General features: G+C 71.3%; 52 protein-coding genes and 1 pseudogene (1 of these 53 cut by a window edge). 12 read left to right on the forward strand and 41 right to left on the reverse strand.

What is annotated here, in order from left to right; genetic code table 11:
- The 6 genes from CG723_RS42890 to CG723_RS42915 form a co-directional block, all read right to left on the reverse strand.
- A partial coding sequence (locus tag CG723_RS42890) for an LLM class flavin-dependent oxidoreductase (RefSeq protein WP_100598983.1) occupies positions 1-758 on the reverse strand: 758 nt, incomplete at its 3' end.
- A gap of 47 nt (positions 759-805) precedes the next feature.
- A complete protein-coding gene (locus CG723_RS42895; RefSeq protein WP_100598984.1) occupies positions 806-1777 on the reverse strand; it encodes an ABC transporter substrate-binding protein in 972 nt (323 codons plus the stop codon).
- 60 nt (positions 1778-1837) lie between these two features.
- Positions 1838-2617, reverse strand: coding sequence for an amino acid ABC transporter ATP-binding protein (locus tag CG723_RS42900; RefSeq protein ID WP_324907496.1), 780 nt, complete (start codon positions 2615-2617; stop codon positions 1838-1840).
- Positions 2614-3510: an amino acid ABC transporter permease gene (locus CG723_RS42905; protein ID WP_100598985.1), complete on the reverse strand. Its 897-nt coding sequence runs from the start codon at positions 3508-3510 to the stop codon at positions 2614-2616. Before CG723_RS42905 ends, CG723_RS42900 begins: the two co-directional genes overlap by 4 nt.
- Positions 3511-3550: 40 nt before the next feature.
- Positions 3551-5308 (reverse strand): FAD/NAD(P)-binding protein, encoded by a 1758-nt coding sequence (locus CG723_RS42910; RefSeq protein ID WP_100598986.1) that lies wholly within the window; start codon positions 5306-5308, stop codon positions 3551-3553.
- Entirely contained in the window at positions 5305-6171 is an 867-nt protein-coding gene (locus tag CG723_RS42915; RefSeq protein ID WP_100598987.1) for an amino acid ABC transporter permease, read from the reverse strand. The genes CG723_RS42910 and CG723_RS42915 overlap by 4 nt, the downstream gene beginning before the upstream one ends.
- Positions 6172-6670: 499 nt before the next feature.
- Here CG723_RS42915 and CG723_RS42920 point away from each other — a divergent pair, with 499 nt between their 5' ends.
- Positions 6671-7618 carry an ABC transporter substrate-binding protein gene (locus CG723_RS42920; protein WP_100598988.1) on the forward strand — a complete coding sequence of 316 codons (948 nt, stop codon included), beginning with the start codon at positions 6671-6673 and terminating at the stop codon, positions 7616-7618.
- Positions 7619-7649: 31 nt separating this feature from the next.
- Here the strand turns inward: CG723_RS42920 and CG723_RS42925 are convergent, their stop codons facing one another.
- A complete protein-coding gene (locus tag CG723_RS42925; protein ID WP_100598989.1) occupies positions 7650-8987 on the reverse strand; it encodes a DUF5685 family protein in 1338 nt (445 codons plus the stop codon).
- 290 nt (positions 8988-9277) lie between these two features.
- Here CG723_RS42925 and CG723_RS42930 point away from each other — a divergent pair, with 290 nt between their 5' ends.
- Positions 9278-9730 (forward strand): cell division protein SepF, encoded by a 453-nt coding sequence (locus CG723_RS42930; RefSeq protein ID WP_100598990.1) that lies wholly within the window; start codon positions 9278-9280, stop codon positions 9728-9730.
- A 56-nt stretch (positions 9731-9786) separates the two neighbouring features.
- On the opposite strand, the gene CG723_RS42935 is transcribed toward CG723_RS42930, so the two are convergent.
- Complete coding sequence (locus CG723_RS42935) at positions 9787-11418, reverse strand: MFS transporter (RefSeq protein WP_100598991.1); 1632 nt, start codon at positions 11416-11418, stop codon at positions 9787-9789.
- A gap of 259 nt (positions 11419-11677) precedes the next feature.
- On the opposite strand from CG723_RS42935, the gene CG723_RS42940 reads away from it, so the two are divergent.
- Positions 11678-12835, forward strand: coding sequence for a hypothetical protein (locus CG723_RS42940; RefSeq protein WP_100598992.1), 1158 nt, complete (start codon positions 11678-11680; stop codon positions 12833-12835).
- Positions 12836-13097: 262 nt separating this feature from the next.
- Positions 13098-14126, forward strand: a complete 1029-nt coding sequence (locus tag CG723_RS42945; RefSeq protein WP_100598993.1) for a phosphatase PAP2 family protein — start codon at positions 13098-13100, stop codon at positions 14124-14126.
- Between the two features lie 114 nt (positions 14127-14240).
- Here the strand turns inward: CG723_RS42945 and CG723_RS42950 are convergent, their stop codons facing one another.
- Entirely contained in the window at positions 14241-14456 is a 216-nt protein-coding gene (locus tag CG723_RS42950; RefSeq protein ID WP_100598994.1) for an I78 family peptidase inhibitor, read from the reverse strand.
- Positions 14457-14868: 412 nt separating this feature from the next.
- Between CG723_RS42950 and ctaD the strand changes: the two are divergent.
- Positions 14869-16542 (forward strand): annotated as a pseudogene (ctaD, locus tag CG723_RS42955) (aa3-type cytochrome oxidase subunit I); the annotation flags it as partial.
- On the opposite strand, the gene CG723_RS42960 reads toward ctaD, so the two are convergent.
- The 4 genes from CG723_RS42960 to CG723_RS42975 all read right to left on the reverse strand — a co-directional run bounded on the left by CG723_RS42960 (position 16451) and on the right by CG723_RS42975 (position 20558).
- Complete coding sequence (locus tag CG723_RS42960) at positions 16451-17494, reverse strand: helix-turn-helix transcriptional regulator (protein WP_324907507.1); 1044 nt, start codon at positions 17492-17494, stop codon at positions 16451-16453. The pseudogene ctaD and the gene CG723_RS42960 sit on opposite strands and share 92 nt — an antisense overlap.
- Before the next feature lie 59 nt (positions 17495-17553).
- Positions 17554-18420, reverse strand: a complete 867-nt coding sequence (locus CG723_RS42965; protein WP_234374837.1) for a FixH family protein — start codon at positions 18418-18420, stop codon at positions 17554-17556.
- A complete protein-coding gene (locus tag CG723_RS42970; RefSeq protein WP_100598996.1) occupies positions 18417-19685 on the reverse strand; it encodes a glycosyltransferase family 4 protein in 1269 nt (422 codons plus the stop codon). Before CG723_RS42970 ends, CG723_RS42965 begins: the two co-directional genes overlap by 4 nt.
- 282 nt (positions 19686-19967) lie before the next feature.
- Complete coding sequence (locus CG723_RS42975) at positions 19968-20558, reverse strand: LysM peptidoglycan-binding domain-containing protein (protein WP_100598997.1); 591 nt, start codon at positions 20556-20558, stop codon at positions 19968-19970.
- A 394-nt stretch (positions 20559-20952) separates the two neighbouring features.
- On the opposite strand from CG723_RS42975, the gene CG723_RS42980 reads away from it, so the two are divergent.
- Positions 20953-21780, forward strand: a complete 828-nt coding sequence (locus CG723_RS42980; protein ID WP_100598998.1) for a hypothetical protein — start codon at positions 20953-20955, stop codon at positions 21778-21780.
- A gap of 228 nt (positions 21781-22008) precedes the next feature.
- Positions 22009-22326: a hypothetical protein gene (locus CG723_RS42985; RefSeq protein WP_442802644.1), complete on the forward strand. Its 318-nt coding sequence runs from the start codon at positions 22009-22011 to the stop codon at positions 22324-22326.
- 8 nt (positions 22327-22334) lie between these two features.
- Here CG723_RS42985 and der read toward each other — a convergent pair whose 3' ends face one another.
- The 6 genes from der to CG723_RS43015 all read right to left on the reverse strand — a co-directional run bounded on the left by der (position 22335) and on the right by CG723_RS43015 (position 27343).
- Positions 22335-23807 (reverse strand): ribosome biogenesis GTPase Der, encoded by a 1473-nt coding sequence (der, locus tag CG723_RS42990; RefSeq protein ID WP_100598999.1) that lies wholly within the window; start codon positions 23805-23807, stop codon positions 22335-22337.
- Positions 23808-23887: 80 nt separating this feature from the next.
- Positions 23888-24577: a lysophospholipid acyltransferase family protein gene (locus tag CG723_RS42995; RefSeq protein WP_442802645.1), complete on the reverse strand. Its 690-nt coding sequence runs from the start codon at positions 24575-24577 to the stop codon at positions 23888-23890.
- Positions 24535-25239 (reverse strand): (d)CMP kinase, encoded by a 705-nt coding sequence (cmk, locus tag CG723_RS43000; RefSeq protein WP_100599001.1) that lies wholly within the window; start codon positions 25237-25239, stop codon positions 24535-24537. The genes CG723_RS42995 and cmk overlap by 43 nt, the downstream gene beginning before the upstream one ends.
- Positions 25240-25351: 112 nt before the next feature.
- Positions 25352-26437 carry a prephenate dehydrogenase gene (locus CG723_RS43005; protein WP_100599002.1) on the reverse strand — a complete coding sequence of 362 codons (1086 nt, stop codon included), beginning with the start codon at positions 26435-26437 and terminating at the stop codon, positions 25352-25354.
- A complete protein-coding gene (gene aroH, locus CG723_RS43010; protein WP_100599003.1) occupies positions 26434-26796 on the reverse strand; it encodes a chorismate mutase in 363 nt (120 codons plus the stop codon). The genes CG723_RS43005 and aroH overlap by 4 nt, the downstream gene beginning before the upstream one ends.
- A gap of 130 nt (positions 26797-26926) precedes the next feature.
- Positions 26927-27343 carry a YidB family protein gene (locus CG723_RS43015; RefSeq protein WP_100599032.1) on the reverse strand — a complete coding sequence of 139 codons (417 nt, stop codon included), beginning with the start codon at positions 27341-27343 and terminating at the stop codon, positions 26927-26929.
- 190 nt (positions 27344-27533) lie between these two features.
- Here CG723_RS43015 and CG723_RS43020 point away from each other — a divergent pair, with 190 nt between their 5' ends.
- Positions 27534-28280 carry a nucleotidyltransferase domain-containing protein gene (locus CG723_RS43020; protein ID WP_100599004.1) on the forward strand — a complete coding sequence of 249 codons (747 nt, stop codon included), beginning with the start codon at positions 27534-27536 and terminating at the stop codon, positions 28278-28280.
- Here CG723_RS43020 and CG723_RS43025 read toward each other — a convergent pair.
- The 12 genes from CG723_RS43025 to CG723_RS43080 form a co-directional block, all read right to left on the reverse strand.
- A complete protein-coding gene (locus CG723_RS43025; protein WP_234374838.1) occupies positions 28206-29021 on the reverse strand; it encodes a nucleotidyltransferase domain-containing protein in 816 nt (271 codons plus the stop codon). The genes CG723_RS43020 and CG723_RS43025 overlap by 75 nt on opposite strands.
- A 3-nt stretch (positions 29022-29024) precedes the next feature.
- The gene (locus tag CG723_RS43030; RefSeq protein ID WP_100599005.1) at positions 29025-30029 is read right to left on the reverse strand and encodes an ADP-ribosylglycohydrolase family protein; all 1005 of its coding nucleotides are present in this window, start codon (positions 30027-30029) and stop codon (positions 29025-29027) included.
- Positions 30026-30757: an NUDIX hydrolase gene (locus CG723_RS43035; protein ID WP_100599034.1), complete on the reverse strand. Its 732-nt coding sequence runs from the start codon at positions 30755-30757 to the stop codon at positions 30026-30028. The genes CG723_RS43030 and CG723_RS43035 overlap by 4 nt, the downstream gene beginning before the upstream one ends.
- Before the next feature lie 105 nt (positions 30758-30862).
- On the reverse strand, positions 30863-32083 hold the full coding sequence (locus CG723_RS43040) for a pseudouridine synthase (RefSeq protein WP_100599006.1): 1221 nt from the start codon (positions 32081-32083) through the stop codon (positions 30863-30865).
- 12 nt (positions 32084-32095) lie between these two features.
- Complete coding sequence (gene scpB, locus CG723_RS43045) at positions 32096-32749, reverse strand: SMC-Scp complex subunit ScpB (protein WP_398377150.1); 654 nt, start codon at positions 32747-32749, stop codon at positions 32096-32098.
- Complete coding sequence (locus CG723_RS43050; protein ID WP_100599007.1) at positions 32746-33936, reverse strand: segregation and condensation protein A; 1191 nt, start codon at positions 33934-33936, stop codon at positions 32746-32748. The genes scpB and CG723_RS43050 overlap by 4 nt, the downstream gene beginning before the upstream one ends.
- Before the next feature lie 16 nt (positions 33937-33952).
- The gene (locus tag CG723_RS43055; RefSeq protein ID WP_199842111.1) at positions 33953-34504 is read right to left on the reverse strand and encodes a hypothetical protein; all 552 of its coding nucleotides are present in this window, start codon (positions 34502-34504) and stop codon (positions 33953-33955) included.
- On the reverse strand, positions 34489-35658 hold the full coding sequence (locus tag CG723_RS43060) for a ParA family protein (RefSeq protein WP_100599009.1): 1170 nt from the start codon (positions 35656-35658) through the stop codon (positions 34489-34491). Before CG723_RS43060 ends, CG723_RS43055 begins: the two co-directional genes overlap by 16 nt.
- Before the next feature lie 346 nt (positions 35659-36004).
- Positions 36005-37120, reverse strand: coding sequence for an alanine dehydrogenase (gene ald / locus CG723_RS43065; protein ID WP_100599010.1), 1116 nt, complete (start codon positions 37118-37120; stop codon positions 36005-36007).
- Positions 37121-37264: 144 nt separating this feature from the next.
- Positions 37265-39304 (reverse strand): tetratricopeptide repeat protein, encoded by a 2040-nt coding sequence (locus CG723_RS43070; protein WP_100599011.1) that lies wholly within the window; start codon positions 39302-39304, stop codon positions 37265-37267.
- A 182-nt stretch (positions 39305-39486) separates the two neighbouring features.
- Positions 39487-40116: an NUDIX domain-containing protein gene (locus CG723_RS43075; RefSeq protein WP_100599012.1), complete on the reverse strand. Its 630-nt coding sequence runs from the start codon at positions 40114-40116 to the stop codon at positions 39487-39489.
- A 95-nt stretch (positions 40117-40211) separates the two neighbouring features.
- Positions 40212-41885: a CTP synthase gene (locus tag CG723_RS43080; RefSeq protein ID WP_100599013.1), complete on the reverse strand. Its 1674-nt coding sequence runs from the start codon at positions 41883-41885 to the stop codon at positions 40212-40214.
- A gap of 456 nt (positions 41886-42341) precedes the next feature.
- Here CG723_RS43080 and CG723_RS43085 point away from each other — a divergent pair, with 456 nt between their 5' ends.
- Together CG723_RS43085 and CG723_RS43090 are read left to right on the forward strand one after the other, a co-directional pair.
- Positions 42342-44150: a glycoside hydrolase family 15 protein gene (locus CG723_RS43085; protein WP_100599014.1), complete on the forward strand. Its 1809-nt coding sequence runs from the start codon at positions 42342-42344 to the stop codon at positions 44148-44150.
- Between the two features lie 125 nt (positions 44151-44275).
- Entirely contained in the window at positions 44276-45946 is a 1671-nt protein-coding gene (locus CG723_RS43090) for a PucR family transcriptional regulator (protein WP_100599015.1), read from the forward strand.
- 30 nt (positions 45947-45976) lie between these two features.
- On the opposite strand, the gene CG723_RS43095 is transcribed toward CG723_RS43090, so the two are convergent.
- The 3 genes from CG723_RS43095 to recN all read right to left on the reverse strand — a co-directional run bounded on the left by CG723_RS43095 (position 45977) and on the right by recN (position 49818).
- Positions 45977-47140, reverse strand: a complete 1164-nt coding sequence (locus CG723_RS43095; RefSeq protein WP_100599016.1) for a glycosyltransferase family 4 protein — start codon at positions 47138-47140, stop codon at positions 45977-45979.
- A gap of 164 nt (positions 47141-47304) precedes the next feature.
- Positions 47305-48084 (reverse strand): hypothetical protein, encoded by a 780-nt coding sequence (locus tag CG723_RS43100; RefSeq protein ID WP_100599017.1) that lies wholly within the window; start codon positions 48082-48084, stop codon positions 47305-47307.
- Between the two features lie 6 nt (positions 48085-48090).
- On the reverse strand, positions 48091-49818 hold the full coding sequence (recN, locus tag CG723_RS43105) for a DNA repair protein RecN (RefSeq protein WP_100599018.1): 1728 nt from the start codon (positions 49816-49818) through the stop codon (positions 48091-48093).
- 218 nt (positions 49819-50036) lie between these two features.
- Here recN and CG723_RS43110 point away from each other — a divergent pair, with 218 nt between their 5' ends.
- Positions 50037-51383, forward strand: a complete 1347-nt coding sequence (locus CG723_RS43110) for an FtsX-like permease family protein (protein WP_100599019.1) — start codon at positions 50037-50039, stop codon at positions 51381-51383.
- A gap of 12 nt (positions 51384-51395) precedes the next feature.
- On the opposite strand, the gene CG723_RS43115 is transcribed toward CG723_RS43110, so the two are convergent.
- From CG723_RS43115 to CG723_RS43125, 3 genes are read right to left on the reverse strand one after another with little or no spacing between them, the layout of a single operon-like run.
- The gene (locus CG723_RS43115; RefSeq protein ID WP_100599020.1) at positions 51396-52301 is read right to left on the reverse strand and encodes an NAD kinase; all 906 of its coding nucleotides are present in this window, start codon (positions 52299-52301) and stop codon (positions 51396-51398) included.
- A complete protein-coding gene (locus tag CG723_RS43120) occupies positions 52298-53113 on the reverse strand; it encodes a TlyA family RNA methyltransferase (RefSeq protein ID WP_100599021.1) in 816 nt (271 codons plus the stop codon). The genes CG723_RS43115 and CG723_RS43120 overlap by 4 nt, the downstream gene beginning before the upstream one ends.
- Positions 53114-53120: 7 nt before the next feature.
- The gene (locus CG723_RS43125; protein WP_100599022.1) at positions 53121-53414 is read right to left on the reverse strand and encodes a hypothetical protein; all 294 of its coding nucleotides are present in this window, start codon (positions 53412-53414) and stop codon (positions 53121-53123) included.
- Between the two features lie 42 nt (positions 53415-53456).
- Here CG723_RS43125 and CG723_RS43130 point away from each other — a divergent pair, with 42 nt between their 5' ends.
- Positions 53457-53804 (forward strand): SCP2 sterol-binding domain-containing protein, encoded by a 348-nt coding sequence (locus tag CG723_RS43130; protein ID WP_100599023.1) that lies wholly within the window; start codon positions 53457-53459, stop codon positions 53802-53804.
- Here CG723_RS43130 and CG723_RS43135 read toward each other — a convergent pair.
- From CG723_RS43135 to CG723_RS43150, 4 genes are all read right to left on the reverse strand, one after another.
- Entirely contained in the window at positions 53788-54681 is an 894-nt protein-coding gene (locus tag CG723_RS43135) for an ABC transporter ATP-binding protein (protein ID WP_100599024.1), read from the reverse strand. The genes CG723_RS43130 and CG723_RS43135 overlap by 17 nt on opposite strands.
- The gene (locus CG723_RS43140; RefSeq protein ID WP_100599025.1) at positions 54678-55706 is read right to left on the reverse strand and encodes a FecCD family ABC transporter permease; all 1029 of its coding nucleotides are present in this window, start codon (positions 55704-55706) and stop codon (positions 54678-54680) included. The genes CG723_RS43135 and CG723_RS43140 overlap by 4 nt, the downstream gene beginning before the upstream one ends.
- Complete coding sequence (locus CG723_RS43145) at positions 55703-56746, reverse strand: FecCD family ABC transporter permease (RefSeq protein ID WP_100599026.1); 1044 nt, start codon at positions 56744-56746, stop codon at positions 55703-55705. Before CG723_RS43145 ends, CG723_RS43140 begins: the two co-directional genes overlap by 4 nt.
- A 142-nt stretch (positions 56747-56888) precedes the next feature.
- Positions 56889-57127, reverse strand: the 3' portion of a protein-coding gene (locus CG723_RS43150) for an HAD hydrolase-like protein (protein ID WP_100599027.1). Its footprint extends 790 nt past the window's final position; only the last 239 of its 1029 coding nucleotides appear in the window; its start codon lies beyond the right edge, outside the window; the stop codon is at positions 56889-56891.

A 57127-nucleotide genomic window follows, 5' to 3' on the forward strand; every position in this document is an offset into this window, starting at 1 on the left:
CACAGCGCGGCCAGGACGCGCAGCCCGTCAGGATCGCGTCCGTACTCGGCGGCGCGGCGGCGCAGCCCGGCGCGGACGGCGGCGGCCCGCGCCGGGCCCGTCGCGTTCACCAGGGCGACGTCGGCGTGGCGCGCGGCGACGTCGTACGCGTGCCGCTCCGCGGTGTCGACGACCGTGACGGGGTGGCCCTGCGGCGGACGCGGCACGATGGACGGGCCGCGCACGGAGAAGGTGCTGCCCCGGAAGTCGACGTGGTGCAGCTTCTCCCGGTCGATGAAACGTCCGGTCGCCACGTCGCGGATCTCCGCGTCGTCCTCCCAGCTGTCCCACAACCGCGTTGCCACGTCGGCGACTTCACCGGCCTCGCCCCACAGTTCCGCGGCGGGCGCTGCGGCCCTGCGGCCGAAGAGGCGGGCCTCCGCCTCGGTGGCGGACACCTCGGGCCGCCAGCCGGCGCGGCCCCGGCTCACCCAGTCGAGGGTGGCGACGGCAGCCTGCACATGGAAGGGCTCGGTGTGTGTGGTGGTGACGGTGGGGACGAGGCCGATGCGGGCGGTGGCCGGGGCGACCCGGGACAGCACGGCGAGCGCGTCGGGCCCGGGCCGGCGGAAGGAGTCCCCGAGGGTGACGAAGTCCAGGGCGCCGCGTTCCGCGAGGCGCGTGAGCGTGACGTACGGGTCGGCGGCATAGTTGTCGGGCTCGGGCTGGTCGACGGCCGCCGCGAGATGCAGCAGGCCGCGCCCGGTTGACGTAGTCATGAGCAGGTCCTTGGACGAGGAAGGGGAATACGGGAGTTGCGGGCGGGCTACGGCTTGGGCAGGCCGGGCGGGTTGATCTCCGACTTCTCGACCGCCTCGGTCGACAGGCCCCAGCGCTTCAGGACGCGCCCGTACGACCCGTCCTTGATCACGTGGTCGAGGGCGGCGGCGTACGCGTCGACGAGTCCGCTGTCCTTCTTCGTCGTGGCGGCGATCTTGCCCTGGATCTTGTCCCCGGCGCCGGAGAGCGTGCCGATGATCTGCGACTGGCCCGCGGACTCCACGTGGTAGGCGGCGCTGGGGCTCGGGCCGAGGTAGGCGTCGATGCGGCCCGACTGGAGAGCCAGGTAGTAGTCGGTGTCCTTCTGGAAGTACTTGATGGTGACCGGCTTCAGGCCCGCCTTCTCGTCCTGCCTGCTCCAGTCGACGAGGATCTTCTCCTGGTTGGTGCCAGAGGAGACGGCGATGGTCTTCCCGGCCACGTCCTTGGGCTCCTTGACCCGCCAGCTCGTGCCCTTCTTGGCCTCGAACGCGATGTTGTCGAGCCGGTAGGTCGCGAAGTCGTACTTCTCCTTGCGCTCCTCCGTGACGGTGACGTTCGAGAAGACGGCGTCGAACTTGCCGCTGTCGAGGCCGACGAAGAGGTTCTCCCAGGACACCGGGGAGAACTCGATCTTCAGGCCGAGCGTGTCGGCGACGAGGGTCGCGATGTCGATCTCGGAGCCGATGCGGGTCTTGTCGTCGGTGGCGTAGAAGCCGAGTGGCGGCGAGGCGTCGGCGCTGCCGCCGAGCCTGAGCGTGCCGCGCTTGCGCACCGCGGCCGGCAGCTCGGCCGCGATCGCGTCGACCTTCTCGGCGCGGATGCGGTGCTGGTCGGGCCCGATGTTGATGCCGCCCACCTTCTCTGAGCCACCCTTGCCGGTGCCGGTCGCGGCATCGCTGTCACCTCCGCAGGCGGTGAGCAGGGGCGCGGCCACGAGCGCGGCGACGGACAGGGCGAGGGTGCGGCGGGACAGCATGCGTGAACTCCTTTTGATGAAAGGTGAGTTGAAAGGCGGCACGGAAACAGGGAGTGAGGGTCAGAGGACCTTGGAGAGGAACGCCTTCGTGCGGTCATGGCGTGGTGCGTCCAGTACGTCTCCGGGGGCGCCCTGTTCGACGATGCGGCCCTCGTCCATGAAGACGACGGTGTCGGCGACCTCGCGGGCGAAGCCGATCTCGTGCGTGACGACGATCATCGTGGTGCCCTGGAGCGCCAGGTCCTTGATGACGTCGAGGACCTCGCCGACGAGCTCCGGGTCGAGCGCCGACGTCGGCTCGTCGAAGAGCAGCAGCTTCGGTTCGAGGGCCAGCGCGCGGGCGATGGCGACGCGCTGCTGCTGCCCGCCGGAGAGCTGCTTCGGGTAGGCGTCGGCCTTGTCGGCGAGCCCGACGCGGTCGAGCAGCCTGCGCGCGCTGTCGAGCGCGTCCTTGCGGGGGCGCTTGAGGGCGGAGACCGGGGCCTCGGCGATGTTCTCCAGGACCGTGAGGTGCGGGAACAGGTTGAAGTTCTGGAAGACGAAGCCGATCTGGGTGCGCTGCTTGAGCACCTCGCGCTCGCGCAGCTCGTACAGCTTGTCTCCGGAACGGCGGTAGCCGACAAGGGAGCCGTCGACGCTGATCCAGCCGCTGTCGACCTTCTCCAGGTGGTTGATGGTGCGCAGCAGCGTGGACTTGCCCGAGCCCGACGGGCCCAGGACGACGGTGACCTCGCCGGTCCGCACCTCCAGGTCGATCCCGCGCAGCACTTCCAGCGTGCCGAAGCTCTTGTGGACGGCCTTGATGTCGACCATGGTCCGGTCGGCGCCCGCGTCGCTCATCGGGTGGTTCCCTTCGAGAAGTGTCGTTCTACGTAGTGCTGGAGGACGGAGAGCGCGCTGGTCAGGAGCACGTACCAGACGGTGGCGACCATCAGGAGCGGCACGACGCGCCCGTTGCGGCCGTAGATGACCTGGACCTGATAGAAGAGCTCGCCGATCGCCATGACGGAGACGATCGAGGTGCCCTTGAAGAGGGAGATCACCTCGTTGGCCGCGTTGGGCAGGATCGAGCGCATGGCCTGCGGCAGGACGATGCGGCGGATCTGCCGCAGCCGGGGGATGCCGAGCGCGGCCGCGGCCTCCAACTGGCCGCCGTCGACGGCCAGTACGCCACCGCGCACGATCTCCGCGGCGTACGCGGCCTGGTGCAGCGCGAGCCCGAGGACGGCCGCGCTCATCGCGCCGACCAGGCCCATCGTGTCGAAGGAGAGGAAGCCGGGCCCGAAGGGGATCCCGAACTGCAACTCCTTGTACAGATAGGCCAGGTTGAACCAGAAGAGCAGTTGCACGATCAGCGGGATGGAGCGGAACGCCCAGATGTAGCCGAAGGCGACGGCCTGGAGGAACCGGCTGGCCGACAGGCGCATGAAGGCCAGGACGATGCCGAGCGCGAACCCGAGGGCCGTTCCGTAGAACGTCAGCTGAAGAGTGGTCCACACCGCCTTGAGGATCACGTCGGCGGTGAAGTAGTCGGTGAACACCCCCCATTCCCAGCCGGTGTTGGTGATGAATCCGTGCGCGAACTGGGCGAGCAGCACGGCGGTCGCGACGATGGCGGCCCAGCGCCAGGGGTGGCGGACGGGCACCACCTTCAGCGCGCCGTAGTCGACGGCGCCGCCGGCTGTCGTGGCTGATGTCGTTCTGTCGATGGGTGGATCACTGGTCAGGGACATGGGGGTTCCTCAAGAGGACGGAAAGGTACGGGGCCGGGGCTCAGGCTGCGGCGCGACAGGAGAGGTCGCGCAGGAACGCCAGGACCGCGCGTGCGGTGGCGTCGTTCTGCCGGAACGAGGGGCTGTTCGTACGCGGCCGCGTGAACGCTCCGGCGCCGCGCGCGTTCGTGTGCGGGCCGAGCGCGAAGCGGCGCGGGTGCGCCGTGCCGTCGCGGTGCAGGACGCGCCCGTCCTCGGGGTCGACCGCGAGGAGCCCGGCCGGGGTCGCCCGCGCCCCGTCCTCGTACAGCTCGCGCAGGAGCTGGTCGCGGGTGCGGGCGAGGGTGGGGTGCGGCAGACGGGCCTCGACGAGGGCGCGGGCCTCGACGACGGAGCCGGGGACGGTGGCACTCGTCGCGCGGAAGACGCCGTCCTCCGCGGTGACCCGCATGTCCGCGCCGATGAACTTCACGACGCCTGCCCGGGAGAGCGCGAGCAGCTGCCGAAGTCGCGGCCCCGGCGGCCCGGAGGCGAGATAGCTGAAGAAGCCGTGCCACCAGGACCCGATGTCACCCAGCCGCACGACCTGCCCGTACACGGAGAGCAGACCGAGGAACACGGCGAGGTCGGGGCTGTGCGCGGGGTCGTGGCGGCGTTCGAGGTCCGCGGTGATGTAGCCGCGCAGCCCGTCCTGGAGTTCCTCGTACGAGGTGTGGCGTACGCCGTCCAGCGGGCGGTCGAGGGCCGTGAGGTCGAGGCGGTCCGCCGGGTCGGGCACGGCGGAGGCCACGAGGGCCTGGAGTCCGGCGCTCAGCGGTTCGGCTGCCGCGTACTTCTCCTCGAAGTCGGCCCAGGCGACGCGGGTGCGCTCGGGGTGGGCGGTGAACAGGCGGTGGTAGTGGGCGAAGCCCAGCTCCTTGTCGATGAGGGGCCACACGTCGCGCCGGAAGTCGTAGCCGTCGGGGCGGGCGAGGAGTTCGTCGATCTCGGCGGGGCCGAGGAAGCGGGGCAGCGGCGGGCGCTCGCCGGTCCAGTCGTAGCCGATCTTGGAGTGGTACGGGATGCCGCGCCGGGAGCCGACGTGCAGGACGGGCTCACGCCCCGAGGCGATGTACGTGTCCCCTTCGTACCGTCCGCCGCGGCCCTCGGTCAGGAGCACCATCAGGTCGACGAAGGCCAGGCCGAAGCCGCGGACGAGGACGTCCTCGCCGGGAGCGAGCGCGGACAGATCGCTGTCCGCGGTGAAGTCGGGCGGCAGATGGACGAGCCCGTGCTCGTGAGCGTACGTCCTCAACTCCCGCTGCTCTTCGTCGAGTTCGGCGTCCAGATGGCCCTGGGCGAGGATGACGGTGTCGGCGAGGAGGGGGCGGGCGCGCCCCTCGAGCCACACCTGCTGGCGGCCCTCGCGGGGTCCGCTGACACGCAGGGCGCGGCGCGGGTGGTGGCGGACGGTGACGCCCGGCGGGAGCGCGGCCACGGACTGCTCGTACACCCAGCGCAGATAGGCGCCCTGGAGCTGCCGGTCGGCGAAGGCGCGGCCGTCGAGGTCCGCCCACTCGTGCAGGGCGGGCCCGGGGAGTACCGGACCGTCGAGCTCGACCGTGTCGTCGGTGAACATCGTGACGTCCTGGGACTGCGAGTTCATCCAGAGCAGCGGGGACTGCGCCTGCCGCCAGACCCGTCCGCCGCCCGGCGGGAACGGGTCGACGAGGTGGATGTCGAGTTCGAGGCCGGCGTGGTCGGGTGCGTTCGCGGCGATCCGCTCCAGGATGCCGGTCCCCCGCGGACCGGCTCCCACGATCACCAGTGAGGGCCTCATCGGGTGCGCTCCGAACCGCGCGCGTAGTGCCGCTCGACGTAGAACTGACCGGCGCTGAGGAGCGAGGTGACCACGACGTACCAGACGGTGGCGACCAGGAGCATCGGGATGACCTGGTAGGTGCGGTGGTAGACGAGCTGCACCGAGTAGAGCAGGTCCTGGACGGCGATGACGCTGACGATGGAGGTGCCCTTGAGGGTGCCGATCAGCATGTTCCCGGCCGGCGGCACGATGGAGCGCATGGCCTGCGGCAGGACGATCCGCCGCCAGCGCCGCAGCCGGCTCAGCCCGAGCGCCTGCGCGGCCTCGATCTGCCCGCGGTCGACGGAGAGGATCCCGCCGCGCACGACCTCCGCGGCGTACGCGGCCTCGTGCAGCGTGAGCCCGATGATGGCGACGGTGACGGGCCCGAACAGGTCGACGGTCCTGATGCCGAGGATGTGCGGGTACAGCGCGCCGATGTTGAACCAGAACAGCAGCTGCACCAGGATCGGCATCGACCTGAACAGCCAGACGTAGCCCCAACTGACCGTGCGCAGCACGGGGTTGGCGGACAGGCGCATGACGGCGAGCAGGGTGCCGAGGGCGAAGCCGAGCGCCATGACGAGGGCGGTCAGCCAGAGGGTGAGTCCGAGTCCGCGCAGGACGGACGCCGATGTGAAGTAGTCGGCGACGACGCCCCATTGGAAGGCGTCGTTGCGGATCACCGAGTTGACGGCGAGCGCGAGGAGTACGAGGACGACGGCGGCGGCGAGCCACTGGCCGGCGCGGGGCCGGCGGACGATGCGGGGCTGTGCCTCACCGGCGCCGGCGGGCGGTCCGGCCGCCGGAGGCGCGGACTTTGCGAGTGTGTTCGAGGACATGCGAAGGCTCCGTGGGCACTGGAATCCAGCACGGTCTTGCCTTCACACGGAACATGCGGACCGAGCCCCTCAGCAGCGGTCCCTCACCGAGGGTACGGGGCTCGCTCCGCTCGCTGTCAAGGCTGTCCAGAGTGTGAGCTGTACGTCTCAAGTGAGTTGACGCGGAAACGGATGCCTGTTCCACTTGGCCCATGCATCCGCAGCAGTGGCTGGTCACGCGCTCCCACATCGACTTCGGTCGAGTGTGGTCGGCGTCCTGTTGATGCCCTTCTGACGCCCGCTGCGCGTCTGTTCTTCTCTCTTCTCCACGCTTCCTGACGCTCGCCGCGTTCTGAGCGTTTCTGCGTTTTCTGCGTTTCCCGGTGCGCCCAAGTGCGCGCACTCGTCCGCGCCTTCACACACCCACGCGTCCTCGCGTACCCCTCCCCTCCTTCTCTCGTCACCCCTGCGCGCTTGTTGTCTTCGAAGGGCAGAACTCCACGTCATGCGTACGATTTTGATGTCCCGTCAGCGAATTCCGGCCGCGTTCGCGCTGATCACCGCGGCCACCCTGGCGTTGACCGGCTGCGGCTCCGGCGACCCCGGAACCTCCGCCGGCGCCGCCGCACCCGCGGGCAAGAGCGACAAGATCCCCACGACCGACGTGGTGAAGGCCGTCAAGAAGGACGAGGCGGCGGCGAAGCTGCTGCCCGCCGACGTCCGGTCGAGCGGCAGGCTGACCGTCGGCGCCTCCATCGGCGGCACCCCGCCCGGCGCCTTCTACCTGGAGGACGGCAGGACCGCCGCCGGCCAGGACATCGACTTCGCCGACGCCGTCGCCAAGGTCCTCGGGCTGAAGCTGAAGCGGGAGGCCGCCGGTTTCGAGGCGATCCTTCCCGCGCTCGGCAGCGGCAAGTACGACCTGGGCACAGGCAACTTCGGCGTCACGGACGAGCGGCGCAGGACGATCGACTTCGTCACGTACATCAATGACGGCCAGGGCTTCGCCGTGCGCGAGGACAGCGACCTGAAGAAGGTCACGGACCTCAGGCAGCTGTGCGGCCTGAACGTGGCGACCGGCGCGGGCACCACCTTCGAGGCGACCCTGGAGGAGAACAAGCACCTCTGCACGGACGCCGGGAAGAAGGCGTACAGCGTGAAGACGTACGCGGACCAGAGCGCGATCTGGTCGTCCCTCCAGCAGGGCAGGTCCGACGTGGTGATGAGCACCATCAACGGGCTGCGGTACGCCGTCGCCCACCAGGAGGGGCTGAGGTTCCTCAACGAGTACCACCGCCTCGACGTCGGCTTCGCCTTCAAGAAGGGCACGAAGCTGGCGCCTGCGTTCCGGGCGGCGGTGAACAAGCTGATCGCCGACGGGACGTACGACAAGATCCTGAAGAAGTGGGGCACGAGCGAGTCCGCGATCGAGAAGTCACAGATCTCACCGCCCGAGATCAAGGACTGACGCCGGGACCCGGACCCGGAGCCCGCGGGCTTCAACAGTCGCAGCAGGAGCAGCACTCACAGCATTCGCAGATGGAGCACGCTTCGCAGCAGCTGCAGTCGGTCGAGCAGCAGTCGCTGCACCAGCCGTCGCGCTTCTTCCGGGACCAGGGCCCCTCGAACTCGTCGGCACAGCACACCTTGCAGGTGCAGCAGAGCCCGATCGCCGCGGCGCACCCGGCGAAGAACCCGCGCTTGCCGGGCTTCGGCGGCTGAAAGGACGGCCCCCCACCGAAGCCACCGGGCCCGCCCGGACCACCGGGACCGCCCCGCCCGCCGCCGTACGGATTCTGCGAGCCGTACGGCCCAGAGGACCCGGGTGGCACATACGGGCCCGATCCGGTGGGCACCCAGGGGCCGGGCGCACCCGGGCCCTGCTGCGGGCTGGACGCCGTCGGTGCGTGCGCGCCGTGTGAGGGGCCGGCTCCGTGAGAGGGATCAGCGCCATGGGACGCGTCGGCGCCGTGCGCGCAGCCCGACGTGCCGAAGGCGCGGTCGACCGAGCGGCGCAGTTCGTGGACGAGCAGCAGATGCGCGAGCGTGCCATCGACGAATTCGGCCTCGCGCAGGGCGAGACGGATGCCGCGCAGCGCGTCGTCGGCGAGGCGGCGCGCCTCGGTGAGGTCCGTGCCCGTCGCCGTGAGCGGGTTCCAGGCATCCGACGCAGCGTCAGCTTCTTTGTCCTCCACGGCGTCCAGGAGGTGTGCGAGCCGCCCGAAGAGCCGGCCTGCCTCGGCGAGCGGCGCCGCGTTGCCGGGGCGTCCCGCGAGGACGGCGGTGTGCGCGAAGGCGGCGGCGGTCGCCGTCTCGGTCGGCTCGGTGACCGTGAGCACCGGGGTTCCGAGGCCGGCGAGCGACTCGATCCCTATCTGGCGCTCCACGGCGTCGACGAGGACGGCCGTATCGAACCCCACGTCAGAACCCGTACGGGATCCGGCCTTTCCCCACTTCGTGGCCACCCGGCGGGCCGCCGCGGCCACCGGCCTGCGGGCCAGGAGGCCGTCGCCGTCGGCGACGTGGTCGCGGACCTTCGCCGAGGCGAGGACCAGTGAGACGGCGGCGGCGAGCCGGGCGCCCTCGCCCTGCGCGACGGAGGCGGTGCGCATCCCGCGCAGTGGGCAGGGTCCCGCCGTGCGCCGTCCCCCGGCGGCATGTTCGGCCTGAGCCTCCGTCAGAACCGAGATCAGCAAACCGTCGTAGTTCGTGACAATCCTCGCGAACTGCCCGTGGTCACCGCGAAGCGCCAGGCAGAGTCCGCACAGATGAGCCATCCATTGCGCCTTGAGCCCCTCGCCGAGACGATGACTGCAGGGCCGGACTATTCCGAACAAGACGACTCCCCCGAGGGTCCTGAAGACGTAAGCTGCAGCATCGTATCGAGGGTGTCGTTCACCGTAACGCACCGGTCGTCACCCGTACGCCGCGAAGAATCATATTTCACTCACTGTCAGCAGCCGTACGGGATACGACCCTTGGGATTCAAGGGACAGCGCCGTGTTGACTCTGCACCAGTAGCGTCACGAAAACCCCGCGCGGCGACTATCCACTTGGCGCACCATCCGCATCATGGACGACCATAGGGATGCGAAACGCGGAGGAACCGCTGTGAGAGGAGGCGTCCATGGGATCGGTGCGCAAGGCGAGTGCCTGGCTTGGCCTCGTCGACGACAACGATGACGAGCGTTACTACGACGGCTACGACGACGACAGGGCCGAGGGGGCCGAGCCCCAGACCGGCGCCGCCTGGGTCACGGACCCGCGCGTGAAGGTGGCGGCCGACGCCGCCGAGGAGCAGGGCCGCCGGATCGGCACGGTCACCCCGGACGGATTCCGGGACGCCCGTGGCATCGGCGAGATGTTCCGGGAGGGTGTCCCGGTCATCATCAACCTCACGGCCATGGAGCCCGGGGACGCCAAGCGCGTCGTCGACTTCGCGGCCGGGCTCACGTTCGGGCTGCGAGGTTCCATCGAGCGGGTGGCGAACCGGGTGTTCCTGCTGAGCCCTGCCGACACGCAGGTGGTCAACGGCGAGGCGGAGAGCCGTCCGACGGACGGTTTCTTCAACCAGAGCTGAGCGTCACGGGTGGGTAGGGCCCGGCCCCTCGGCCGGGTCACCGCCCGCGGCAGCCGTCACGCGACAGTGGACTCCACGCCGACCCGCTCGGGACCGCGCTGGGGCCCGATCTTCGCCGTGCCCTCAGCGTCCTGCGGGGCAGCGGCTTCGCACTCCATCCGCTTGGGCAGCCGCAGCGCGGCCACCGCCCCGAGCAGCAGGAGCCCGGCGCTGACGAACAGCGTCACGTGCAGCCCGTGGACGAAGGCGACCCGGGCGGCGCTGCGCAGCGCCTCACCGGCCGTGCCGCCGAGCCGCGTCGCGACCTGGTACGCCTCGCCGAGCGAGTTGCCCGCGTGGGCGCTCGCGGATCCGGGCACTCCGGTGACCCGGGCGATTCCGGGTGCGTACGCGGCGTTCATCACCGAGCCGAGCAGGGCGATGCCCATGCCCGCGCCGAGCTGGTAGGAGGTCTCCCCGATCGCCGCGGCGCCGCCCGCGTCCTCCGCCGAGGCCTCGCTGAGCATCGACTCGTAGGCACCGAAGAGGGTGGTCTGCAGGCCGAAGCCGAGAAGGACGAAGCCGAAGGTGAGCAGCGACGGCCGGTCGTGCTGTCCCATCGGCGTGAGCATGAGCACCGCGGCCGCGGTGAGGACGAAGCCGGCCGAGACCATGCGGCGCGGTCCGAAGCGGCGCAGCTGGGCCGAGCCGAGGACGCCCGCAGCCATCGCCGCGAAGGTGAGTGGCAGCAGCCGTACGCCTGTCTCCAGGGGGCTCAGGCCGAGTACCAGCTGGAGGTACTGGACGGCGATGAGCTCCAGGCCGACCAGGGCGAGCATGGCGAGGACGATGCAGCCGACCGCGGTGGAGAAGGCGGGCCTCGCGAACATCTTCATATCGATGAGCGGGTGCTCGCGGCGCTTCTGCCGCCGCACGAACACGATCAGCACGGCCGCGCCGACGAGGAGGGGGCCGACGGCGGACGGGTCGAGCAGGTCGCGGTCGACGCCGAGCCTCTTCACGCCGTAGACGACACCGAGCATTCCGACGGCCGCCATGAAGGCGCCGACCACGTCCCAGGGCCCGTCGGAGCGGCCCTTGGACTCGGGAAGTATGAGACGGCCGAGGGGCAGCATGATGGCCATCAGCGGGATGTTGATCAGGAAGACCGAGCCCCACCAGAAGTGCTCGACCATGAAGCCGCCGAGGACCGGTCCGGTGGCGGCGCCTATCGCGGCGACCGCGGACCAGACGCCGATCGCGACGGCTCTCTCGCGCCGGTCGGGGAAGACCGCGCGCAGGATCGACAGGGTCGCGGGCATGATCATCGCGCCGCCGACGCCGAGCAGCGCGCGGGCCAGGATCAGGATGTGCGGTGTCGAGGCGAACACGGCGAGTGCGGAGGCCACGCCGAAGAGGCCGTATCCGAGGAGCAGTACGCGTCTGCGGCCGACACGGTCGCCGAGCGTGCCGAAGAGGATCAGGAGCGCCGCGCAGATCAGCGGATAGGCGTCGACGATCCAGAGCAGCTGGACGGCCGAGGGGCGCAGGTCCTGGGTGACGGCGGGGACGGCGACGTGCAGCACGGTCGCGTCGAGGGCGACGAGCAGCAGGCTGGTGCACAGGACGACGAGGACGACCCAGCGATTGGCGCCTGGCCCTGCGGTCCGCAGGCGAGAGGGCGCGGTGGCCGTGATCGTCCCGGTCATATGCGTACCTCCCAGTGGTCCCTCGCGCTCGGCGGATCCGCGGGGTGGGGACTTCCCCGCGGTTGCGGCCGGAAGGAGCGGACTCCCGTGCCCACGCAACGATTGGCGAGTGAGCCGCCAGAGTACGCGAGTCCATTGCGGTGGCACGTGGCGGACCTCTCATGCGCTCAGCCGCGGAGTGTGGCGTACGCCACGCTCTGCTCCCGGACCACGCACCGGGCGTGCGGTCCGGTTGCGCCCGGCGCCGATAATCGACGCCGTGACCGAAGTCGACCTGCAAGAACCGCGGAGCGCGCCGGCCCGGGCGGCCGGTGCGCTGCGCCGCGCGGCGCCGGCGCTCCTTGCCTATGCCGGGGTGCGCGCCCTGGGCCTGATCCTGCTCGCCGTGTGGAGCGCGGCCAAGGGGAAGAGCCCGCACACGCTGCTGACCGCCCGCTGGGACTCGCTCTGGTACACCCGCGTCGCCGATTTCGGCTACGGCTGGGAGGTGCGCCTGCCGGACGGCACGGTGCACTCGAACCTCGCGTTCTTCCCACTGCTGCCATGGCTGGAGCGGCTGGTGTCGGCGGTGAGCCCTTTGTCGTACGCGGACGCGGGCCTGGTGGTGAGCTGGTTCGCGTCGCTCTGCGCGGCCTGGGGGATCTTCCTCGTGGCCGAGCTCCTGTACGGGCGGCGGGCCGGCGTCTGCGCGGTCGTGCTGTGGGCGGTGCTCCCGGTCGGGATCGTGCAGTCGATGGCGTACAGCGAGTCACTGTTCACGGCGCTCGCGGCCTGGTCGCTGTACGCGGTGCTTACCGGACGGTGGGTGAGCGCGGGGCTGCTCGCCTCGCTCGCGGGTCTGACCCGGCCGGTGGGTGCGGCGGTGGTCGCCGCGCTCTGGGCGACGGCCGTGGTCCAGGTCGTGCGTGAGAAGAGAGTCTCCTGGCGCATGGCCGTCGGCGTGCTGCTCGCCCCCCTGGGCGCCGCCGCGTACGTCTTGTGGGTGGGGCATCGCACGGGGGGCGGCCTCTTCGGCTATCTCGACGTCCAGGGTCAGTGGGGCAACGGCTTCGACGGCGGTCTCGCCTTCGCGCGCTTCGTCGGCGACAAGTTCACGTCGTTCCCCTCGGCGCTCGCGGGGCTCGGCCTGATCGTCGGGGTCGCGCTCGTGATCTGGCTCTACGTGCTGTGCGTACGGCGAGGTCAGCCGCTCGTCCTGCTCGTCTACTGCGGGATCGTCGTCGCGCTCGCGCTGTGCGCGTCGGGTTACTTCGGCTCGAAGCCGCGGCTGCTGCTGCCCGCGTTCCCGCTTCTGTTCCCGGTCGCGGTGGCGCTCGCCCGGCTGCGCACGAGCAGATCGGCGGCGGTGCTCGGGGGCGTGGCCGTGGCGTCGGCGGTGTACGGGGCCTTCTGGCTGAACGGGTCGGGGCCTCCTTGATCGACCCGGCGGGCCCGAGGAGGCCCGTCCGATCGCGCCGGGTGATCGGGCGGGAAATTCCAGGGAAGCCGTCGGTGAACGAATTCGGGCGCGCCGAAAAACGAATGCACGAAATGATCAATGTAATTGAAGGCAACGCTCCGGTCGGATAGTGATATCCGCAGGAATAAAGGCCCCGCTGAGAGCAATCCCACATCACATCGTCATCACAAACCGAGTGATTCGGCCGGGTTCGGCACTCACTCGCTGTAGCGTCGATTGGGTGCGTACCGAACGAAACCTCACCCGTCTGGAGCGGCTCTTCGCCCGCCTCGACCGTGAGCCGGAACGACCGGTCAACCTGGATGTGCCCAGGATGAGCCGGCACAGGGTCGTGCTCTTCGGAGCCACCCTGTCCTTCTACCTCGCCATCGTGGTGGCCGTGCTGATCACGTCCTGGCTCGTCACGTTCGACTGGCAGGTCATGTTCTTCCGGCCCTACCAGCAGTGGCCCGAGATCCACGCGTTCCTGGACTACTGGGTCGTGCTCGGCCAGCGTGGGCCGACCGCGGTCATGGTCATGGCCTGGCTCGGCTGGCGCTCCTGGCGTCAGCACACGCTGCGGCCGCTGCTCATGTTCGGTGCCGCGCTGCTGCTCCTGAACATCACCGTGGGCGCCGCCAAGCTCGGCATGGGCCGCCTCGGCCCGCACTACGCGACCACGATCGGCTCGAACGAGATGTGGCAGGGCGGCGATATATTTCCTTCGGGCCACACCGCCAACGCCGTCGTGACCTGGGGAATCCTCGCCTATCTGGCCTCGACGCCGCGCGCCAGGCGCTGGCTGTCGGCCGCCTCCGCCGTGATCTCGCTGAGCGTCGGCCTGACCACCGTGTACCTCGGTACGCACTGGCTGAGCGATGTCTTCCTCGGCTGGGCCGCGGGTCTGCTCATCCTGCTCGCGCTGCCCTGGGTCGAGCCGCTGATCACGCAGGTCGAGGCCTGGATCTTCTCGCTGCGCGAGCTGTGGCGCAGCCGCCGTTCCGGCGCGCTCCCGGCGCCCGCCCCGGCCGCCGCCACGCCCACGCTGGTTCCGCAGCGCGCCGCCCCGCCCGCCTCGGAGGAGCCGCCGGTACGCGAACCGGTCGGCACCGCGCGGGCGGTGCGGCCCCCCGGGCTGCTCGCCCCGGGTCCGCACACCGCGCGCTCCGAGCGCACCCCGGTCACCCCGGCCGGCAGCCGCAGGCCGCCGCACGCGGACCGGGTGCCGCGCGGCACCTCGTCGGCCGCCCGCCCGGTCGCCGGCGGCTGACCGGCGTAAGCGCGAGAGCGCCGCAGGCCGCGGGGCCGGTACGCACAGCCTGATCCCCGCAACGCCGAAGGCCCCCGGTTCCCACACGGAACCGGGGGCCTTCGCGTTGTCCCGTCAGCCCTTCCAGCAGCGGGTCACGGTGCCGTCGGACACCTCGAAGTTCAGCCGTCCCGCGCGGTACTCCATGGTGATGATCGCGCCCGGGGGCAGCGACCTGACCGTGGACCAGCCGCGCTCACGGGCCCGCGCCTCGGCGCCCGGCGCATCGAGGCCGACGTACGTGTCGAGAGTGTCCTGGGGGTCTGCGGGAGGGGTCGGAATGGGTGCCATGACCGCCACGTTAGGCGGCCGGGCTGCCTGACACCAGGGCGGGCCGCACGCCGTCACGGGTCCCCCTCCGGTCACGCTTCTGTCACAGGTCCACGACACGCGTTTCACTCGAACTCCGTCACACGTACGAGCGATTCAATGCTCCTTCTGCACTTGTTCTGCGCGCGCCACGGCATAATTCCGCGACTTCGCCGAAAGCGCCCGGATAACGTGCCCGGAAATAGCGCCACGACAGCGTCCGGGCCCCGCCCAATTCTGATTCCCGGGCGCTCTTCACCAGTTGACGCCCCATCGGAATTGCATGAACGCGACACAGAGCTCCCGTACGCCCCCTGTCGGAGTCGATGGGGAAGCGAGCATCATGGCGTGTGCTCGAGGCAGGCCCGGGGCGCGAGAAGCGAGGGGGCAAGCGATGGGTACGACGGACGTGCAGCCCGTGCAGCCGGCACCAGGAGCGGCGCGGACGAAGACGCCGGGCCGGATCGTCGTGGAGTGGCTGACCACCACGGACCACAAGAAGATCGGCCACCTCTACCTGATCACGTCGTTCGCGTTCTTCCTCGCCGGCGGCGTCATGGCGCTCCTGATGCGGGCGGAGCTCGCGCGACCCGGGCTTCAGATGCTGTCCAACGAGCAGTACAACCAGCTCTTCACGATGCACGGCACGATCATGCTGCTGCTCTTCGCGACCCCGACCTTCGCGGGCTTCGCCAACGAGATCATGCCGCTGCAGATCGGCGCCCCCGACGTGGCGTTCCCCCGGCTCAACATGTTCTCGTACTGGCTGTTCCTGTTCGGCGGGCTGATCGTGATCGGCTCGCTGATGGTGCCCGGCGGGGCCGCGGACTTCGGCTGGTTCGCGTACGCCCCGCTCAACAGCCTGACGCGCTCACCGGGCATCGGCGCCGACATGTGGATCATGGGTCTGGCGCTCGCGGGCTTCGGCACGATCCTCGGCGCGGTGAACTTCCTGACGACCATCATCGGGATGCGGGCGCCCGGCATGACGATGTTCCGGATGCCGATCTTCACGTGGAACACGCTGTTCACGTCGATCCTCGTGCTGATGGCCTTCCCGGTGCTCGCCGCGGCGCTGCTCGTCCTGGAGGCGGACCGGCGCTTCGGGGCCGTGGTCTTCGAGGCCCAGTTCGGGGGTGCGCTGCTGTGGCAGCACCTCTTCTGGTTCTTCGGCCATCCGGAGGTCTACATCATCGCGCTGCCGTTCTTCGGCATCGTCTCCGAGATCCTCCCGGTCTTCAGCCGCAAGCCGATCTGGGGCTACTCGATGCTGGTCGGCGCCACGATGGCCATCACCGGGCTGTCGATCGTCGTGTGGGCGCACCACATGTTCGTGACGGGCGGGGTGCTGCTGCCGTTCTTCTCGTTCATGACGTTCCTGATCGCGGTGCCCACGGGCGTGAAGTTCTTCAACTGGATCGGGACGATGATCAAGGGGTCCCTGTCCTTCGAGACCCCGATGCTGTGGTCCGTCGGCTTCCTGGTGACGTTCCTGTTCGGCGGCCTGACCGGCGTCATCCTCGCCGTGCCGCCGCTGGACTTCCACGTGACGGACTCGTACTTCGTGGTCGCGCACTTCCACTACGTCGTGTTCGGCACGGTCGTCTTCGCGACGTTCGGCGGCTTCTACTTCTGGTGGCCGAAGTTCACCGGGAAGATGCTCGACGAGCGGCTCGGGAAGATCCAGTTCTGGACACTGTTCGTCGGGTTCCACACCACGTTCCTGGTGCAGCACTGGCTCGGCGCCGAGGGCATGCCGCGGCGGTACGCGGACTATCTGGCGGTCGACGGGTTCACGGCGCTCAACACCCTGTCGACCATCGGCTCGTTACTGCTCGGCTTCTCCACGCTGCCGTTCCTCTACAACGTCTGGAAGACGGCCAGGTACGGCGAGAAGGTCGACGTGGACGACCCGTGGGGCTACGGGCGTTCGCTGGAGTGGGCGACACCGTGTCCGGCGCCGCGGCACAACTTCCTCACGCTGCCCCGGATCCGCTCCGAGTCCCCGGCCTTCGACCTGCACCATCCGGCGTTCGCGTCGGCCCGTCCGCTGAGCCGCCCCGTTCCAGTGCCCGGGACAGACGGTCCCGAGCGGTCCTGATCGCGTCCGTGAGCCCGTCGGGTTCGAGCACCTCGAACTCGAAGCCCGTCAGGACCACGTGGATCACCATCACATCGAGGCTCGCCGCCCCGGTGCGCAGCACACAGCTGTCGTCGCCGTCGGCCTCGAGCGTGCCCGCCGACGGGCTGATCCGCTGCCTCGCCTCCTCCAGGGGCACCAGGAGCCGGATCGTCGCGCCGGTGGCGTACGGGCCCTGCGAGACGCCCTTCGAGACATACGCGGCAAGGTCGTCGGCCGGTGGCGTGCGCGGGGCGAAGCGCGGTCCGTGCGGCGGCTTCGGCGTGATCCGGTCGACGCGGAACGTGCGCCAGTCCTCGCGGTCGGCGTCCCAGGCGACCAGGTACCAGCGGCGCTCGCTGCACACCAGACGGTGCGGCTCGACGGTGCGGCGCGTGACGGCGCCGCCGTGGTCCTCGTAGGCGAAGCGCAGCCGCTCCGAGTCCCGGCAGGCGGTGGCGAGTTCGGTGAGGACGGACGGGTCTACGTCGGAGGGGCCCGGGCCGCGGAGCATCGGCACGGTGAACGCGTTGAGGGCGGAGACGCGGCGGCGCAGCCGGCTGGGGAGGACCTGTTCGAGCTTCGACAGGGCCCCTACGGACGCCTCGCCGATGCCCTCGATGCCCTGGCCGGCCGAGGTGCGCAGGCCGACGGCGACCGCGACGGCCTCGTCGTCGTCGAGGAGCAGCGGCGGCAGCTCGGCCCCGGCGCCCATCCGGTAGCCGCCGCCCGTGCCGGGGCTCGCGTCGACGGGGTAGCCGAGCCCGCGCAGCCGGTCGACGTCGCGGCGGACGGTGCGCGGCGTGACACCGAGCCGGTCCGCGAGGTCGGCGCCCGACCACTCGCGGTGGGCCTGCAGCAGCGACAGCAGCCGCAGGAGTCGGGCCGAGGTCTCCAGCATGGGCCCGAGTCTGCCAGCCCCTGCGGACAGCAGGGGTCCGCAAGGGCGCCGCGCGCGGACTACTCGGCGGCGGCCGTGGTCACGAGGACCGCCAGGTCGTTGTCGCTCGTGTAGTACGGCTCGACCGCGATCCGGCCGCGCTCGGTGTCGAGACGCGCGGTCGGGTAGGTGAAGATCGGCTTCTTGTCGGCGACGTCGTCCAGGAGCCGGGCGACGCGTACCGCGAGTCCGTCCTCGCCCTCCGGGCGCACCCACAGGTCCCAGCGTCCCGCGTCCAGCTCCTCGTACCCGACGCGGAAGGTGAACTCTTCGCCGCGCGGCGTCAGTTCGGTGCGCAGGGCAGGCCCGCCGTCCTTGCGTGAACGTATCTCCGCGTACGCCTTGGGGGTGATCGCGGTGCCGTAGACGCGCCCGCGGACCGTCATCTCGCCGTCCGCGATGAGCAGTTCGCCCGCCTCGGCGTGCGGGGCGCGCAACCAGCTGCGCACGGTGAGGTTGCCGTGCTTGGTCGCGTAAGGGATGCGGACGGCGACGAAGCCGCGGGAGCCGCTGGGGACGCGGTCGACGAGGGACCGCAGGTCGTTGAGGCCGGGGGCCAGGCGCTGCGGCTCCTCGCCGGCCACCTGCGCGAAGACGTCCCAGCGCCCCTCGGGCAGCCGGACGCTGCTGGGCAGCGCCGCCCGCAGGCTGCCGTCGCCCGCCGGGGTCAGCGGCAGGCGCACGTCCTCGCCGCTGTCCCGGTCGGTGAGGACCAGATGAGCCGGGTCGGGCCCGCCGTGGTCGGTGACGTCGAAGGTGAGACCGCCCGCCGAGTCGGCGATGCAGTCGGCGCGGGGCGCCGTGGCCCCGTCGCCCACGGAAGGCTCGGACGAGGCGGCCGAGGCGGCCGAGGCCGAGAAGTCTGCCGAAGCTGTCGGCGGCGTCATGCCGTGCGCCCCTTTCTCTGTGAGGTTCCCTGGGCCGTGAACGCGGAGCGTCCCGCGTCCCGCACCGCGTACGCGCCCCCGAGCAGCGCGCCGCGGGTGCGGTGCAGAAGGTCTCCGCCGCGGCGGGCCGTCAGCGAGCCGAACAGCGATTCGTAGCGCTCGGCGATGTGCGCCGGGTCGAACCGCTCGGAGTCCTTGAGCGCGGCGCTCGCCATCCGGGCGCGCAGCGCGTCGTTGTTGATCAGTTCGAGGAGGCCGCCGGAGATCGCCTCGACGTTGCCCACCTCGACGAGGCGCCCGTCGACACCGTTGTCGATGATTTCGCCGGGGCCGTGCGGACAGTCGGTGGCGACCACCGGGAGGCCGCAGCGCATCGCCTCGACGATGGTCATGCCGAACGACTCCAGGCTGGAGGTGACGGCGGCGATGGAACCTTTCGCCCACTCCGGTTCGATGGGATGGGCGGGACCCATGAGGAACACGTGGTTGTACAGACCGAGGTCGTCGATCAGGGCGCGGAGCTTGTCCTTCTGCTTGCCGCTGCCGTAGATCCGCAGGCGCCAGTCGGGCCGCTCGGCGCGGACCTGGTCGAAGGCCCTGACCAGCAGGTCGTACCGCTTCACCGGCGCGAGCCGGCCGGCCGCGACGACCCACTTGCCCGAGCCGTCCGCGGGTTCGACGCCCGGCGCGGGCACGGGGTTCGGCACGGCCTCGATGCGTACGCCGGGCAGCCGCATCTTCGCGCGGTACGCCCGGGCGTCGGCCTCCGTGGTCGTGGTGAGCGCGTCGAGCCGCGGGTAGACCGCGCGCAACTGCCTGCGCAGCGCGGTCGGGTGGCTGTCGAGCGTGAGGTGTTCCTGGCCGACGCGCAGGGGGCCCCGCCGGGTCTGGCGGGCCAGGTGCACATTGAGTCCCGGGCGGGTGCCGACGACGACATCGGCGTCGACCGCGCGCAAGTGCTCGGCGATCCGGCGGTCGGTGAGCGCGTTGTACTGGTCGTAGCGGCCCTCGGCGCGCGGGAACGTCGTGGCGGGGGTGCGGTATTCGGGGCTGCCGCCCTCGTAGCCCGGGGTGCCCTTGCGGATGTCGACGAGGTGGCGGACCCGGACCCTCGGGTCGGGCCTGAAAACCGGGTCGTCACGGTGGCGCAGGACGGAGACCACCTCGACGTCGTGCTGTTCGGCAAGCGTGTTCGCGAGGTTGTACGTCGTCCGAATCGTCCCTCCGATTCCGTACGCATTGTGAATCAGGAAAGAAATCTGCATGCGTCCCCGTATTCCACTGTTCCTCGCGGACAGTCCGTCTCGTCCGCCTACCGCGTGGTTAGACAGGGATGCGGGGGCAGAGGTTGGGCTTCATCACCATCTTGTTCCAGAACGGATGCGTGATTGAGAGACGATTTGTGGAACCTTTTGACGCTTTCCGACATCAAGGCAGGTAGGAGGGCTGAGATACCAAGAAGCAGTTCGTCGTGACGTCACCCTCTTGAGTGACCCACCCGAACTGCGGCGCAGCGCCGTCGCGTTCGCCGGTGAGGCCCTCCGAACTCAGCTGAGGCTCTTGGCCGATGCCTTCGGGATGAGCAGCACGGTGCCGCTGTTGAGGCGGTCGGGACGGTTGCCGACCATCTGCTCGTTGGCCTCGTAGAGCGCCTGCCAGCCGCCCTTGACCTCGTAGCGCGCGGCGATCGAGCTGAGGGTCTCGCCCTGCTCGACCACATGGACGCGACCGTCGAGCTTGAGGACCTTGGAGCAGACGGGCCAGGCACGCCAGCCCTGGGTGCCCAGTACCTTCTCGGCGACCGCGATCTGCTCGGCGCGCGTCGCGAGGTCCGCGCGCGGGGCGTACATGAGGCCGCCGTACTCCTCCCAGGTGGACTGCCAGAACTGCAGCCCTCCGTAGTAGCCGTTGCCGCTGTTGATGTGCCAGCGCCCGGTGCTCTCGCATTCGGCCAGGCAGCCCCACGGCCACTGGTCCTTGACGCACTCGGACACATCGAGGTTCAGATGCCCGGGGCCGGGATCCAGTGCCGGCGAGGCGGCGGCCGCGGGGGTGAGCAGGGCGGTGAACAGGGCCGGCAGGGCTGCGAGAAGGAAGCGGCGTGCGGGGCGCTTGCGGATCACGGGCATGGGGCGCATCGCGTCACGCTAGGCAGACGAGCACACGCCTCCGCCGAGCCGCGCCCGGCGCCGGACCCGGCCCCACCCGGTCGGCCGCCACCCGGACCGCGGAAGACGCATATGCGCCAACGACTATTTTCAGCCACCTGCTTCATTGCACGATTTCAGGATTTGTCGACCTGTGGGCATGACGACCTGGAACCCGCCTCCCTGCATCAATCCCCCTGCGCCCAAAGGGAGTTGATGTGGAGCGATTGATTCCGACCACCGGTTCGCGCCGTGCGGTGGATGGGTCGATTCCGTCCCCTTCCGGGCGTGACCCCCGGCACAGATCATCCGTTGTCTTCTTTATGAGCCGGGGGCCGCCCGGCCGCATTCGACGCAGCAATACACCGAATCCGAGGAGCCACCCGTGCCGCGCATGCTCGACGTCAGCGACGACGTACGCGCCGAGATCGGCGACGCAGAAGCCGACCGGCTGCTCGCCGGAGAGAACGCCCCGGGCACGTACGACTGCACGTCCTGCCGTACTCCGGGCGATTCGGAACAGGAGCGCACCAGCACCGTCCTGTTCATCGGCGACGAGACCGCCGTCCTCGCCTTCGCCCACTCCACCTGCCTGCCCTCGCAGGTCGTCCAGGTGTCCGAGGAGCAGTTGCAGGGAGCCGTACGTTCCATCACCGGCGACGGCGGCGCACCCGCCGCGGCGTCCCCCGTCCCCTCCCCCGCGGCGCAGCCCATTCCCGGGCAGGCCGCCCCGCAGCCGCAGCAGGCCGTGCTCGGCGTGACCAGCGGGCTCGTCCTGATCGCAGGTGAGCTGCACCCCGCGCTCGTCGTCGAGCCGACCGGGCCGATCGCCCGCCCCGGCGCGACGAGCGGCATGGACGAGTTCCTGACCCTCCTCGTGGAGCAGGGCTTCACGCCGACCGCCCAGGTCGGCCAGGTGCCGCCGGTGCTGCACGGCTGGTCCGTGCTGCTCGCCATGGGCCAGCTGCACGCCGTACTGCAGCCCGGCACCGCCGGTCTGGGTCAGGTCGCGTGGTGGCAGGCGCACCAGCCGCTGCACGTCACCGACAGCTGGCGCGCCGCGGCGAACAAGACGAACTCCGTCCTCGTCTTCGCCGCCCCGTCCGGCACGATCGGCCGCCAGCCCCGCGAGGACCTGCTCCGCGACGCCCTCGACAAGGCCGCGGCGAACGGGCTGCTCGTCGGCGCGACGATGCCGCTGGCCGGTACGTGACGTTCCGTCACGAGCCGAGGTGACCGTGGGCCGGGCGTGTGCCCGGCCCACGGTCGCACCCGGCCCCCGGACGCCGTTCCGTGCACCTCCGCGTGCGCCGCTCGCACCCCCCTCGGCCTGCGAAAGCGCAACAGGGGCCGCATCCGTGAGGGTGTGCGGTTCGTTGGCACCTACGTGCACGCATACGACCTCCCTCGCCGCCCGCAGTATCCGACCCCGATCCCCGCCATGCGCGGGACGCACGAATCGGCGGGTGGCCGCTCGGCCACACCGATCTACGACGCCCTGTACGCGGAGTACCGCCGGTCCTTCCGGGCCCTGCCGGGCGACCGCAGCGGCGAGGAGAACCTCTCGTTCTCCGCGTTCGGCTCGAGCCTGTACGCCGTGCACCACAGCACCAGCGGCCGGCACAGCGCGTCGTACCACGAACCGCAGCACGTCCACAGCTCGCCGCCGACCGGCTCCTGGAACACGAACGGGCGGCAGCACAGCACCGGGAGCAACCTCCCTGCCGCACTGCCGCCCGGTCCACGCCGCGAACGCTAGGCGCTAGCTCACTTCTTGCGGCCGCGCTTCTCGCGCACCCGGACCGAAATGTGGATCGGCGTCCCCTCGAAACCGAACTCCTCGCGAAGGCGCCGCTCCACGTACCGCCGGTAGCCGGCCTCGATGAAGCCGGAGGCGAAGAGCACGAACCGCGGCGGCTTCGTGCCGGCCTGCGTACCGAAGAGGATGCGGGGCTGCTTGCCGCCGCGGATCGGGTGCGGGTGCGAGGCCACCAGCTCACCCAGGAAAGCGTTGAGCCGGCCCGTCGGAACGCGCGTCTCCCAGCCGTCGAGTGCCGTCTCGATCGCGGGGACGAGCTTCTCCATGTGGCGCCCGGTCGTCGCCGACACGTTCACCCGGGGCGCCCACGCGACCTGCGCGAGCTCCGTCTCGATCTCGCGCTCCAGGTAGTAGCGCCGCTCCTCGTCGAGCGTGTCCCACTTGTTGTACGCGACGACGATCGCGCGGCCCGCCTCGACGGCCATCGTCACGATGCGCTGGTCCTGGATCGAGATCGACTCGGACGCGTCGATCAGGATGACCGCGACCTCCGCCTTCTCGACGGCAGCGGCGGTGCGCAGCGAGGCGTAGTAGTCCGCGCCCTGCTGGAGGTGGACCCGCTTGCGGATGCCCGCCGTGTCGACGAACTTCCAGGTCTTGCCGCCGAGTTCGATCAGCTCGTCGACCGGGTCGCGGGTGGTGCCCGCCAGTTCGTTCACGACGACGCGGTCCTCGTTCGCCACCTTGTTCAGGAGGGAGGACTTGCCGACGTTCGGGCGGCCGATGAGGGCGATGCGGCGGGGGCCGCCGATCGCGGTGCCGAAGGTCTGCGCCGGGGCGTCGGGGAGCGCCTCGATGACGGCGTCCAGCATGTCGCCGGTGCCGCGGCCGTGCAGGGCCGAGACCGGGTACGGCTCGCCGAGACCGAGGGACCACAGGGCGGTGGCGTCCGCCTCGCCGCTCGGCCCGTCCACCTTGTTGGCGCACAGCACGACCGGCTTGCCGGCCTTGCGCAGCAGCCGTACGACCGCGAGGTCGGTGTCCGTCGGGCCGACCGTCGCGTCGACGACGAAGACGACCGCGTCGGCGGTCTCGATCGCGTACTCGGCCTGCGCGGCCACGGACGCGTCGATGCCGAGGACGTCCTGCTCCCAGCCGCCCGTGTCGACGAGCCGGAAGCGGCGGCCCGCCCACTCGGCCTCGTACGAGACGCGGTCGCGGGTGACGCCCGGCTTGTCCTCGACCACGGCCTCGCGGCGGCCGATGATGCGGTTCACCAGGGTCGACTTGCCGACGTTGGGGCGGCCGACGACGGCGAGCGCGGGCAGCGGGCCGTGGCCCGCCTCCTCGATCGCGCCCTCGACGTCCTCGATGTCGAAGCCCTCTACCGCGGCGAGCTCCATGAACTCCGCGTACTCCGCGTCGCCAAGGGCCCCGTGCTCGTGCTCGGCCGAGCCCTCCGGCTGGATCTGGTCGTTCATGAAGTCCGTACCTCGTCGTTCATCGTGGTGATCGGTGGACCGTCTGATCACTTACGGCGGTCCACTACTGAAAGTCTCGCTCAGTGGCCGGTGAGGCGCCTGGCGTTTTCCAGGTGGGCGGTGAGCCGCTCCTGGATGCGCACGGTCGCCTCGTCCAGCGCCTTGCGCGTACGCCGCCCGCTGCCGTCGCCCGCCGGGAACGGGTCCCCGAAGACGACGTCGACGCGGCTGCGCAGTGGCGGCAGCGCCTTTATCAACCGGCCGCGCCCCTTCGTGCTTCCCAGGACCGCCACCGGCACGATGGGCGCCCCACTGCGCACGGCGAAGTAGGCGAGACCGGCCCGCAGGGAGGCGAAGTCGCCGCCCCCTCGGGTGCCCTCCGGGAAGATCCCGAGGACTCCCCCCTCGTCGAGCACGCTCAGCGCACGCGTGATCGCCGTACGGTCCGCCGTCGACCGGTCCACCTCGACCTGGCCGATGGCGCCCAGGAACGTGCCGAGCGGTCCGATGAACGCTTCCTTCTTGATCAGGAAGTGCGTCGGCCTGGGCGCGACGCCCATGACCATCGGACCGTCGACGTTGTGCGCGTGGTTGACGGCCAGGATCACCGGGCCGGTCGCGGGGACCTTCCAGGCGCCGAGGACGCGGGGCTTCCACAGCCCGTACATGAGGCCGACCCCGATGCGGCGGCCGACCTCCGCGCCTCTTTCCGAGGGGGAAGCCGCGGTCACTTCGCTGCCCGCTTCTCCCCGATGAGGGTGACGACGCACTCGATGACCTGCTGGAGCGTGAGCTCGGAGGTGTCCACCTCGACGGCGTCGCCGGCCTTGGCCAGCGGGGACGTCTTGCGGCTGGAGTCCGCGGCGTCCCGCTTGATCAGGGCCTCCTGGGTCGCCTTCACGTCGGCGCCCTTGAGCTCACCGCTGCGGCGGGCCGCGCGGGCCTCCGGCGACGCGGTGAGGAAGATCTTCAGGTCGGCGTCGGGCAGGACGGTCGTACCGATGTCACGGCCCTCGACGACGATGCCCAGCTCCGCCGAGGCGGCGATGGAGCGCTGCAGCTCGGTGATGCGGGCACGCACCTCGGGGACGGCGCTGACGGCGCTGACCTTCGAGGTGACCTCGGTGGTGCGGATGGGAGCGGCGACGTCGACACCGTCGACCGTGATCGTCGGGGCGGACGGGTCGGTGCCGGAGACGATCTCGGCCTTGCCGGCCACGGCGGCGATGGCCGTCGGGTCGGTCAGGTCTATGCCGTTGTTCACCATCCACCAGGTGATCGCCCGGTACTGGGCGCCGGTGTCCAGGTAGCTGAGCCCGAGCTGGGCGGCGACGGCCTTCGAGGTGCTCGACTTGCCCGTGCCGGAGGGGCCGTCGATGGCGACGATCACTGCTGCCGGGGCGGCGCTTGCGGCGGTTGCGGCGGTTTCCACGGGGCTGCGGACACCTTTCTCAGTGCACGGGACAGGGAGGCGGGGCGCAAAGGCGCCCCGCACAAGGTTACTGGCTCAGGCACCCTGCCCTTACAGCCCCTGACGACAGGCCCTACTGGCGCATCGCCCAGCCGCGGTCGCGCAGCGCGGCCGTCAGTTTCGGGGCCGCGGCCGGCTGGACCAGCAACTGGACGAAGCCCGCCTGCTGGCCGGTCGCGTGCTCGATGCGGACGTCCTCCACGTTGACGCCCGCGGCGCCCGCGTCGGCGAAGATCCGGGCCAGCTCGCCGGGCTGGTCGGAGATGAGGACCGCCACGGTGTCGTACGCCGCCGGGGCCGCGCCGTGCTTTCCGGGGACGCGGACCTGGCCCGCGTTCCCGCGGCGCAGGACTTCCCCGATGCCGGTGACGCCCTCGCTCCGCTTCGCCTCGTCCGAGGACTGGAGGGAGCGCAGGGCGCTCACCGTCTCGTCGATGTCGGCGGAGACCGCGGAGAGCAGGTCGGCGACCGGGCCCGGGTTCGCGGAGAGGATGTCGATCCACATGCGGGGGTCGGAGCCCGCGATGCGCGTCACATCCCGGATGCCCTGGCCGCACAGGCGTACGGCCGACTCCTCGGCGTGCTCAAGGCGCGCCGCGACCATGCTGGAGACCAGGTGCGGCATGTGGGAGACGAGGGCGACCGCGCGGTCGTGGGCGTCCGCGTCCATGACGACGGGGACGGCCCGGCACAGCGCGACCAGTTCCAGCGCGAGGTTCAGGACCTCGGTGTCGGTGTCGCGGGTGGGGGTCAGCACCCAGGGGCGGCCCTCGAAGAGATCCGCGGTGGCCGCCAGGGGCCCGCTGCGCTCGCGGCCCGACATGGGGTGCGTACCGATGTAGGGGCTGAGGTCGAGGCCGAGTGCCTCAAGATCGCGGCGCGGGCCGCCCTTGACGCTGGCGACGTCGAGGTACCCGCGGGCCACTCCGCGCCGCATCGCGTCGGCCAGGGTCGTCGCGACGTGCGCGGGCGGCACGGCCACCAGACACAGGTCCACGGGTCCCTCGGGCGCCTCGTCGGTGCCGGCTCCGAGTGCGGCGGCGGTGCGGGCCTGCGTCGGGTCGTGGTCGGCGAGGTGGACGTGCACGCCGCGCGAGGCGAGCGCCTGGGCGGCGGAGGTACCGATGAGACCGGTGCCGATGACGAGGGCGGTTCTCACTGGGCGATGTCCTTGCGCAGGGCGGCCGCGGCACCGAGGTACACGTGCGCGATCCCGGACTTCGGCAGCTCGGACTCGATATGGGCGAGGACGCGCACGACGCGCGGCAGCGCTCCCTCGATGTCGAGCTCCTGCGCGCAGATCAGCGGCACGTCGACGATGCCCAGCTTGCGCGCGGCGGCGGCCGGGAAGTCGGAGTGCAGATCGGGGGTGGCCGTGAACCAGATCGAGATCAGGTCGTCGGAGGTCAGCGCGTTCCGCTCGAGGATGGCGGTGAGCAGCTCGCTGACCTGCTCGTCCATGTGTCCGGCTTCGTCCCGTTCGAGTTGGACGGCGCCCCGGACCGCTCGTACCGCCACGGTGTCGCTCCTTGCTCGCGTACGTACAGGCTGATGAGGTGCCAAGCCTAGCCAGCCCCCCGGACACCGGCGCGCGGCGCCCGCCTGCCGAGACGGGGCGCCGCGCTGGGGTGCGATGCGGTGCGCTGGCTCAGAGCTTCTGCGCCTTGACCAGCTCGTCGAGCGAGACGCTCGGCACCTCGCCCTGCGGGGTCAGCTTGTCGACGGCCGTGGGCAGGGCGCTCGCGATGTCGTGCGCCGCCTGGTCCGGGCTGACGCCCGACTCGGCCGCCACCTTCTGGAGCGTGGCGTCCGGCAGGGCCTCCTTGACCTGGTCCGGGGTCAGCTGCTCGTTCGAGCCGGTGCCGACCCAGGACTGCGCCTGCCCGCCGAGGCCCGACTTGGCGAGTGTCTCCAGGAGGCCGCCCAGCGGATTGCCGCCCGCCGAGCCGCCCTGGCTCTTGGCGAACGCGGCCAGGAGCGAGGTCAGGACCCCGCCCGCCGAGCCGCCCGCCTTGTCACCGAGGAGGCCGCTGAGCAGGCTTCCCAGATCGTTGTTACCCGCCATGGTCACGCCTTTCGGGAGGTTCTTGGAGTCTTGCGTGGGCCCGCTTCCGGAGTCCACGGACCCTGCCAATGTGACCCGAACCACACTCGATCGCCACTCAGGCGGCCCTCGCCGGCCCCCGCCCTCCCGAAGATCACGGACGCCGGAAATCCGCTCCGCCCCGGCCGGGCGCAGCCCGTACGCTCCGTCCATGGCAGAGGCCCTCGACCTGGTGCGCGACCACACGATCTACTCCTGCGTGATGGGGTCGCGGGCGTTCGGCCTGGCCACGGACGGCAGCGACACCGACCGCCGGGGCGTCTTCGTGGCACCGACGCCGATGTTCTGGCGGTTCGAGAAGCCGCCGACGCATGTCGACGGTCCGGCGGACGAGCAGTTCTCCTGGGAACTGGAGCGCTTCTGCGAGCTCGCCCTGCGGGCCAATCCGAACATCCTGGAGTGCCTGCACTCACCGCTCGTCGAGCACGTCACCGACACCGGTCGCGAACTGCTGGACCTGCGTGAGGCGTTCCTGTCCCAGCAGGTCCACGCCACGTTCACGGGCTACGCGCTGGGCCAGCGCAAGAAGCTCGACGCCGATGTCCGCCAGTACGGCGCTCCGCGCTGGAAGCACGCGATGCATCTGTTGCGGCTCCTCGCCTCCTGCCGCGATCTGCTCCGCACCGGCCGGCTGACCCTCGACGTGGGTGAGGACCGTGCGGCGCTGCTCGCGGTGAAGCGGGGCGAGGTTTCCTGGGACGGCGTGGTGGCCCGGATGGCGCGCCTGGGCGCCGAGGCGGAGGAGGCCGCCGTCCGCACCCCGCTGCCGGCCGAGCCGGACCGGGCGCGGGTGGCGGACTTCCTGATCGACGTCCGACGGGCGTCAGCCCTTCAGCCGGAGCCGTACGACGAGATCGTGCAGGGCGTCGTGGACGGTCGGGGCGTCCGGCAGCGCTGAGCCCTCCTGCGCGGCGTCGAGGACGGCGTGCAGCGCCTCCATGTCGTCGGCCACGCGCGCGTGGCCGACGACGGCCGCCCCGTGCTCCGCCTCCGCCTTCGCCGCGATCAGCTCCGGCAGATATGAAGGCGCCTCCAACTCGCCCAGGAGCGTGGGCAGATGGGCCTGCACCTCACCGGTGCGCATAAGGAAGATGCCGGTGAGCAGTGCCCGGAACGTGTACAGCAGCGGCTTGAGCTCCTGCGTCCTGTCGAACAGGCGCCACTGGGTGTTGGCGAAGCCCCGGTAGTGGTGGGCGTGGTGCGGGGTGAGGACACCGGGCGCGAGCGCCGCGAGTTCGGCGTGGGCGTCGGTGGTGTGCACGACGAGCGGGGAGAGCAGCTGCTCCAGCACGTAACCGTTGCGCCGGAGCAGCAGGCGGACGAACTTGCGCAGGTCATGGGTGACGAGGTCCATCTCGAGACCGTCGGTGTCCCACATCCGGGTCCGGGTCTCCTCCGGCTCGCGCAGTCCGACGAGCGCCTCGACGGGCAGCAGGTGGACACCGCGCAGGTCGATGTCGGAGTCCCGGGAGGGAAACCCGTAGAGGTGCGCCCCCGAGACCGTCGCGAACAGCAGCGGGTCAGCCTGCTCGGCGACGATCCGCCCGAGCTCGGCGTCGGGCACGCCCGCGGCACGCAGGGCGCCCGTGTCGCCCGCCGGCGGGGACCCGTACGTCGTCATGGCTTCGTCCGCCGTCATCGATCAGCCGTCCCAGAGCGCGCCGAGCGACAGCAGGTCGCTCCGGTACTCGATCCGTTCCGACCAGTCCGCCGGCCACACCTCGTCGCCCAGGTACGCCCCGGCGAAAGCCCCCGTGAGGCAGGCGATCGAGTCCGAGTCGCCCGAGGTACAGGCGGCGCGGCGCAGGGCGGTGACGGGTTCGTCGACGAAGAGCAGGAAGCAGAGCAGGCCGGTGGCGAGCGACTCCTCGGCGATCCAGCCCGCCCCGGTGGCCAGGCACGGGTCGGTCTCGGGCGACGGCGAGGCCAGCGCCGCCTGGAGCCGTTCGAGCGCGGCCAGGCAGTCGTCCCAGCCGCGGGCGATGAAGTGCTCCGGGTCCGGATCGGCGGCGTGCGCCCACAGGTCGCCGAGCCAGGCCTCGTGGTACTTCTGCCGGTTCTCGTACGCGTACGAGCGCAGCATCCCGACGAGTCCGGTCGGCTCCGCGCCTTGGGCAAGGAGGTGGACGGCGTGCGCGGTGAGGTCGGACGCGGCGAGGGCCGTGGGGTGGCCGTGGGTGAGTCCGGACTGCAACTGGGCGGCTCCCGCGCGCTGTTCGTCGCTGAGGCCGGGGGCGAGGCCGACCGGTGCGACGCGCATGTTGGCACCGCAGCCCTTGGACCCGATGCGGCTGGCCTCCTGCCAGGGCTTGCCGCGCGTGAGGAGGTCGCAGGCCTGGAGGCAGGTGTTGCCGGGGGCGCGGTTGTTCTCGGGCGACTGGTACCAGTCGATGAACTCCTCGCGCACGGGCCGCGTCATGCGCAGCGGCGCGAGCACACCGCGGTCCATCGAGGTGCGCAGGCCGCGCCCGAGGGCGAGCGTCATCTGGGTGTCGTCGCTGACGATGGCGGGCCTGGTCAGGGCCATCTGCCGCCAGGGCCCGCACTTGGCGAGGATCGACGGCACGTCGTTGAACTCGGTCGGGAAGCCGAGCGCGTCCCCCAGGGCGAGCCCTATGAGAGAGCCGGTCGCCGCACGCTTCGTCATGAGGGTCGTCCTTCCGCGGGGGGCCTGAGCAGGGGCGGGTGCAGGGCGGTGGCGGGCCCTGCCTTGTAGAGCGCGGCGGGTTTCCCGCGGCCGCCGGTGAGCCGGGCGGCACCGTGCACCGGTTCGACGAAGCCAGGGGTGGCGAGGACCTTGCGCCGGAAGTTGGCGGGGTCGAGGCCGGCGCCCCACACCGCTTCATAGACACCCCGCAGCTCGCCGAGGGTGAACTCGGGCGGGCAGAAGGCCGTGGCCAGGCAGGTGTTCTCGATGCCTGCGCCGACGCGGTCGTGCGCGTCGGTGAGGATCCGGTCGTGGTCGAAGGCGAGCGGGCCGTACGCGCCCGTGCCGTACGGCAGCCAGTCCGCGCGCGCGGCGTCGCCGCCCCCGCGCACCTCGGGCGGATCGGGCACCAGTGCCGCGAACGCGACGGAGACGACCCGCATGCGGGGGTCGCGGTCCGGGTCGCTGTAGGTGCGCAGCTGTTCCAGGTGCAGTCCGGTGACATCGGACAGGCCGGTCTCCTCGGCCAGTTCGCGCGCCGCCGCCGTCTCCGCGGACTCGTCGGGCAGGACGAAACCGCCGGGCAGCGCCAGGCGTCCCGCGTACGGGTCCTGTCCCCGCTCGACGAGCAGCACCCTCAGCGCGCCGTCCCGGATCGTGAATACGGCCAGATCGACGGTGACGGCGAAGGGCTCGAAGGCGTACTTGTCATAGCCCTGCACGCACACCACCCCCCTCTCTTTATGGTCTTACCGACTATAAAGAGAGGGGGGTGGCACACACAAGAGCCAGGCACCGCCCAAGCGGCGGGCTCGGGCGCTTCAAGAGACCGCTTACAGATCGACGTCCTGCATCAGCATGCCGACCTCGGTGTTGGACAGGCGCCGCAGCCAGCCCGACTTCTGGTCGCCCAGCGCGATCGGCCCGAAGGACACCCGCACCAGCTTGTCGACCGGGAACCCGGCCTCGGCGAGCATGCGCCGCACGATGTGCTTGCGGCCCTCGTGCAGGGTGACCTCGACGAGGTAGTTCTTGCCGGTCTGCTCGACGACGCGGAAGTGGTCCGCCTTCGCGTACCCGTCCTCCAGCTGGATGCCGTCCTTGAGCTGCTTGCCCAGGTCACGCGGGATCGGGCCCACGATGTGCGCGAGGTAGGTCTTCTTCACGCCGTACTTGGGGTGCGTGAGGCGGTGGGCCAGCTCTCCGTGGTTGGTGAGCAGAATGATGCCCTCGGTCTCGGTGTCGAGCCGCCCGACGTGGAACAGCCGCGTCTCGCGGTTGTTCGTGTAGTCGCCCAGGCACTGGCGGCCGTCGGGGTCCTCCATGGTGGAGACGACACCGGCCGGCTTGTTCAGCGCGAAGAACTGGTACGACTGCGTGGCCACGGTCAGGCCGTCGACCTTGATCTCGTCCTTCTCGGGGTCGACGCGCAGACCCTGCTCGAGCACGATCTGGCCGTTGACCTCGACCCTGGCCTGCTCGACGAGCTCCTCGCAGGCGCGCCGGGAGCCGTATCCGGCCCGCGCGAGCACCTTCTGGAGCCGCTCGCCCTCCTGCTCGGCGCCCGGGAAGGTCTTGGGGGTCTTGACGGTGGGCCTGCCCGCGTAACGGTCGCGGTTGCGCTCCTCCTGCCGGGCGTCGTACTCCCGAGAGGTCGACGGGGCGCCGCGGCCGCTGCCGCGGGCACCGGTGCCCTGAGAGGCACGGGGGCCGCCCTTGGCGCCGCCGCGCGCTGCCGCGCCCCGGCCCTTCCTCGGCCCGGCGCCGCCGCTGTCGCCGGGGCTCACGTCGTAGCGACGCTCCTCGGGACGCGGCTTGCTCGGCCGGCCCTGCTTGTCGTCACGGTCGTTGCCGGCACCCCGGTAGTTCCCGCGACCGCCGCCGGCGCTGCCGCCGCGAGCACCGCCGCCACCGCCGCTGCCACCGCGGCCACCGCCGCCGGTGCTGCCGCCGCGACCGCCACCGCCGCCACTGCTGCCGCGGCCGCCGCTGTTGCCACCACGGCTCCCGCCGTTGTTTCCGCTGCTGTTCCTGCCGCTGCTGCTGCTTCGCATCAAAAGTTCCGTCTAGTCGTCTGCGTCCTCGTAACCCGGCGCATCGGGTGCGTCCGGGTCGAACGACGGAACCCCTTCCTGCGTCTCGGCCTCGATCGCGTCCGCCTCCGGAAGGAAGGGCGCGAGTTCCGGGAGCTCGTCCAGGCCGCGCAGGCCCATCCGCTCCAGAAAGTAGTTCGTCGTCCTGTACAGGATCGCACTTGTTTCGGGTTCCGCGCCCGCCTCCTCCACGAGGCCCCTCTGGAGGAGGGTCCGCATCACGCCGTCACAGTTCACCCCGCGCACCGCGGAGACCCGCGAGCGGCTGACCGGCTGGCGGTACGCGACGACCGCGAGCGTCTCCAGGGCCGCCTGGGTGAGCCGGGCCTGCTGCCCGTCGAGCACGAAACGCTCCACGGCCGCCGCGTACTGCGGCCGGGTGTAGAAGCGCCAGCCGCCCGCCACGAGCCTCAGCTCGAAGCCGCGGCCCTGAACCGTGTACTCGTCCGCCAGCGCCCGCAGGGCGTCCGCCACGGCCCTTCGGGGCCGGTCCAGGATCTTCGCGAGGTGCTCCTCGGTCGCAGGCTCGTCGACGACCATCAGTACGGCCTCCAGGGCCGGCCTGAGATCCAGCTCGGCGACCCGGTCGGCCCCGGCGACGACTTCCTGCCCGCTCATGCCCGTCATGCCTGCTCCTCCTCCGCCCCGCCCCGCTCGGCCTTCGTCTCTCCACCGTCTTTGCCGGCCGTCTCGGGAGGCCTGTCGAACTCGTCCGTGACGGTCGGCTCCCCCTCGCTCTCCCCGCCGGTCCAGCGCACGAGAAGCTCCCCCAGGGCCTCCTCCTGCTCCAGGCTCACGGCCTTCTCCCGGTACAGCTCCAGGAGCGCCAAGAAGCGGGCCACGACGGTCAGGGTGTCGTCGGTGTCCTCCACCAGCACCCGGAAACTCGCCTCGCCCAGCTCCCGCAGCCGTGCCACGACGAGCCCGGCCTGCTCGCGCACGCTGACCAGCGGGGCGTGGATGTGGTCGACGTACACCTGGGGCTTCGGCCTGGGCTGCATGGCCTTCACTGCGAGCCGGGCGAATCCTTCCGCCCCGATGCTGATGACGACTTCCGGCAGCAGCTCGGCGTGGTGCGGCTCCAGACCGACGGTCCGCGGATAGCGCCGCGCCTCCTCGTCGAGCCGCTCGCTGAAGATGTCGGCGATCTTCTTGTACGCGCGGTACTGGAGCAGCCGGGCGAACAGGAGGTCACGCGCTTCGAGGAGCGCGAGGTCGGCCTCGTCCTCGACCTCGGCGGTCGGCAGCAGCCGGGCGGCCTTGAGATCGAGGAGCGTGGCGGCGACGACGAGGAACTCGGTGGTCTGGTCGAGATCCCACTCGGGTCCCATGGCGCGGATGTGCACCATGAACTCGTCGGTCACTTTGGACAGGGCGACCTCGGTGACGTCCAGCTTGTGCTTGGAGATCAGCTGGAGGAGCAGATCGAAGGGCCCCTCGAAGTTCGCCAGCCGTACCTTGAACCGCCCGTCATCGGGCACCGGCTGCTCAAGTTCCGGTTCCGGGCCGGATCCCGCGGGCTCCTGAATCTCCAGATCCGGGCCGGGACCCGCAAGCTCCTGAACTTCGGGCTCCGGGACGGCATCCGGCTCAGGAACGAGCTCCGGGTCCGGCTCCGGCTCCGGCTCCGGGGCAGCATCCGGCTCCGGGGCAGCATCCGGCTGAGGAACAAGCTCCGACTCCGGGACGGCATCCGGCTCAGGAGCAGCCTCCGGCTCCGACGCCGACAGCCGCGTCGTCCCCGGCCCCCGGCCCAGCGCGCGTCGCCGCGCGCCCCGGCCGGGCGTGGAGGAGTCGTCGTCGTATCCGGGCATCAGGCGGACGTTACCGCTACCGCCCGCGCAGTCGGCGTACGAGAATGCTCGCGTCTCCGCGCGATTCGAGGTCGGCCAGCACGACGGCGACCGCTTCGCGGACGATGCGGCCACGGTCCACGGCGAGCCCGTGCTCCCCGCGGAGCACGAGGCGCGCGTGCTCGAGGTCCATCAGCTCCTCGGCGGAGACATACACCGTGATCTTCTCGTCGTGGCGCTCACGCCCGCTGGGCCGCCGGTTGGCGGGCGCCCGGGAGCGCTTGCGCGACGACCCCGCGGAGGCAGAACCTTCCTGCCCCTGCGGCGGGCGGCGCCCCGCGGGCTGGTCGCCCTCGGTGGCACGGCTGCGGGACTCGCCAGACTCGTCGTCCGCCGCCGCGTGTTCGGCGCTCTCACCGCCCTCGCCGCGCTGCTTCTCCTCGGCGGCGACGGCGTCGCTCTCACCCGCCGGCGCGGGCACCCGTGCCTCACCGTTGACCGGGCGCCTCGGGGAGGAGGCCTGCAGCCCCATCCCCCCGGTCGTACGGAACAGTTCGTCGGCCCCCGGCAGACTCACTCGGCGTGACACCGGGCGAGCACCTCCCTGGCGAGCTGGCGATAGGCGGCCGCGCCGACCGAGTTGGAGGCGTACGTCGTGATCGGCTCACCGGCGACCGTGGTCTCCGGGAAGCGCACGGTCCGGCCGATCACGGTGTGGTAGACGTGATCGTCGAACGCCTCGACCACACGCGCGAGCACCTCACGGCTGTGCACCGTGCGGGAGTCGTACATCGTGGCGAGGATGCCGTCGAGCTCCAGGTCGGGGTTGAGCCGCTCCTGGACCTTCTCGATGGTCTCCGTGAGCAGCGCGACACCGCGCAGCGCGAAGAACTCGCACTCGAGCGGCACGATCACCTTGTGAGCCGCCGTCAGGGCGTTCACGGTGAGCAGGCCGAGCGAGGGCTGACAGTCGATCACGATGTAGTCGTAGTCGGCCATCAGCGGCTTCAACGCCCGCTGGAGCGTGGACTCGCGCGCGACCTCGCTCACCAACTGCACTTCGGCGGCGGACAGGTCGATGTTGCTCGGCAGCAGGTCCATGTTCGGGACCGCGGTCTTCAGGAGGACCTCGTCGGCGGCCATGCCCCGCTCCATGAGCAGGTTGTAGACCGTCAGGTCGAGTTCCATCGGGTTCACGCCGAGACCGACCGAGAGCGCGCCCTGCGGGTCGAAGTCGACGAGCAGGACCCGGCGTCCGTACTCCGCGAGCGCGGCACCCAGGTTGATGGTCGACGTGGTCTTGCCGACGCCGCCCTTCTGGTTGCACATCGCGATGATCTTCGCGGGGCCGTGGTCGGTCAGCGGGCCTGGGATCGGGAAGTACGGGAGCGGGCGCCCGGTCGGGCCCACACGCTCGCGGCGCTGACGGGCAGCGTCGGGCGCGAGCGTGGCCGCGTACTCGGGGTCCGGCTCGTACTCGGCGTCGGGGTCGTAGAAGTGCCCCTCGGGCAGTTCGTCGTAGTCGGCGAAGTGGGTGCGTTCGCCACTTCGGTCGCCGGCCATGGCGTTCACGTGATGGCCATCCATGCTCTGGGGTGCTGTCTGCGTCTGCAGGGGGCTGCTCTGACGGGCGGCAAAGGTACGGACCGCGACGGAGCCGACAGCCTCGAGCCCCGCGGGACCTTGCTCCCTCGCAACCGTTCCTGGTTGACCACCCCCGGGAGTAAATGTCGACTCATTCACAAGTCGTCTTACCTCCTTGGTGACCAGGAAACTTCTAGATAGGTCAGCGTGGCACCATGCCGACGGTTGGCGACTCTATGGCGTGTCACCGGTCCGCAGCAACACAATCCGCCTTACCCGGCCCGATGTGTCGGCAACGGAACACCCTTGTGTCAAGGGTGCACGGCGTCGGTTCGAAGCGTTTCGCGGGTGCGCGAATCGGTTAAAGGGTTACGTTCGAGGCGAGTTGACCAAGTCCGCATTGATGCGTAAGTGATACGCATACGGCCGGACCCCTCACAAGGTCCGGCCGCAGGCGTGAGATTGACGACTTCCGTTGACGAAAGTGGTCGATGAGTCGTCGGCGTCAGCCGAGGAGGGACTCCAGCTCGGTGTACTCGAGGCCGTGGGACTCGGCGACCTCGCGGTAAACGACCTTGCCGTCATGGGTGTTGAGGCCCAGGGCGAGCGCCGGGTCGCGGCGCAGGGCCTCGACCCAGCCGCGGTTCGCGAGCTCGACGATGTACGGCAGCGTGGCGTTCGTCAGCGCGTACGTCGACGTGTTGGGCACGGCGCCGGGCATGTTGGCGACGCAGTAGAAGACCGAGTTGTGGACCGGGAAGGTCGGCTCGGCGTGCGTCGTCGGGTGCGAGTCCTCGAAGCAGCCGCCCTGGTCGATCGCGATGTCGACAAGGACACTTCCCGGCTTCATGCGGGAGACGAGCTCGTTGGTGACCAGCTTCGGGGCCTTGGCGCCCGGGATGAGGACGGCACCGATGACGAGGTCCGCCTCGAGGCACGCCTTCTCGAGCTCGAAGGCGTTGGAGACGACGGTCTGGATCTTCGTACCGAAGATCTTGTCGGCTTCCTTGAGCTTGTTGATGTCGCGGTCGAGCAGGGTCACGTGGAAGCCCATGCCGATGGCGATCTGCGCGGCGTTCCAGCCGGAGACGCCGCCGCCGATGACGACGGCCCTGGCGGCGAGCACGCCCGGGACACCGCCCGGCAGGACACCGCGGCCGCCGTTGGCGGCCATCAGGTGGTAGGCGCCGACCTGCGGGGCCAGGCGGCCCGCGACCTCGGACATCGGGGCGAGCAGCGGGAGCGCGCGGTTCGGGGTCTCGACCGTCTCGTACGCGATGGCGGTGGTGCCGGACTCGAGGAGCGCGTCCGTGCACTCCCTGGAGGCGGCGAGGTGCAGGTAGGTGAAGAGCGTCTGGTCCTTGCGGAGGCGGTGGTACTCCTCCGCGATCGGCTCCTTGACCTTCAGAAGCAGGTCAGCGGTGGCCCAGACCTCGTCGGCGGTGCCGAGGATCTGCGCACCGGCCGAGACGTACTCGTCGTCCGTGATCGAGGAGCCGACGCCGGCGTTCTGCTCGACGAAGACCTGGTGGCCGTTGCGCACGAGCTCGTGCACACCGGCGGGGGTGATGGCCACCCGGAACTCGTTGTTCTTGACCTCGCGGGGGATGCCGACCTTCATCGTCGATCACGGTCCTTGGCTCAGGGATTTCTCGGGCAATGCACTACATACCAGCGCGTCAGGGGGCGCACCGGGAGACACCACGGAAGTACGCGGCGGAGCCAGTCTAATGAAGGATTTCTAGCTGTCTAGCCTTTCAAAGCATCAATCTTCCTCGGATGCACTGCGGATTTCGTAGGTGTCAGCGCCCTGTTCTGGGGTCTTTCCTTCGATCGGCAGCTCCTCTCCCAGCATGCGCTCGGCCGCACCGCGGTGCAGTTTGGCGGCCGCGGGGTCGCCGAGCCGGTCGAGCGTGTCGGCCAGGCGGAGCTGCAGCGCGGCCTGCAGTCGCACGTCCTTGGCCTGGCGCGCCCACTCGACCGCTTCATGGCAGGTGCGCAGCGACTCCTCGGGCCGGCCCGCGTACTCCTGGACACGCGCCATCTCGCTCAACGCCCGCGCCTGAGCTGCGACATCACCCTCCTTGCGGTACCCGGCGGCGGCCGAGCGCCAGCTGCGCAGCGCGTCGCCGTAACGGCCCGCGTACGTGTTCACCGTGCCGATGCGTCCGTGCAGCCGCGCGGCGTCGGCGCGCTCGCCGCGGGTGAGCCGCTGGGCGAGGGCGCGCCCGTACCAGTCGGCGGCCCGGTGCCAGTCCCCCAGCTCCTGGTACGTGCCGCCTACGGATTCCATCGCGCGGCCGGTCGCGTACGGGTCCCTGGCTTCGCGTCCGGCGTCCAGAGCGGCCCGGTAGCGGGTGAGCGCCTCCTGGGTGCGGCCGGTCCGCGCGTCGAGGTCGGCGAGGTTCAGGAGGGCCGCGGCCTTCTCGCGGGGCAGCTTCCTGCGCTCGGCGACGTCGAGGACGAGGCGGTGGATGCCGTAGAGGTCGGGGGCGGCGGCCTCGGTGCCGACGTGGACGGCCAGGGCCCGCGTCAGGGCCGCCATCAGGCGCCTGGCCAGGGTGTCGAGCTCCCCGTCGGCGACGGCGAGGCGGGCGGCGGCCAGGAGCGCGGGCCGCCGGACCCGCAGCCACTCGGCGCCCGCAGCGGGATTCGGGAAGCGCAGGGCGCGGGGCAGCCCCGCGAGCTTCTTGCGGGCGGGCGAGCCTTCCGGTTCGGTGATCGCGCGGCAGGACTGGAGCAGGCGCACCGTGCGCTCCAGCATCCGGGCGCGGGCGAGCTGCACCTCGCCGGGCCGGTCGTGGGCCTCGGTCAGGCCCCGCAGCAGCGGCATCAGGCAGCCGGGCACCTCGTACTGCGGCAGCTCGGAGTCGATCCGCCCGACCAGGCCCAGCACGGTGAAGTCGTCGAGGGTGGTCCGGGCGGCGGAGACGGAGCAGCCCGCCAGCGCGGACGCGGTGTGCGGGTCGACATGGCCCTCGGGGGCGAGGGACAAGTAGCGCAGTATCCGGGCGGCGGGCACCGGCAGGGACGCGTAGGCGTGCTGGAAGACGCGGGCGAGCGGGGGCCCGTCGTCGGCCTGGGCGTGCAGCTGCTTGGCCAGGTCCGCCACGGCCTCCTTGGGACGTACGGCGAGCCAGCCGCCCGCCAGCATCAGCGCCGCGGGCTGGGACCCGCACTCCTCGACGAGGGACTCCGCGGAGCGCGGGTCGACGGTGATGCGGACCGATCCGGTGTGCCGGCCGAGCAGCTCGAGGGCGGATTTCGTGTCGAGGCCGCCGAGCGTGCAGGGCCGCACGTCCGAGATTCCGGTCAGCGGCCCCTCGGACACGGCGACGACCAGACAGTCGGGGGTCTCCGGGAGCAGCGGGTCGACCTGTTCGGCGTCCGTCGCGTCGTCGAGGAACAGCACGGCCCGGCGTACGGAGAGTCCTTCGCGCAGCCGCTCGGCGAGGTCGTCCTCGCCCTCGCCGGGGGGCGCCGGGAGGTCGAGGCTGTCGAGGAGTTCGCGCGCGGTGCGTTCGGTGGGGACGCGGGTGCCGTCCGGGGCGGTGAGGCGGGTCCGCAGGATGCCGTCCGGGTAGCCGGCGGCGACCTGGCTCAGGAGTTCCTCGGCAAGCGCGGTACGACCGGATCCGGGGCGGCCCGCGATGAGCAGCACGCGCGCGCGTGGCGCTTTGCGTCCGGCGATCGTGTCGAGTCCCGCGCGCTCGATGTCGGCGCGCAGTTCCTTCAACTCACGGCTGCGGCCCAGGAACTGACTGTTCTTCAGTCCGTCCTTCGGTTCGACCGCCTGATCCGTCACGGGCCACGCTCCGTCCACCTGTGCCGAACCCGCCGGAGGTTCGGGCGGGACGCTTTGAGAGCCTAGTTCAGGCGGAACGGCGTTCCCTGGCGGGCGGCGCGGGGAAGTCCCTCAATCGGATCAGCGGATGGTGTGACAGGAGGGGCCGACGGGAATCGGCCCCTCCGGTGCACAGCCCGCGCCTACGCCTCGAACGGACGGGCGGGCCAGGGAGCCTCGGCCGGCCGCAGCGACTCCAGGCCGCCACCGGCCTGCGCGGCGGTCAGCGCGAGCGCCCCCACCACCAGGCAGTTGTTGTGCAGCTCGCCGGCCAGCACGCCGCGTACGAGCTCCTCCAGGGGGACGCGGGCCAGCTCCATGTCGGCCTCCTCGTCCTCCACCTCGAAGCGCTCGCCCTCCGCCTCGGACAGGTCGCGGGCCAGGAAGACCCGGACGGCCTCGGAGCAGCCGCCGGGGGTCGTGTAGACGTCGGTGAGGACGCGCCAGTCCTCGGCCTTGACGTGCGCCTCCTCGTAGAGCTCGCGCTGGGCCGCGTGCAGCGGGTTCTCGCCGGGGATGTCGAGCAGTCCGGCCGGGATCTCCCAGAGCTTGTGCCGCACGGGGTGGCGGTACTGCTTGAGGACCAGGACGCGGCCGTGGTCGTCGAGGGCGAGGACGGCGACGGAGCCGGGGTGGACCTGGTAGTCGCGGCGGACGACCGAGCCGTCGGGCATGACCACGTCGTCGGTGCGCACAGAGGTCTTGTTCCCGACGAAGGGGGTCGCGGTCGCCCGGACCTCCCACTCCTCGGCGGTGTCCTTGATCGTCGTCATGTCGACACGTCCTTCTACGCACGTAAACAGAAACCGGGGCACGCACCCCAAAAGGCACGCACCCCGGCAACCGTACAACCCTTGTCCTACATGGCTTACTTGGCCTTCTTGCCGTTCGCCGCGCCGCCGGTCTTGCGCTCGACGGCCGCCTTCACCAGGCCCGCGAAGAGCGGGTGCGGGCGGGTCGGGCGGGAGCGGAGCTCGGGGTGCGCCTGGGTCGCGACCAGGTAAGGGTGCACCTCACGCGGGTACTCCACGTACTCGACGAGCTTGCCGTCCGGCGACGTGCCGGAGAACTGCAGACCGGCCTTCTTCTCCAGCTCGGCGCGGTAGGAGTTGTTCACCTCGTAGCGGTGACGGTGACGCTCCTCGACGTACTCCTTGCCGTCGTACACCTCGCGCGCGATGGAGCCCTCGGCGAGCTTCGCCGGGTACATGCCCAGGCGCATGGTGCCGCCCATGTCGCCCTCACCGGCGACGATGTCGAGCTGCTCGGCCATCGTGGAGATGACCGGGTGGGCGGTGGCGGCGTCGAACTCGGTGGAGTTCGCGTCGGGGATGTCGGCCAGGTTCCGCGCGGCCTCGATCACGATGCACTGCAGGCCGAGGCAGAGGCCGAGCAGCGGGATCTTGTTCTCGCGGGCGTACTGGATCGCGCCGACCTTGCCGGACACGCCGCGGTCGCCGAAGCCGCCGGGGATGCAGATCGCGTCCACGTCGCCGAGCTGCTTCTTGGCGCCGGACGCGGTCTTGCAGTCGTCGGACGCGACCCACTTGATCTTGACGCGGGCCTTGTTGGCGAAGCCGCCGGCGCGCAGCGCCTCGGTCACCGACAGGTAGGCGTCGGGCAGGTCGATGTACTTGCCCACGAGCGCCATGACGATCTCGTGGTCGGGGTTGTGGACGCGGTCGAGCAGGTCGTCCCAGGTCGTCCAGTCCACGTCGCGGAACGGCAGGTCAAGCTTGCGCACGACATAGGCGTCCAGGCCCTCGGTGTGCAGGACCTTCGGGATGTCGTAGATCGACGGGGCGTCGATGGCAGCGACGACGGCCGCCTCGTCGACGTCGCACATCAGGGAGATCTTGCGCTTGATCGCGGTGGGCACCTCGCGGTCGGCGCGCAGGACGATCGCGTCCGGCTGGATACCGATGTTGCGCAGGGCGGCGACCGAGTGCTGGGTCGGCTTGGTCTTCAGCTCGCCGGAGGGGCCGATGTAGGGCAGCAGCGAGATGTGCACGACGAAGACGTTGTCGCGGCCGACCTCGTGGCGGACCTGACGGACGGTCTCCAGGAACGGCAGGGACTCGATGTCACCGACCGTGCCGCCGACCTCGGTGATGACGACGTCGACGTCGTCCGTGGCCATGCGGCGGATGCGGTGCTTGATCTCGTTCGTGATGTGCGGGATGACCTGGACGGTGTCGCCGAGGTACTCGCCGCGCCGCTCCTTGGCGATCACCTGGGAGTAGACCTGGCCGGTGGTGACGTTGGCCGTGCCGTCCAGATCCACGTCGAGGAAGCGCTCGTAGTGGCCGATGTCCAGGTCGGTCTCGGCGCCGTCGTTGGTGACGAACACCTCACCGTGCTGGAAGGGGTTCATCGTGCCGGGGTCGACGTTCAGGTACGGGTCGAGCTTCTGCATCGTGACCCGCAGACCACGCGCCTTGAGGAGCGCACCCAGGCTGGAGGCCGTCAGCCCCTTGCCGAGGGAGGAGGCGACACCCCCGGTGACGAAGATGTGCTTGGTCGTCGTGGATTTGGGCGTCATGGCCAAGAGGGGGCTCCCGTGGTCGCGGTCTGGAATGCGTACCGGCTTGCCTGGTCCGGAGATTTCCGGGGGTGCCGTCGCTGCGGTTCGGGGGCTTCGACTGCTTGCAGAAGCGCACCGGTCCACGGGCTACCAGGGTAACAGCGAGTGGGCGAGGCCGCTTCCGGCCACGCTCCGCACATGCCTCACCACAGCATCACCGAAACCTCACCCACCGCTCACTCTTTCGGCCCACCTCGGTTGCCGGGACGGGCGCGCGGATCACTGCGCTGCGTCGTATCCTGCTCGGACACTCGCTGCCGAGCCAGGCCGGCAAACGGCACTACCCCCGCCCGTTACTCCCGGAACAAGAGCTCGTCAGTTCGTTTTTACGACGACGCACCAACACGAACCCTTGACCGCAGAGACCGCAGAGCGATCGCCCTTCCGGGGGCGTACGTGGCCGTTCGACTGGAGATGCACGTGGCCGGGCGCATCGAGGACTACGCACTCATCGGAGACATGCAGACCGCTGCCCTGGTCTGCCGGGACGGAACAGTCGACTGGCTGTGCCTCCCACGCTTCGACTCGCATGCCATTTTCGCCGGCCTGCTCGGCACGGAGGAACACGGCTTCTGGCGGCTGGGACCGGCGCACGCCGCGGAGGCCGAACCGCCGACCGCGGCGCGCCGGACGTACCGCGGCGATTCACTGATCCTCGAATCCGAGTGGGACACCCCCCGCGGCACGGTCCGAGTGACCGATTTCATGCCGCCGCGTGACGGCGCACCGCAGCTGATCCGGATCGTGGAGGGCATCAGCGGCCGCGTCCCGATGCGCTCGGCGCTGCGCATGCGTTTCTCGTACGGGCGGATCGTGCCGTGGGTGCACAAGGTCGACGGCCGCACGGTCGCGGTCGCGGGCCCCGACTCCGTGTGGCTCGACTCGTCCACGGAGACGTACGGCAAGAACCTGACGACGTACTCGGACTTCACGGTGGCGCCGGGTGACCGGATCGCGTTCACCCTCTCGTGGCAGCCCTCACACCAGAAGCCTCCGGCCCTCCCCGACCCCGAGGGGTCACTTGAGGCGACGGAGGAGTTCTGGGGCGAGTGGGTCGAGCACTGTACGTACCACGGGCCCTACCGCGAGGCTGTGGTCCGTTCGCTGATCACGCTGAAGGCACTGACGTACGCGCCGACCGGCGGCATCGTCGCCGCGCCGACGACGTCGCTGCCCGAGGAGATCGGCGGTGTCCGCAACTGGGACTACCGCTACACCTGGCTGCGCGACGCGGCGATCACCCTCTCGTCCATGCTGCGCACCGGCTACCGCGAAGAGGCCCGCGCCTGGCGTGACTGGCTGCTGCGCGCGGTCGCCGGCGACCCCGAGAACCTGCAGATCATGTACGGGATCGCGGGCGAGCGCGAGCTGGGCGAGGCGGAGCTCGACTGGCTGCCCGGCTACGAGAACTCGGCGCCGGTGCGGGTCGGCAACGGCGCGGCGCACCAGCTCCAGCTGGATGTCTACGGCGAGGTCACCGAGGCGCTGCACCTGGCGCACATGACGGGCCTGACCCGCAACGACTACGCGTCCCTGCTCCAGCTCAAGCTGATCCGCTACCTGGAGAAGCACTGGGACGAGCCGGACGAGGGCATCTGGGAGGTACGCGGGCCGCGCCGGCACTTCGTTCACTCGAAGGTGATGGCGTGGGTCGCCGTGGACCGCACGATCAAGCTGATCGAGTCGGGTGACGCGGACGGGCCGCTGGAGAAGTGGCGCAGGCTGCGCGACGACATCCACCGGGACGTGTGCGAGCGGGGCTACGACAAGGAACGCAACACGTTCACCCAGTCGTACGGCTCGAAGGAGCTGGACGCCTCGCTGCTCCTGATCCCGCAGATGGGCTTCCTGCCGCCCGACGACAAGCGCGTCATCGGCACGATCGAGGCGATCCAGCGGGAGCTCTCGACGCCGGACGGTTTCATCCTGCGGTACCCGACGACGGGCGAAGACGCGGGTGTCGACGGCCTGGAGGGCGACGAGGGCGCGTTCCTCGCCTGCTCGTTCTGGATGGCCGACGACCTGGCGATGATCGGCCGCGTGGACGAGGCCCGCACGCTCTTCGAGAAGCTCCTGTCGCTGCGCAACGACCTGGGACTGCTCGCCGAGGAGTGGGACTCGCGTCTGCAGCGCCAGGTCGGCAACTTCCCGCAGGCGTTCAGCCACGTGCCCCTGATCGACACGGCACTGCGGCTGACGGCCTCGGGGGCGTACGGCGGCTAGCCCGGCTCTCTGATCTCCTTTCCGGCGGCGCGTTCCCCCTGCGGACGCGCCGCCGGCGGCGTCAGCGCGTCCTGCCTGGTGGCCGGAGGTTTTCCAGGAACGTGCGCGCAGGTAGCGTCCGCACCATGGACACTCAGGCCCCCCACAGCAGCGCGCCCGGCCCCCAGGGCGGCATCACCGTGCAGCGGGCCCTCGAACTGCCAGGTCTGCGCAGCGGGCTCCCGGAGGTGGTGGCGGGCGCGGACCGGCTGCAGCGCACGGTGCGCTGGGTGCACGCCGGCGAGGTGCCCAACATCGCCTCGCTCCTCAAGGGCGGCGAGCTGCTCCTGACCACCGGGTTCGGCATCGGCACGCGCCCCGCCGAGCAGCGGGCCTTCGTCCGCAAGCTCGCCGACCGCGGCATCTCCGCCCTCGTCATCGAGCTGGGCCAGCGCTTCGCACGGCTGCCGGCCGCACTCGTGGAGACCGCGCGCACGGCCGGCCTCCCGCTGGTGCAGCTGCACCGCGAGGTGCCGTTCGTGACGGTCACCGAGGAGGTCCACACCGAGATCGTCAACGGGCACTACGCGCTCCTCCAGCGCGCCGAGGAGGTGCACCGGCGCTGCACCGAGGCCCTGCTCGGCGGCGGCGGAGTGCCCCAAGTCCTGCGCATCCTCGCGGAGTTCAGCGGCAACCCGGTGTTCCTGGAGACGGCTGACGGGCAGCTCCTGTACGCGGCCGGGGGCGAGCCCGAGGTCGCCGACCCGCTCCAGGTGTGGGAGGGGATGCGCGGCAAGCCCGCCGACCGGGACGAGCCTCCCGCCGGAGCCGTGCTCGTCGACGTGCCCGGCGGCGGGCCCGGCACCGGGTCCGTGCGGGCACGCCTCGTGCTGCTGCCGGTCGCGGCACCGCTGGCGCCCGTGCACCGGATCGCGGCGGAACGGGCGGCGAGCAGCCTCGCCGTCGTGCTGATGCAGGCCCGCCAGGAGGAGGAGCTGGCGGCGCGCGGCCGCGGTGACTTCCTCACGGATCTCTCGGAGGGCCGGATCACGCCGGACGACGCCCCGGCGCAGGCGCGCGTCCTCGGGTTCAAGCCGGGCGGCCAGGGGCCGCTGCTGCCGGTCGTGATGCGGCTGCCCGAGGCGTCGGTGGGCTCGGTGGGCCTCTCCCCCGGCGGCGGCTGGGCGGTCCTCGCCAGGGCGGTCGCCGAGGAGCTGGCCGCGGTGGGCGTTCCGGTCCTGCTCGGCGTACGGCCCGTCGAGGGGCGCGTTCCCCTGCTGCTCGGGCTGCGGTCGGACTCGGAGCGCACGGCGGTCGCGGACCGGGTGGCCGCGGCGCTGCGGGCGGGGGTCGAGCGGGCGGGCATGCAGCGCGCCGGGACGCAGCCGCCGGTCGTCGTGGTCGGCGGCGCGGGCGGTTGGGCCGCGGCTGCGGCCGGCCTGCGGCACGCGGCCGAGACGGCCACGGCGGCGCAGGGGCTGGCGGACCGGCCCTGGTACGACGCTCGGCGCCTCGACATCGACCTGCTGCTGTGGCGGCTGCGGGACCATCCGGACCTGGCGGCGTTCGTGGAGCGCGCGATCGGACCCCTCCAGGCCCACGACCGCCGCGCCAAGCCCCCGCTGCTTCCCACGCTCCAGACGTATCTGGCGCACGCGGGCCGCAAGGCGGAGACGGCCCGCGAACTCCATCTGAACCGCCAGACGCTCTACAACCGCCTCGCCCGCATAAGCGAGTTGCTCGGCACGGACCTCGACGACCCGCAGACGGTGCTCGCGTTGAGCCTCGCGCTGCGGGCGCGCAGGCATGTGGGGTGAGCGTGCCGCCAGGGCTGCAGCAGGTCGGCCCTACGCCCGTGTGCCCGTCAACTCGTCGTAGACGCTGAGCACTTGGGCCACGGTCTCGTCCTCCGTCGGCCACGACGCCGCCTGTACGGCGCCGCGCTCCCTGAGTTGGTCGCGGCGCGCGGGGTCGGACAGGAGGCGGGTGACGGTGTCGGCGAGGGCGCGCGCGTCGCCGTAAGGGACGAGTTCCGCGGCGTCGCCGACGAGTTCGGGGATGCCGCCGACGTCGGTCGCGACGAGCGGTACGCGCGCGTGGAGCGCCTCCTGCGCGAGGATCGACCGGGACTCCCAACTGCTGGTCAGCAGAGCCACATCGGCGGACGCGAGCAGCTCGGAGACGTCGTCACGGCGCCCCACGAGCCGTACCGGCAGCTGCTCGCTCTCGATGCGGCGCTGGAGCGCGCCCCGCTCCGGCCCCTCGCCCGCGATGACGAGCAGCGGCACCGGGTCGAGATGGCGCCAGGTGCGCGCGGCGTCCAGCAGCGTCCCGTACCCGCGGTGTTTCACGAGGCTGCCGACGGCCATCAGCAACGGCCGGTCCACAGCGCCGAGTTCGGCCCGTGACTTGTGCCGCAGGCGCTCCGGGTCCTCGGGCCCCTCGGGTCCCGGCACCGGCGCGGCTTCCGATGCATCGGGGCGGCGCGGCGCCGGGAAGGCGACCGCGGCCAGCCTTGCGTCCCGGGCGCCGCGGACGCGGGCCCGCTCGACGAGGTCCGACGAGGTGCCGAGGACCACGGACGCGGCTCTGGCCACGCGCCGTTCGAGCAGACGCAGCAGATGGGCGCGGGCGCCCTCGGCGTGGGAGCGGGTGTGCCAGGTGACGACGAGGGGCGTGGTCCTGCCGCTGAGTGCGAGGGAGGCCCGCAGCGCGGCGTGCAGCCCGTGCGCGTGGACGAGGTCGGCGTCGGCGCAGGCGACCCGCAGCGCCGCGACGGACCCGGGGTCGCTGCTGCGGGGCACGGTGACGTGCTGCGCGCCGACGTCCGCGAAGCCGTAGACGTGTGCGACCTCGACGGGTGCGCACACCGTGACGCGTACTCCTCTGGCGACGAGCCCGGCGGCCAGCGACCTGACGTGCGTGCTGCTTCCGGCGCTGCCGCCGCCGAGCACTTGCACGGTGCGCAGCGGTGACTGGCCGTGCGCTGGCTGGCTGCTCACGTGACTCACGTGGCCGGGACTCCTGGGTCGGTCGGTGCGGGACGCGCGGGATGTCGCGCCGTAACGGTCTGGGCCAAGGATGCCAGCCCGTACGGGCGTTCCGGCACCGGCCCGGAGTCCCCACCGTGTCGGAGTGGGCAACACGTCGTACGGGATCACTCACACGCGTGAATTCAGGTGTGTCGAACTGACTCCGCCCCGCGGGCCCATGCGGTCACTTTGTCCCCGTATGCCGCGGCGAGGACCAGTCCGGCCGCGTGTGCGAGGAGTCCGGCGCGCCCGTTCCCCGCGACGACGGCGACGCCGAGCGCCGCGCCCAGGGCGTGTGCCCCGGTGTCGCCGATCATGGTCCGCCCGTCGAGGTCCTCCGGCAGGACGGCGGCCACCGCGCCCATGGGGGCCGCGGCGACGGCCCCCTTCAGCAGTCCGGGCGCCCCGAGCGCGAGCACGGCCGCGGCCGCCCGCCCGGGCCGTACGTCCACCAGGTTCACGAAGTGCGCCGCGCCGGCGATCACGACACCGGCGAGCGCCTTGTCCACGATCCGTTCCTCGAGCAGCGAACCCGCGGCGAGCCCCGCGGCGGAGATACCGATCAACTTCACGGCTCCGCTGGTCAGTTCACCGTCGCGCAGCGCCGACAGATGGGCCCGGAACCCGCTGCGCGGATCACCGGCACCGGCCACGTCGTCGTACGCGCCGCACGCCCCGGCGGCGAGCACGGCCAGGACCGCGGCACGGCGATCCCGACCCGAGGTGGCGGCGGCCGCACCGGCGACGGCCCCGGCCACGACGGCCGGCCCGGCGCACAGGTCGACGGCCCGGCCCGCGAAGTTCGTCCGCTCCCACAGGCCCGGCCCACCCGGCCTGGCCCGCCGCAGCGCCGCAAACCCGGCCCGGGCCACGACGGCACCGGCCGCGAGGGCCGCGAACCGGCCCACCACACGCTTTTCCATGGGCGGTTACGCGTCCGCCCGGGCGGTGGCGAGCAGTTCCTCCGCGTGCGCGCGCGCCGTCTCGGAGTCCTCCTGGCCCGCCAGCATCCGGGACAGTTCGCGGATCCGGTCCTCGCCCTCGAGGACGGTGACGCCGGACCGGGTCACGGTCCCGTCGTTCGTCTTCTCCACGAGGAGCTGCCGGTCGGCGAACGCCGCCACCTGCGGAAGGTGCGTGACGACCACGACCTGCGCCGACTTGGCGAGCTTGGCGAGACGCCTGCCGATCTCCACGGCGGCCTTGCCGCCGACGCCCGCGTCGACCTCGTCGAACAGATACGTGGGCACGGGATCGGTACCGGCGAACACGACCTCCACGGCGAGCATCACGCGGGACAGTTCACCGCCCGAGGCCCCCTTGGCGATCGGCCGCGGCGGGGCGCCGGGGTGCGGGGCGAGCAGCAGCTCGACCTCGTCCACCCCGGAGGGGCCGTACGCGACCGTGCGCCCGTCGAGCTCGACACCGTCCGGGTCGTCGGTGCGGCGGATGTCGAAGGACACGCGCGCGTGGGGCATGGCGAGCGAGGCCAGCTCCTGCGTGACGGCCGCGGCGAAGCGTGACGCCGCTTCCGTGCGGGAGTCCGTCAACGCCTGTGCCAGAGCGCCCAGTTCACCGCGGAGCCCGTCCCGCTCGGCGGTCAGCTCACCGATCCGGTCGTCGTCGCCGTCGAGTTCGAGCAGCCGCGCGGACCCCTGCTCGGCCCAGGCGAGCACCTCGTCCGTACTCCCGCCCGCCCCGCCGTACTTGCGCGTCAGCTGCGTAAGCGCCGCCCGCCGCTCCTCGACCGCGGCGAGCCGCAGCGGGTCGGCGTCGAGGTCGTCGGCGTATCCGGCGAGCTCTCCCGCCACGTCGGACAGGAGGATGCCGATCTCGCCGATCCGGTCGGCGAGCGCGGACAGGGCCGGGTCGTGCGAACGTACGGCGTCGAGCGCCCGGTTCGCGCCGCCCACGAGGGTGGTGGCGTCGACGCCCTCGGGATCCTCGGGGTTGCCCGCGAGCGCGGCGTGCGCGGCGGAGGCGGCCGAGGCGAGCGCCTCCGCGTGACCGAGCCGCTCGGCCTCCGCCGACAGCTCGACGTCCTCGCCGCCGCGCGGCTCGACGGCCGCGATCTCGTCGAGTCCGAAACGCAGCAGATCGGCTTCCTGAGCGCGTTCACGCGCGCGGGTGACGATGGTGTCGAGCTCGGCGCTGACGGCCCGGAGCCGACGGTAGGCGGCCTGGTACTTGGTGAGCGGCACGGCGACCGCGTCTCCCGCGTAACGGTCGAGGGCCCCCCGCTGCCGGGACAGCTTGAGCAGCCCCTGCTGGTCGGTCTGGCCGTGCACGGCGACGAGTTCGTCGGCGAGCTCGGTCAGCATGCCCACCGGCACCGAACGCCCGCCGAGATGCGCCCGTGAGCGCCCCTCCGCCGAGACGGTACGGCTGATGAGCAGCGCCCCGTCGTCGAGCTCGGCGCCCGCCTCCTGGGCGCGCACGATGGCCGCGGTGCCCTCGGGCACGGTGATCCGGCCCTCGACGACCGCCGCCTTGGCGCCGATCCTCACGAGGGCTGGGTCCGCGCGCCCGCCGAGCAGCAGGCCGAGGCTGGTGACCACCATCGTCTTGCCCGCACCGGTCTCGCCGGTCACGGCGGTGAATCCCGGCGACAGCTCGACCACCGCGTCGTCGATGACTCCGAGCGACCGTATCCGCATCTCCTCCAACACGGACACGACCTTACGAGGTCGCGGGCCATGTGTGCGACGGGCCCTGCCCCGCTTCCCTCCCCATGGACCGAATTCGCAGGTCGTGAGCGGCTGCGTCCGGCCCATTTGTCATCCGTTGTCACCCGCGCGGGTGGGGATATCCCCCCTGCCGGAGCGGACGCCCGCCGTATGGTGCCCGCACCCCGGGCGCCCGCACCCTGGATCCCATGACTACCGGACTGGCCAGGGCAGCCCTGACCGCACACCGTCCCGCCTTCGTCGGCACAGCGGTCGCCGCACTGTTCGCGGCGACGGTGGTGAGCGCGTCGACGACGGTGCTGCTCGCCACGAGCACCGACGGACTGCCGGCCGGCGCACGCCACCGCATCACGGAGAACGGCGTCGGCGACATCGCGGCCGTCCTTCTCATCGGTTCGATCTACATGTCGATTTTCGTGGTCGTCTCGACGATGGGTACGGCCGTCACGCAGCAGCACCGCGAGCTCGCCCTCGTGCGCGCGATCGGGGCCCGCCCGCGTCAGGTGCGCCGCGCTGTGGCGAGGCAGGCCCTCGCCGCGTCCGTCCCCGCGGCGCTCGCGGGTTTCGCCGCGGGCGCGCTGCTCGCCAGGGCCTGGTTCTCCGGCATGGTCACGCACGGCCTGATCCCGCCGGGGGTGCCGTTCCGCTTCAGCTGGGTCGCGCTGCCGGTCTGTCTCGGGGTGGCCGTGGTGACGTCGACGGCCGCCGCGCTGCTCTCGTCGCTGCGGTTCTCGCTCCTGCGGCCCGCCCGCGCGCTGTCCGAGGCGGCGGCGGGCAGGCGGCGCCTGGGCCTGCTCAGGGCGCCGCTCGGCCTGGTCGCGGTGGCCGGGGCGTGCTTCCTCTCGGTGCTGCTGTCCCGGCAGGACGCCGAAGAGGCGGGCCAGGGCGCGTTCCTCGTCCTGATCCTGTTCTGCGTGGGAGTGGGCCTGCTCGGCCCGCGCATCGTGGGCCCCGCGGCCTGGCTGGTCTCGGCGCTCGTGGGCCGCTTCGGCGCGAGTGCGCGGCTCGCGATGCTCAACGTCCGCTCGCAGCCCCGCCGCTTCTCGGCTGCCGTCGTCCCACTCGTCCTCGTCGTCGGCTTCGGCCTCACCAAGGTCGCGCTGCACACGACGGCGCAGCACCGCACGGGCTCGGCGGGCAGCACCGGCGAAGTATGGCTCGACTACATGGGTACGGCGCTGTACGCGGGGTTCGCCGCCATCGCCGCGGCCAACACGCTCGCCATGATCTCGTTCGAGCGGCGACGGGATGTGGCCCTGCTGCGGGTGGTCGGCACCCAGCGCGGCCAGGTGCGCTCCATGGCCGCGTGGGAGGCCGTCGTCGTCGCCGGTACGGCGCTGCTGCTCGGCGCCCTGATCGCGCTCGTCACGCTCGCGCCGATCCTCGACACGGTGTTCGGCTCCCCCGTGCCGTACGTCCCTTGGACCCTGGCGGCCGGGACGGTCGCGGGCACGCTCCTGCTGACGCTGCTCGCGACCGGTGTCCCGGTGCGGTCGGTGATGCGCCACCGCGCGATCACCGTCGTACGGACGTGATCACCTGCGTACTCAGTGGGGCTTACCGCGCCAGCCGGAGACGGGCAGCGCGAACTTGGCGACAAGTCGATCCGTGAACGAGGCGTGGTGCAGCCGCGCGAGTCGCACCGGCACCGCCCCGCGCCGCACCTCGACGCGCGCCCCCGCGGGCAGTTCCACGGTCCGCCGCCCGTCGCACCACAGCACGCCGTGCGGAGTGTGCTGCTGCACCTCGACGGCGAGCACCGAGTCCGGCGACGTGACCAGCGGCTTGGCGAACAGGGCGTGCGCGCTGATCGGCACCATGAGGAGCGCCTCGACCTCGGGCCACACGACGGGCCCGCCGGCGGAGAACGCGTAGGCCGTGGAGCCGGTGGGCGTCGCGCACACGATGCCGTCGCAGCCGAAGCCGGTGACGGGACGCCCGTCGATCTCCAGGACGACCTCGAGCATCCGCTCGGCCGACATCTTCTGCACGGCGGCCTCGTTGAGCGCCCAGTCGCGGTGCACGACATCGCCGTTGCTGTGCACGACGACGTCGATCGTCATGCGCTCCTCGACCTCGTACGCCTTGGTGACGACGCGGTTGACGACCTTGTCGAGGTCGTCGCGCTCGGCCTCGGCGAGGAAGCCGACGCGGCCGAGGTTCACCCCGAGCATCGGGACGCCGGAGGCCCGGGCGAACTCGGCGCCGCGCAGCAGCGTCCCGTCGCCGCCGAGGACGACGAGCAGCTCACAGGCGTCGAGGCACTCCGGAGTCGCCTCCTTCACGAGCTCCACCGACGCCGGGAGCGGCAGGTCCGCCGCCTCCGACTCCAGGACCCGCACGCCGATGCCGCTGCGCAGCAGCCCCTCGACGACGAGTTCGGCACTCCGGATGGCGGCGGGCCGCCCGGTGTGCGCGAGCAGGAAAACAGTTCGAGCTCGGGTCTGTGTCAACGCGGCCCCTCCGCCACTGCACGGTCAACGTCCGCCGGGTCGAGTTCGGGCGCACCGGCGCGGAGCCACAGAAAATACTCGACGTTTCCGGACGGCCCGGGCAGCGGGCTCGCCGTCACACCCCGTACGCCGAGGCCGAGTTCGAACGCCTGCCGGGCCACCGTGCGCACCGTCTCGGCCCGCAGTTCCGAACTCCGCACGACACCGCCGCTGCCGAGCCGCTCCTTGCCGATCTCGAACTGCGGCTTCACCATGAGCACCAGGTCCGCGTCGGGCGCCGCGCACCGCGCGAGGGCGGGCAGCACCAGGCCGAGCGGGATGAAGGACAGGTCTCCGACGACCAGGTCCACGGGTTTTCCATCGATCGCCTCCAGCGTCAACTCGCGTACGTTCGTACGGTCCTTGACGGTGACGCGTTCATCGCTCTGCAGCGACCAGGCGAGCTGCCCGTACCCGACGTCGACGGCGACGACATGGGCGACGCCGGCCCTCAGCAGTACGTCGGTGAACCCGCCCGTGGACGCCCCCGCGTCGAGCGCGCGGCGTCCCTCGACGGCGAGCCCCTGCGGCACGAAGGCCGCGAGCGCCCCCGCGAGTTTGTGGCCGCCGCGCGAGACGTAGTCGGGGTCGTCGTCGTCCTGCGTGACCACGATCGCGGCGGCCGTCTCCACCTGCGTGGCGGGCTTGGTCGCGGTGGTCCTGCCGACCGTGACGCGGCCCGCGGCGATCAGCTGGCTCGCGTGCTCGCGCGAGCGGGCGAGCTTCCGGCGGACGAGCTCGGCGTCGAGGCGGCGTCGTGCCACTCCTGCCACGTTCGGTTCAGCTCCTGTGTCGGTTCAAGGGTGAGGGCTCGGGGCGTGCGTCCAGCGCGGTCAGCGCGTCACGCAGGCCCCGGTGTACATCCTCGTACACCTCGATGTGTCCGTCGGCAGTGAGGTGGTCGACGTCGGCGAGCCGGTCGAGCCCGGTGTCCACGTCCGCGTTGCCGGTGGGGGTGCGCGGGACCCCGAGGACGGCCGGGGCCGCAGGCTCGTACGACGGTTCGTCCTGGACCTCCGGGGCCCCGGCCGCCTGGTCCGGCACCTGGTCGGGGTCCGGATGAGAGTCGTTCATGCCACGACGCTACCCCGTAGCACTGGGGTACGGTCGACCGCGATGGCGACGACGCAGGAGTGCCGTGCCGCACTCGACAAACTCTCGGACAATCTGGCGGGCGCGGAGGGCGGGGTACGCAGCGCTGCTGCGCTCGACCGCTCTCTGAGCTGCCATGTCACGGACCTCAAGATCACATTCACGGGCCGGCTCGAGAACGGCCGGATCGAGGTGCTCGACACGGTCGACGGGCCGCCGCCCGACCGGGCGCAGATCCGGCTCGCGATGACCGGCGACGACCTGGTCGCGATGGTCGACGGCAGGCTGAACTTCGCGAAGGCCTGGGCCTCCGGCCGGATCAGGCTGGAGGCCGGCTTCCGCGACCTGCTGCGGCTCAGGACGCTGCTTTAGCCACCGCCTTCGCGGGCACCTCCGCGTCCCGCACCAGACCCTTCCTGGCCTTCCGCGCGGCCGGCACCACCAGCGGAGTACCGGTCTCCGGATCATCGATGACCTGGCACTTCATCCCGAAGAGCCGCTCGACGAGGTCCGCGGTGACGATGTCGCCCGGCGCTCCCTCGGCGATGACCTCGCCGCCGCGCAGGGCGATCAGATGGGTGGCGTAACGGGCCGCGTGGTTGAGGTCGTGCAGGACCGCGACGAGCGTGCGCCCCTGTTCCTCGTGCAGCTCCGCGCAGAGGTCAAGCACGTCGATCTGGTGCTGGATGTCGAGATACGTGGTCGGCTCGTCGAGGAGGAGCAGCGGGGTCTGCTGGGCGAGCGCCATCGCAATCCATACGCGCTGGCGCTGGCCGCCGGACAGTTCGTCGACAAAGCGATCGGTCAGTTCGGCGACTCCGGTGGAGGCCATCGACTCCTGCACGATCCGCTCGTCCTCGCTGGACCACTGGCGCAGCAGGCCCTGGTGGGGGTAGCGGCCGCGGGAGACGAGGTCGCCGACGGTGATGCCGTCGGGCGCGATCGACGACTGGGGCAGGAGCCCGAGCGTGCGCGCCACCTTCTTCGCCGGCATCGACTGGATGGCCTGCCCGTCGAGGAGCACCCGGCCCGACGAGGGCTTCAGCATCCGCGACAGCGCGCGCAGCAGCGTGGACTTGCCGCAGGCGTTCGGGCCGACGATCACGGTGAAGGAGTTGTCGGGGATCTCGACCGAGAGCTCCGACGCGATCACACGCTGGTCGTAGCCCAGGGTGACGTTCTCGGCGGACAGTCGGTTCACGGTGTTGCTCCTCCGCTTGTTGCTCTGGCTGGGGTTGCTGTCGCTCATATCCGGCCGGCCTTCCGCTCGGAGACCAGGAGCCACAGCAGATAGACGCCGCCGACGACTCCGGTGACCACTCCGACGGGCAGCTGGTCGGCTCCGAAGGCGCGCTGCGAGATCCAGTCGGCGGTGACGAGCAGAGCTGCGCCCATGCACATGGACGCCACGACGTTCGGGCCGGGCGAGCGGGTCAGCCGCCGGGCCAGTTGGGGGGCGGTCAGTGCGACGAATCCGACGGGCCCCGCGGCGGCGGTGGCCGCGGCGGTGAGCAGCACGGCGGCCACGAGCAGGACGAGCCGCGTCCGCTCGACCCGCACCCCGAGCGCGTTCGCCACGTCGTCGCCCATCTCCAGCATGCGCAGCGGACGCGCGTACGTGAGGGCCACGGGTACGAGGACGGCGCACAGGGCGAGCAGGGGCCAGACCTGCTTCCAGTCGCGGCCGTCGAGGGATCCCGTCATCCAGACCGTCGCGCGGGCGGCGTCGACGATGTCGGCCTTGGTCAGCAGATAGCCGTTGACCGCCGTCATGATGGCGGACATTCCGATGCCGACCAGGACGAGCCGGTATCCGTGCACGCCGCGCTTCCAGGCGAGCAGATAGATGCCGAACCCGGTCACCAGACCGCCGACGAGCGCTCCGAGCGCGACCTGGGCGGCTCCCCCCGAGAACAGCACGATCATGACGAGCGCACCGGCCGTGGAACCCTGGCCGAGGCCCAGAATGTCCGGACTGCCCAGCGGATTGCGGGAGATGGCCTGGAAGAGCGCGCCGCCGAGCGCGAGCGCCGCACCCACGAGGAGGCCCACGAGGACCCTGGGCAGCCGCAGGTCGTTGACGATGAACTCCTGCCCCGGGTCACCGTTGCCGATCAGCGTACGGATCACGTCGGTGGCGGAGATGGGGAAGTCGCCGGTGCCGATCAGCACGACGCTCGCGGCGAGCGCGGCGCACAGCAGCACGAGGACGACGACGAACGCGCGGATGTCGAGGCGCAGGGAGATGCCGCCCCGGGTACGGATCGCCTTCACAGCTGGGTGACCTTCCGCCGGCGCACGAGGTAGATGAAGACCGGGCCGCCGATGATCGCGGTGACGATGCCGACCTGGATCTCGGCGGGCCGTGCCACGAGCCGGCCGACGACGTCGGCGCCGAGCAGCAGTACGGGCGACAGGACGGCCGAGAACGGCAGGATCCAGCGCAGGTCGGGGCCGGTGAAGGAGCGCACGACGTGCGGCACCATGAGACCGACGAACACGATGGGCCCGCAGGCGGCGGTCGCGGCGCCGCACAGCAGCGTGGCGGCCGCCATGGACAGCGCGCGCGTCCTGTTCAGGTTCGCACCGAGGGCACGGGCCGTGTCATCGCCCATCGCCATGGCGTTGAGCGGCCGCGCGAGCGCGAGGGCGAGCACCGTACCGACGGTGATGAACGGCAGCACCTGCCGGATCGTCGACATGTCGGCGGAGACGAGCGAACCGACCGTCCAGAAGCGCATCTTGCCGAGCGCCGCGTTGTCCATGATCATCACGGCCTGGAGATAGCCGTAGAGCGCGGCGCTGATGGCGGTCCCGGCGAGCGCGAGCCGCACCGGGGTCGCGCTGCGGGTCCCCCCGAGGACGTAGACGAGAACACCCACGGCCGCGGCCCCGAGGAAGGCGAACCACACATAGCCCGTCAGCGAGCTGACGCCGAAGAAGCTGATGGCGGTGACGACGGCCGCCGAGGCGCCCATGTTGATGCCGAGGAGTCCGGGGTCCGCCAAGGGGTTACGGGTCAGCGCCTGGAGGACCGCGCCGGAGAGTCCGAGCGCGACACCGGCGAGGAGCCCGAGCAGCGTACGCGCGAGCCGCTCGCCGACCACGACGTCGCTGAACGTCCCGGTGTCGTCGAACAGGCCGTGCCACACCTGGTCCACGGACAGAGGTTTCGCCCCGATCGCGATGCTCACGACCAGGAGCACGAGCAGTACGACGACGGCTCCGAGGAGCCCGACCGTACGTATCGCCCAGCGGTTCGGGGGCGCGGCGGCGGTGTCCGCGCGCTGTTCGGGGGGACTGTCGACCAACACGTGGTTAGGTTAGCCTACCCTCCTCGGCCGCTTCGAGGTCGCTACCGGCATCGCTGCCGACGGGAGCTGCGCGGGAAAGCGGGGAAGCAGGGAAGCGCGGGAAAAGCCGCACCCACCGGCACGCCTCCCCGCCCCCGCCGCCTCAAACCCCCAGCCGCGCCAGTGCCTTCGCCCCGTCGAGCCCGCAGGTCCCGTCCCCGGCCGCCGTCCACGCCGCCGCGCACAGGGCACGCAGCCCGTCGATCGCCTCGCCGTCCCCCTCCAGCTCAAGATGCTCGTCCCGCGCGATCGCGAGCCAGCCCCCGCACGCGAACCCGTCCCCCTGCGCCACGACATCCGGCTGCCCGGTGAGCAGGCCCCGCAGGTCGACGTCGACATACG

It is taken from the genome of Streptomyces sp. CB01635 (assembly GCF_002803065.1).
Taxonomy (GTDB): Bacteria; Actinomycetota; Actinomycetes; order Streptomycetales; family Streptomycetaceae; genus Streptomyces.

Bases quoted from the DNA above. Each gene is read 5' to 3' on its own strand.
- CG723_RS43135 (WP_100599024.1), bottom strand. From the start codon at position 54,681: ATGAGCGACAGCAACCCCAGCCAGAGCAACAAGCGGAGGAGCAACACC.
- CG723_RS43050 (WP_100599007.1), bottom strand. From the start codon at position 33,936: ATGCCCGGATACGACGACGACTCCTCCACGCCCGGCCGGGGCGCGCGG.
- CG723_RS43130 (WP_100599023.1), top strand. From the start codon at position 53,457: ATGGCGACGACGCAGGAGTGCCGTGCCGCACTCGACAAACTCTCGGAC.
- CG723_RS42920 (WP_100598988.1), top strand. From the start codon at position 6,671: ATGTCCCGTCAGCGAATTCCGGCCGCGTTCGCGCTGATCACCGCGGCC.
- recN (WP_100599018.1), bottom strand. From the start codon at position 49,818: ATGCGGATACGGTCGCTCGGAGTCATCGACGACGCGGTGGTCGAGCTG.
- ald (WP_100599010.1), bottom strand. From the start codon at position 37,120: ATGAAGGTCGGCATCCCCCGCGAGGTCAAGAACAACGAGTTCCGGGTG.
- CG723_RS42950 (WP_100598994.1), bottom strand. From the start codon at position 14,456: ATGGCACCCATTCCGACCCCTCCCGCAGACCCCCAGGACACTCTCGAC.
- CG723_RS42975 (WP_100598997.1), bottom strand. From the start codon at position 20,558: ATGCGCCCCATGCCCGTGATCCGCAAGCGCCCCGCACGCCGCTTCCTT.
- CG723_RS43075 (WP_100599012.1), bottom strand. From the start codon at position 40,116: ATGACGACGATCAAGGACACCGCCGAGGAGTGGGAGGTCCGGGCGACC.
- CG723_RS43025 (WP_234374838.1), bottom strand. From the start codon at position 29,021: ATGACGGCGGACGAAGCCATGACGACGTACGGGTCCCCGCCGGCGGGC.
- CG723_RS42960 (WP_324907507.1), bottom strand. From the start codon at position 17,494: ATGCTGGAGACCTCGGCCCGACTCCTGCGGCTGCTGTCGCTGCTGCAG.
- CG723_RS43080 (WP_100599013.1), bottom strand. From the start codon at position 41,885: ATGACGCCCAAATCCACGACGACCAAGCACATCTTCGTCACCGGGGGT.
- CG723_RS43100 (WP_100599017.1), bottom strand. From the start codon at position 48,084: ATGGAAAAGCGTGTGGTGGGCCGGTTCGCGGCCCTCGCGGCCGGTGCC.
- CG723_RS42895 (WP_100598984.1), bottom strand. From the start codon at position 1,777: ATGCTGTCCCGCCGCACCCTCGCCCTGTCCGTCGCCGCGCTCGTGGCC.
- scpB (WP_398377150.1), bottom strand. From the start codon at position 32,749: ATGACGGGCATGAGCGGGCAGGAAGTCGTCGCCGGGGCCGACCGGGTC.
- CG723_RS43030 (WP_100599005.1), bottom strand. From the start codon at position 30,029: ATGACGAAGCGTGCGGCGACCGGCTCTCTCATAGGGCTCGCCCTGGGG.
- CG723_RS42930 (WP_100598990.1), top strand. From the start codon at position 9,278: ATGGGATCGGTGCGCAAGGCGAGTGCCTGGCTTGGCCTCGTCGACGAC.
- CG723_RS42915 (WP_100598987.1), bottom strand. From the start codon at position 6,171: ATGTCCTCGAACACACTCGCAAAGTCCGCGCCTCCGGCGGCCGGACCG.
- CG723_RS42965 (WP_234374837.1), bottom strand. From the start codon at position 18,420: ATGACGCCGCCGACAGCTTCGGCAGACTTCTCGGCCTCGGCCGCCTCG.
- CG723_RS42970 (WP_100598996.1), bottom strand. From the start codon at position 19,685: ATGCAGATTTCTTTCCTGATTCACAATGCGTACGGAATCGGAGGGACG.
- CG723_RS42985 (WP_442802644.1), top strand. From the start codon at position 22,009: ATGCGCGGGACGCACGAATCGGCGGGTGGCCGCTCGGCCACACCGATC.
- CG723_RS43015 (WP_100599032.1), bottom strand. From the start codon at position 27,343: ATGGCGGGTAACAACGATCTGGGAAGCCTGCTCAGCGGCCTCCTCGGT.
- CG723_RS42910 (WP_100598986.1), bottom strand. From the start codon at position 5,308: ATGAGGCCCTCACTGGTGATCGTGGGAGCCGGTCCGCGGGGGACCGGC.
- CG723_RS43085 (WP_100599014.1), top strand. From the start codon at position 42,342: ATGCACGTGGCCGGGCGCATCGAGGACTACGCACTCATCGGAGACATG.
- CG723_RS43125 (WP_100599022.1), bottom strand. From the start codon at position 53,414: ATGAACGACTCTCATCCGGACCCCGACCAGGTGCCGGACCAGGCGGCC.
- CG723_RS42935 (WP_100598991.1), bottom strand. From the start codon at position 11,418: ATGACCGGGACGATCACGGCCACCGCGCCCTCTCGCCTGCGGACCGCA.
- CG723_RS42900 (WP_324907496.1), bottom strand. From the start codon at position 2,617: ATGAGCGACGCGGGCGCCGACCGGACCATGGTCGACATCAAGGCCGTC.
- CG723_RS43020 (WP_100599004.1), top strand. From the start codon at position 27,534: ATGGCAGAGGCCCTCGACCTGGTGCGCGACCACACGATCTACTCCTGC.
- CG723_RS42905 (WP_100598985.1), bottom strand. From the start codon at position 3,510: ATGTCCCTGACCAGTGATCCACCCATCGACAGAACGACATCAGCCACG.
- CG723_RS43040 (WP_100599006.1), bottom strand. From the start codon at position 32,083: ATGCGAAGCAGCAGCAGCGGCAGGAACAGCAGCGGAAACAACGGCGGG.
- der (WP_100598999.1), bottom strand. From the start codon at position 23,807: ATGAACGACCAGATCCAGCCGGAGGGCTCGGCCGAGCACGAGCACGGG.
- CG723_RS43110 (WP_100599019.1), top strand. From the start codon at position 50,037: ATGACTACCGGACTGGCCAGGGCAGCCCTGACCGCACACCGTCCCGCC.
- CG723_RS43090 (WP_100599015.1), top strand. From the start codon at position 44,276: ATGGACACTCAGGCCCCCCACAGCAGCGCGCCCGGCCCCCAGGGCGGC.